At 72.0% G+C, this 55,669-nt stretch carries 53 protein-coding genes and 1 pseudogene (2 of these 54 only partly in view); 29 read left to right on the top strand and 25 right to left on the bottom strand.

Annotated elements, in window-relative coordinates; all coding sequences use genetic code 11:
* From GA0115234_RS05640 to GA0115234_RS05625, 4 genes are all read left to right on the top strand, one after another.
* Nucleotides 1-842: the 3' portion of a cobyric acid synthase gene (locus GA0115234_RS05640; protein WP_093539732.1), read on the top strand. Its footprint begins 709 nt before the window's first position; the window shows 842 of its 1,551 coding nt (coding positions 710-1,551); its start codon lies off the left edge, out of view; it ends in the stop codon at nt 840-842.
* Between the two features lie 61 nt (nt 843-903).
* Nucleotides 904-2,928, top strand: a complete 2,025-nt coding sequence (locus GA0115234_RS05635; protein WP_093539731.1) for a putative cobaltochelatase — start codon at nt 904-906, stop codon at nt 2,926-2,928.
* Nucleotides 2,928-3,527, top strand: a complete 600-nt coding sequence (gene cobO / locus GA0115234_RS05630) for a cob(I)yrinic acid a,c-diamide adenosyltransferase (RefSeq protein WP_093539730.1) — start codon at nt 2,928-2,930, stop codon at nt 3,525-3,527. Before GA0115234_RS05635 ends, cobO begins: the two co-directional genes overlap by 1 nt.
* A 10-nt stretch (nt 3,528-3,537) precedes the next feature.
* Complete coding sequence (locus tag GA0115234_RS05625; RefSeq protein WP_093539729.1) at nt 3,538-4,917, top strand: cobyrinate a,c-diamide synthase; 1,380 nt, start codon at nt 3,538-3,540, stop codon at nt 4,915-4,917.
* A gap of 53 nt (nt 4,918-4,970) precedes the next feature.
* Here GA0115234_RS05625 and GA0115234_RS05620 read toward each other — a convergent pair whose 3' ends face one another.
* Nucleotides 4,971-5,693: a ZIP family metal transporter gene (locus GA0115234_RS05620; RefSeq protein WP_093539728.1), complete on the bottom strand. Its 723-nt coding sequence runs from the start codon at nt 5,691-5,693 to the stop codon at nt 4,971-4,973.
* A gap of 132 nt (nt 5,694-5,825) precedes the next feature.
* On the opposite strand from GA0115234_RS05620, the gene cobC reads away from it, so the two are divergent.
* Nucleotides 5,826-7,502 carry an Rv2231c family pyridoxal phosphate-dependent protein CobC gene (gene cobC / locus GA0115234_RS05615; RefSeq protein WP_093539727.1) on the top strand — a complete coding sequence of 559 codons (1,677 nt, stop codon included), beginning with the start codon at nt 5,826-5,828 and terminating at the stop codon, nt 7,500-7,502.
* 47 nt (nt 7,503-7,549) lie between these two features.
* Here cobC and GA0115234_RS05610 read toward each other — a convergent pair whose 3' ends face one another.
* The gene (locus GA0115234_RS05610) at nt 7,550-8,605 is read right to left on the bottom strand and encodes an SCO1860 family LAETG-anchored protein (RefSeq protein WP_093539726.1); all 1,056 of its coding nucleotides are present in this window, start codon (nt 8,603-8,605) and stop codon (nt 7,550-7,552) included.
* Nucleotides 8,606-8,937: 332 nt separating this feature from the next.
* Entirely contained in the window at nt 8,938-10,038 is a 1,101-nt protein-coding gene (locus GA0115234_RS05605) for an amidohydrolase family protein (protein ID WP_093539799.1), read from the bottom strand.
* Between the two features lie 124 nt (nt 10,039-10,162).
* On the opposite strand from GA0115234_RS05605, the gene GA0115234_RS05600 reads away from it, so the two are divergent.
* From GA0115234_RS05600 to GA0115234_RS05550, 11 genes and pseudogenes are all read left to right on the top strand, one after another.
* Nucleotides 10,163-11,269, top strand: coding sequence for a pyridoxal-phosphate-dependent aminotransferase family protein (locus tag GA0115234_RS05600; RefSeq protein ID WP_093539725.1), 1,107 nt, complete (start codon nt 10,163-10,165; stop codon nt 11,267-11,269).
* Between the two features lie 328 nt (nt 11,270-11,597).
* Nucleotides 11,598-12,128 (top strand): diaminobutyrate acetyltransferase, encoded by a 531-nt coding sequence (gene ectA, locus GA0115234_RS05595; protein ID WP_202553382.1) that lies wholly within the window; start codon nt 11,598-11,600, stop codon nt 12,126-12,128.
* 62 nt (nt 12,129-12,190) lie between these two features.
* Nucleotides 12,191-13,459, top strand: coding sequence for a diaminobutyrate--2-oxoglutarate transaminase (gene ectB, locus GA0115234_RS05590; protein ID WP_093539723.1), 1,269 nt, complete (start codon nt 12,191-12,193; stop codon nt 13,457-13,459).
* Between the two features lie 67 nt (nt 13,460-13,526).
* A complete protein-coding gene (locus GA0115234_RS05585; RefSeq protein WP_093539722.1) occupies nt 13,527-13,925 on the top strand; it encodes an ectoine synthase in 399 nt (132 codons plus the stop codon).
* 3 nt (nt 13,926-13,928) lie between these two features.
* Nucleotides 13,929-14,822: an ectoine hydroxylase gene (gene thpD / locus GA0115234_RS05580; protein ID WP_093539721.1), complete on the top strand. Its 894-nt coding sequence runs from the start codon at nt 13,929-13,931 to the stop codon at nt 14,820-14,822.
* Nucleotides 14,823-14,932: 110 nt separating this feature from the next.
* Nucleotides 14,933-15,958, top strand: a complete 1,026-nt coding sequence (locus GA0115234_RS05575; RefSeq protein ID WP_093539720.1) for a VOC family protein — start codon at nt 14,933-14,935, stop codon at nt 15,956-15,958.
* Nucleotides 15,959-16,028: 70 nt separating this feature from the next.
* On the top strand, nt 16,029-16,682 hold the full coding sequence (locus GA0115234_RS05570; protein WP_093539719.1) for a class I SAM-dependent methyltransferase: 654 nt from the start codon (nt 16,029-16,031) through the stop codon (nt 16,680-16,682).
* A 558-nt stretch (nt 16,683-17,240) separates the two neighbouring features.
* Nucleotides 17,241-17,399, top strand: a pseudogene (locus tag GA0115234_RS05560) (GntR family transcriptional regulator); the annotation flags it as partial.
* A gap of 258 nt (nt 17,400-17,657) precedes the next feature.
* A complete protein-coding gene (locus GA0115234_RS42225; protein WP_176729074.1) occupies nt 17,658-19,127 on the top strand; it encodes a hypothetical protein in 1,470 nt (489 codons plus the stop codon).
* 157 nt (nt 19,128-19,284) lie between these two features.
* Nucleotides 19,285-19,992 carry a DsbA family oxidoreductase gene (locus tag GA0115234_RS05555; protein ID WP_093539717.1) on the top strand — a complete coding sequence of 236 codons (708 nt, stop codon included), beginning with the start codon at nt 19,285-19,287 and terminating at the stop codon, nt 19,990-19,992.
* A gap of 120 nt (nt 19,993-20,112) precedes the next feature.
* The gene (locus GA0115234_RS05550) at nt 20,113-21,174 is read left to right on the top strand and encodes an aminotransferase class V-fold PLP-dependent enzyme (RefSeq protein WP_093539716.1); all 1,062 of its coding nucleotides are present in this window, start codon (nt 20,113-20,115) and stop codon (nt 21,172-21,174) included.
* A 17-nt stretch (nt 21,175-21,191) separates the two neighbouring features.
* Here GA0115234_RS05550 and GA0115234_RS05545 read toward each other — a convergent pair whose 3' ends face one another.
* Nucleotides 21,192-21,695 (bottom strand): MarR family winged helix-turn-helix transcriptional regulator, encoded by a 504-nt coding sequence (locus GA0115234_RS05545; protein ID WP_093539715.1) that lies wholly within the window; start codon nt 21,693-21,695, stop codon nt 21,192-21,194.
* Nucleotides 21,696-21,842: 147 nt separating this feature from the next.
* On the opposite strand from GA0115234_RS05545, the gene GA0115234_RS05540 reads away from it, so the two are divergent.
* On the top strand, nt 21,843-22,919 hold the full coding sequence (locus tag GA0115234_RS05540) for an alkene reductase (protein ID WP_093539714.1): 1,077 nt from the start codon (nt 21,843-21,845) through the stop codon (nt 22,917-22,919).
* A gap of 210 nt (nt 22,920-23,129) precedes the next feature.
* Here GA0115234_RS05540 and GA0115234_RS05535 read toward each other — a convergent pair whose 3' ends face one another.
* The 3 genes from GA0115234_RS05535 to GA0115234_RS05525 all read right to left on the bottom strand — a co-directional run bounded on the left by GA0115234_RS05535 (nt 23,130) and on the right by GA0115234_RS05525 (nt 26,067).
* Nucleotides 23,130-23,645, bottom strand: a complete 516-nt coding sequence (locus GA0115234_RS05535; protein WP_093539713.1) for a hypothetical protein — start codon at nt 23,643-23,645, stop codon at nt 23,130-23,132.
* 293 nt (nt 23,646-23,938) lie between these two features.
* Nucleotides 23,939-24,550 (bottom strand): DUF1349 domain-containing protein, encoded by a 612-nt coding sequence (locus GA0115234_RS05530; protein WP_093539712.1) that lies wholly within the window; start codon nt 24,548-24,550, stop codon nt 23,939-23,941.
* Complete coding sequence (locus tag GA0115234_RS05525; protein WP_093539711.1) at nt 24,547-26,067, bottom strand: aldehyde dehydrogenase (NADP(+)); 1,521 nt, start codon at nt 26,065-26,067, stop codon at nt 24,547-24,549. The genes GA0115234_RS05530 and GA0115234_RS05525 overlap by 4 nt, the downstream gene beginning before the upstream one ends.
* A 170-nt stretch (nt 26,068-26,237) precedes the next feature.
* On the opposite strand from GA0115234_RS05525, the gene GA0115234_RS05520 reads away from it, so the two are divergent.
* The 4 genes from GA0115234_RS05520 (at nt 26,238) to GA0115234_RS05505 (ending at nt 30,544) form a co-directional block, all read left to right on the top strand.
* Nucleotides 26,238-27,008 (top strand): IclR family transcriptional regulator, encoded by a 771-nt coding sequence (locus GA0115234_RS05520; protein WP_093539710.1) that lies wholly within the window; start codon nt 26,238-26,240, stop codon nt 27,006-27,008.
* Nucleotides 27,009-27,011: 3 nt separating this feature from the next.
* Nucleotides 27,012-27,497, top strand: coding sequence for a GNAT family N-acetyltransferase (locus tag GA0115234_RS05515; protein ID WP_093539709.1), 486 nt, complete (start codon nt 27,012-27,014; stop codon nt 27,495-27,497).
* A gap of 136 nt (nt 27,498-27,633) precedes the next feature.
* The gene (locus GA0115234_RS05510; protein WP_093539708.1) at nt 27,634-29,085 is read left to right on the top strand and encodes a peptidoglycan D,D-transpeptidase FtsI family protein; all 1,452 of its coding nucleotides are present in this window, start codon (nt 27,634-27,636) and stop codon (nt 29,083-29,085) included.
* A 178-nt stretch (nt 29,086-29,263) separates the two neighbouring features.
* Complete coding sequence (locus GA0115234_RS05505; RefSeq protein ID WP_202553381.1) at nt 29,264-30,544, top strand: MFS transporter; 1,281 nt, start codon at nt 29,264-29,266, stop codon at nt 30,542-30,544.
* Here the strand turns inward: GA0115234_RS05505 and GA0115234_RS05500 are convergent.
* Both GA0115234_RS05500 and GA0115234_RS05495 read right to left on the bottom strand, forming a co-directional pair.
* Entirely contained in the window at nt 30,527-31,705 is a 1,179-nt protein-coding gene (locus GA0115234_RS05500; protein ID WP_093539706.1) for a hypothetical protein, read from the bottom strand. The genes GA0115234_RS05505 and GA0115234_RS05500 overlap by 18 nt on opposite strands.
* Nucleotides 31,702-32,661 (bottom strand): 5-dehydro-4-deoxyglucarate dehydratase, encoded by a 960-nt coding sequence (locus GA0115234_RS05495; protein ID WP_093539705.1) that lies wholly within the window; start codon nt 32,659-32,661, stop codon nt 31,702-31,704. The genes GA0115234_RS05500 and GA0115234_RS05495 overlap by 4 nt, the downstream gene beginning before the upstream one ends.
* A gap of 346 nt (nt 32,662-33,007) precedes the next feature.
* Between GA0115234_RS05495 and GA0115234_RS05490 the strand changes: the two genes are divergently transcribed.
* Nucleotides 33,008-33,817 (top strand): NAD-dependent epimerase/dehydratase family protein, encoded by an 810-nt coding sequence (locus GA0115234_RS05490; RefSeq protein ID WP_093539704.1) that lies wholly within the window; start codon nt 33,008-33,010, stop codon nt 33,815-33,817.
* Nucleotides 33,818-33,995: 178 nt separating this feature from the next.
* Nucleotides 33,996-35,225, top strand: a complete 1,230-nt coding sequence (locus GA0115234_RS05485) for a TerD family protein (RefSeq protein WP_176729079.1) — start codon at nt 33,996-33,998, stop codon at nt 35,223-35,225.
* A gap of 108 nt (nt 35,226-35,333) precedes the next feature.
* On the opposite strand, the gene GA0115234_RS05480 is transcribed toward GA0115234_RS05485, so the two are convergent.
* The 3 genes from GA0115234_RS05480 to GA0115234_RS05470 form a co-directional block, all read right to left on the bottom strand.
* The gene (locus GA0115234_RS05480; RefSeq protein WP_037711258.1) at nt 35,334-35,564 is read right to left on the bottom strand and encodes a hypothetical protein; all 231 of its coding nucleotides are present in this window, start codon (nt 35,562-35,564) and stop codon (nt 35,334-35,336) included.
* 246 nt (nt 35,565-35,810) lie between these two features.
* Nucleotides 35,811-37,295 carry an alkaline phosphatase PhoX gene (locus GA0115234_RS05475; protein ID WP_093539702.1) on the bottom strand — a complete coding sequence of 495 codons (1,485 nt, stop codon included), beginning with the start codon at nt 37,293-37,295 and terminating at the stop codon, nt 35,811-35,813.
* Between the two features lie 192 nt (nt 37,296-37,487).
* Nucleotides 37,488-38,951, bottom strand: coding sequence for a hypothetical protein (locus GA0115234_RS05470; protein WP_093539701.1), 1,464 nt, complete (start codon nt 38,949-38,951; stop codon nt 37,488-37,490).
* Nucleotides 38,952-39,202: 251 nt separating this feature from the next.
* Here GA0115234_RS05470 and GA0115234_RS05465 point away from each other — a divergent pair, with 251 nt between their 5' ends.
* Entirely contained in the window at nt 39,203-41,059 is a 1,857-nt protein-coding gene (locus GA0115234_RS05465) for an endonuclease/exonuclease/phosphatase family protein (protein WP_093539700.1), read from the top strand.
* Between the two features lie 5 nt (nt 41,060-41,064).
* On the opposite strand, the gene GA0115234_RS05460 is transcribed toward GA0115234_RS05465, so the two are convergent.
* Nucleotides 41,065-41,778 (bottom strand): antibiotic biosynthesis monooxygenase, encoded by a 714-nt coding sequence (locus tag GA0115234_RS05460; protein ID WP_093539699.1) that lies wholly within the window; start codon nt 41,776-41,778, stop codon nt 41,065-41,067.
* Nucleotides 41,779-41,902: 124 nt separating this feature from the next.
* On the opposite strand from GA0115234_RS05460, the gene GA0115234_RS05455 reads away from it, so the two are divergent.
* Together GA0115234_RS05455 and GA0115234_RS05450 are read left to right on the top strand one after the other, a co-directional pair.
* Nucleotides 41,903-43,036 carry a lipid II:glycine glycyltransferase FemX gene (locus tag GA0115234_RS05455; protein WP_093539698.1) on the top strand — a complete coding sequence of 378 codons (1,134 nt, stop codon included), beginning with the start codon at nt 41,903-41,905 and terminating at the stop codon, nt 43,034-43,036.
* A gap of 59 nt (nt 43,037-43,095) precedes the next feature.
* Nucleotides 43,096-43,539 carry a GNAT family N-acetyltransferase gene (locus GA0115234_RS05450; RefSeq protein ID WP_093539697.1) on the top strand — a complete coding sequence of 148 codons (444 nt, stop codon included), beginning with the start codon at nt 43,096-43,098 and terminating at the stop codon, nt 43,537-43,539.
* 16 nt (nt 43,540-43,555) lie between these two features.
* On the opposite strand, the gene GA0115234_RS05445 is transcribed toward GA0115234_RS05450, so the two are convergent.
* On the bottom strand, nt 43,556-44,257 hold the full coding sequence (locus GA0115234_RS05445; protein ID WP_370803865.1) for a DUF4232 domain-containing protein: 702 nt from the start codon (nt 44,255-44,257) through the stop codon (nt 43,556-43,558).
* 147 nt (nt 44,258-44,404) lie between these two features.
* On the opposite strand from GA0115234_RS05445, the gene dapA reads away from it, so the two are divergent.
* A complete protein-coding gene (gene dapA, locus GA0115234_RS05440; RefSeq protein WP_093539695.1) occupies nt 44,405-45,289 on the top strand; it encodes a 4-hydroxy-tetrahydrodipicolinate synthase in 885 nt (294 codons plus the stop codon).
* Here the strand turns inward: dapA and dapD are convergent.
* The gene (dapD, locus tag GA0115234_RS05435) at nt 45,286-46,275 is read right to left on the bottom strand and encodes a 2,3,4,5-tetrahydropyridine-2,6-dicarboxylate N-succinyltransferase (RefSeq protein ID WP_093539694.1); all 990 of its coding nucleotides are present in this window, start codon (nt 46,273-46,275) and stop codon (nt 45,286-45,288) included. The genes dapA and dapD overlap by 4 nt on opposite strands.
* Before the next feature lie 152 nt (nt 46,276-46,427).
* The gene (locus GA0115234_RS05430) at nt 46,428-47,657 is read right to left on the bottom strand and encodes an MFS transporter (protein WP_093539798.1); all 1,230 of its coding nucleotides are present in this window, start codon (nt 47,655-47,657) and stop codon (nt 46,428-46,430) included.
* Nucleotides 47,658-47,762: 105 nt separating this feature from the next.
* On the opposite strand from GA0115234_RS05430, the gene GA0115234_RS05425 reads away from it, so the two are divergent.
* Complete coding sequence (locus GA0115234_RS05425; protein ID WP_093539693.1) at nt 47,763-48,650, top strand: winged helix-turn-helix transcriptional regulator; 888 nt, start codon at nt 47,763-47,765, stop codon at nt 48,648-48,650.
* Between the two features lie 71 nt (nt 48,651-48,721).
* Here the strand turns inward: GA0115234_RS05425 and GA0115234_RS05420 are convergent, their stop codons facing one another.
* Nucleotides 48,722-49,258: a TetR/AcrR family transcriptional regulator gene (locus GA0115234_RS05420; protein WP_093539692.1), complete on the bottom strand. Its 537-nt coding sequence runs from the start codon at nt 49,256-49,258 to the stop codon at nt 48,722-48,724.
* Complete coding sequence (locus tag GA0115234_RS05415) at nt 49,258-49,578, bottom strand: DMT family transporter (RefSeq protein WP_093539797.1); 321 nt, start codon at nt 49,576-49,578, stop codon at nt 49,258-49,260. Before GA0115234_RS05415 ends, GA0115234_RS05420 begins: the two co-directional genes overlap by 1 nt.
* A gap of 218 nt (nt 49,579-49,796) precedes the next feature.
* Between GA0115234_RS05415 and GA0115234_RS05410 the strand changes: the two genes are divergently transcribed.
* Nucleotides 49,797-50,792 carry a DUF7847 domain-containing protein gene (locus tag GA0115234_RS05410; protein ID WP_202553379.1) on the top strand — a complete coding sequence of 332 codons (996 nt, stop codon included), beginning with the start codon at nt 49,797-49,799 and terminating at the stop codon, nt 50,790-50,792.
* Nucleotides 50,793-50,893: 101 nt separating this feature from the next.
* Here the strand turns inward: GA0115234_RS05410 and GA0115234_RS05405 are convergent, their stop codons facing one another.
* The 7 genes from GA0115234_RS05405 to sufD all read right to left on the bottom strand — a co-directional run.
* The gene (locus GA0115234_RS05405; protein ID WP_093539691.1) at nt 50,894-52,288 is read right to left on the bottom strand and encodes a DUF3616 domain-containing protein; all 1,395 of its coding nucleotides are present in this window, start codon (nt 52,286-52,288) and stop codon (nt 50,894-50,896) included.
* Nucleotides 52,289-52,484: 196 nt separating this feature from the next.
* Entirely contained in the window at nt 52,485-52,823 is a 339-nt protein-coding gene (locus GA0115234_RS05400; RefSeq protein WP_093539690.1) for a metal-sulfur cluster assembly factor, read from the bottom strand.
* Nucleotides 52,820-53,275 carry a Fe-S cluster assembly sulfur transfer protein SufU gene (sufU, locus tag GA0115234_RS05395; protein WP_093539689.1) on the bottom strand — a complete coding sequence of 152 codons (456 nt, stop codon included), beginning with the start codon at nt 53,273-53,275 and terminating at the stop codon, nt 52,820-52,822. Before sufU ends, GA0115234_RS05400 begins: the two co-directional genes overlap by 4 nt.
* Before the next feature lie 26 nt (nt 53,276-53,301).
* Nucleotides 53,302-54,558, bottom strand: a complete 1,257-nt coding sequence (locus GA0115234_RS05390) for a cysteine desulfurase (RefSeq protein ID WP_093539688.1) — start codon at nt 54,556-54,558, stop codon at nt 53,302-53,304.
* Nucleotides 54,555-55,319, bottom strand: a complete 765-nt coding sequence (gene sufC / locus GA0115234_RS05385) for a Fe-S cluster assembly ATPase SufC (RefSeq protein WP_093539687.1) — start codon at nt 55,317-55,319, stop codon at nt 54,555-54,557. The genes GA0115234_RS05390 and sufC overlap by 4 nt, the downstream gene beginning before the upstream one ends.
* A gap of 7 nt (nt 55,320-55,326) precedes the next feature.
* A complete protein-coding gene (locus GA0115234_RS05380; protein WP_093539686.1) occupies nt 55,327-55,644 on the bottom strand; it encodes a bifunctional 3-phenylpropionate/cinnamic acid dioxygenase ferredoxin subunit in 318 nt (105 codons plus the stop codon).
* Nucleotides 55,644-55,669, bottom strand: partial view of a Fe-S cluster assembly protein SufD gene (sufD, locus tag GA0115234_RS05375; protein WP_093539685.1) — the final stretch only. The gene runs 1,156 nt beyond the window's last position; 26 of the gene's 1,182 nt are visible here — the last part of the coding sequence; its start codon lies beyond the right edge, outside the window; it ends in the stop codon at nt 55,644-55,646. The genes GA0115234_RS05380 and sufD overlap by 1 nt, the downstream gene beginning before the upstream one ends.

The following is a 55,669-nucleotide window of genomic DNA, read 5'->3' as shown; positions in this document are numbered from 1 at the left end:
ACGGTCTGCGGGTCTCGTTGCGCGGAACCGTGCGCGAATCGGCCGTCGCGCCGCCGCACGGCGAGGACGTGCTGCGCGTCGCGGTGTGCGCGGTGCCGCTGATGTCGAACTTCACCGATGTGGACGCGCTGGCCGCCGAGCCCGGCGTCGTGGTCAGGTTCGTGGACCGCGCCGAGGAACTGTCCGACGCCGACCTCGTCGTCGTGCCCGGCACCCGGGGCACGGTCAAGGCGCTGGCCTGGCTGCGCGAGCGGGGTCTCGCCGACGCCCTGGCACGGCGCGCGGCCGAGGGCCGGCCGGTCCTCGGCATCTGCGGCGGCTACCAGGTCCTCGGCGAGCACATCGAGGACGAGGTCGAGTCGCGGGCCGGGCGGGTCGAGGGCCTCGGCCTGCTCCCCGTACGCATCCGCTTCGACCGCGAGAAGACCCTGGCCCGGCCCGTCGGGGAGGCGCTCGGCGCGCCGGTCGAGGGGTACGAGATCCACCACGGCGTGGCGGACGTGTTCGGCGGAGAGGCGTTCGTCTCCGATGACCGGGGACACGGCCTCGACGGCTGCCGGGTCGGTGCCGTGTGGGGCACCCACTGGCACGGTGCGCTGGAGAGCGACGCGTTCCGCCGCCGCTTCCTGGCCGAGGTCGCGCGGGCCGCCGGCCGGCGCTTCGTCCCCGCCCCCGACACCGCGTTCGCGGCGCTGCGCGAGGAGCAGCTCGACCGCCTCGGCGATCTCGTCGAAGAACACGCGGACACCGACGCGTTGCTGCGGCTCATAGAGTCGGGCGCGCCGCCGGGGCTCCCCTTCATCGCGCCGGGAGCCCCCGCGGTCCCGGGAAGCCGCCGATGACCCCGGGCCCCGGCCGGGGCCGCCTCGTTCATGCCCATTCATCCGCAGGAAGGATCGCCCAGTGAGCACGCATTTCCCGTTCACCGCCGTCGTCGGGCAGCAGGACCTGCAACTCGCCCTGCTGCTCAACTCCGTCGCACCGAACATCGGTGGCGTGCTCGTACGGGGGGAGAAGGGCACCGCGAAGAGCACCGCCGTGCGTGCGCTCTCGGCGCTGCTGCCGGAGGTGGCCGTCGTCGCCGGGTGCCGTTTCTCCTGCGCCCCCGCGTCGCCGGACCCGGAGTGTCCGGACGGCCCGCACGAGGCCGGGACCGGCGTGTCGCGGGACGCCCGGATGGTGGAGCTGCCCGTCGGCGCGTCCGAGGACCGGCTCGTCGGAGCGCTCGACATCGAGCGGGCGCTCGCGGACGGCGTGAAGGCCTTCGAGCCGGGCCTGCTGGCCGACGCGCATCGCGGGATCCTCTACGTCGACGAGGTCAATCTGCTCCACGACCACCTCGTGGACCTGCTGCTGGACGCGGCCGCGATGGGCGCCTCGTACGTCGAGCGCGAGGGCGTCTCCGTGCGGCACGCGGCGCGCTTCCTGCTCGTCGGGACGATGAACCCCGAAGAGGGCGAGCTGCGGCCGCAGTTGCTCGACCGGTTCGGGCTGACCGTCGAGGTCGCCGCGTCCCGGGAGACCGATCAGCGGGTCGAGGTCGTGCGGCGGCGTCTCGCCTTCGACGACGACCCCGCGGCCTTCGCCGCCGGGTGGGCCGACGAGGAGGACGCGCTGCGGGCGAGGATCGTCGCCGCGCGTGCGCTGCTGCCCGACGTGCGGCTCGGGGACGCGGCGTTGCGGCAGATCGCGGCGACCTGTGCGGCCTTCGAGGTCGACGGGATGCGCGCGGACATCGTGATGGCGCGGACCGCCGCCGCGCTGGCCGCCTGGGCGGGGCGTACGGAGGTGCTCGCCGAGGACGTACGGCAGGCGGCTCTGCTCGCGCTCCCCCACCGGCGCCGGCGCAACCCGTTCGACGCGCCGGGCCTCGACGAGGACAAGCTCGACGACACGCTGGAGCAGAACGGCGGCGAGGACGAGGACCCGGACCCGGACGGCCCCGGTGGCGGCGGCCGCCCCCCGCGGGGCGACGGCCCCGACACACCGCCCCGGCCCGAGGGCGAGTCCGGCGACACGCCCGCGCCGTCCGTGCCCGAACAGGGGCAGGGGCAGGAACAAGGGCAGGGGCAGCCTTCCGGGGGCGGTGAGCAGCAGCCGGTACGCGCCACCGAGCCCTTTCGCACGAAGATGCTGAGCGTTCCCGGGCTGGGCGAGGGCGCGGCGGGGCGGCGGTCCCGGGCGCGTACCGAGCACGGGCGTACGACCGGCGCGCGGCGTCCGCAGGGCGCCCTGACCAAACTGCATCTGGCTGCGACGGTTCAGGCCGCCGCGCCGCACCAGCGGGCGCGGGGGCGGTCGGGGCGCGGGCTGGTGGTCCGGCGGGACGATCTGCGGCAGGCGACGCGGGAGGGACGCGAGGGGAATCTCGTGCTCTTCGTGGTGGACGCCTCCGGGTCGATGGCCGCCCGGCAGCGGATGGCCGCCGTGAAGGGTGCGGTCCTCTCTCTGCTGCTGGACGCGTACCAGCGGCGCGACAAGGTCGGGCTGATCACCTTCCGGGGCAAGGACGCCGAGGTGGCGCTGCCGCCGACATCGTCGGTGGACGCCGCGGCGGCACGGCTTGAGCTGCTGCCGACCGGGGGGCGCACCCCCGTCGCGGCCGGGCTGCTGAAGGCCCATGAGGTGCTGCGGGTGGAGCGGCTGCGTGATCCGTCGCGGCGGCCGCTGCTGGTCGTGGTGACCGACGGGCGGGCGACCGGGGGACCCGATCCGGTGGCGCTGGCGACCCGGGCGGCGCGGCTGCACGAGGCGGAGGGCATCGCGTCCGTCGTCGTGGACTGCGAGTCGGGGCCGGTGCGGCTCGGTCTCGCGGGCGGCCTCGCGCGCGATCTCGGGGGCAGTGCCGTCACGCTCGACGAGCTGCGGGCCGACTCGATCGCCGGGCTCGTCAAGGACGTTCAGGTAACCAACAGGAGGGCCGCGTAATGCCTCAGGGACAGCCGACCACCGTGCCCGACGACGGGCTCACCACCCGGCAGCGCCGCAACCGCCCGCTGCTGATGGTGCACACCGGCATCGGCAAGGGGAAGTCGACGGCGGCCTTCGGGCTCGCGCTGCGCGCCTGGAATCAGGGGTGGCCCATCGGCGTCTTCCAGTTCGTCAAGTCGGCGAAGTGGAAGGTCGGCGAGGAGAACGCGCTGAAGGTCCTCGGCGCGAGCGGCGAGGGCGGGTCCGTCGTCTGGAACAAGATGGGCGAGGGCTGGTCGTGGGTGCAGCGCGACGGCCAGATGGACAACGAGGAGGCGGCGCGCGAGGGCTGGGAGCAGGTCAAGCGCGACCTGGCCGCCGAGACGTACCGGCTGTACGTCCTCGACGAGTTCGCGTACCCGATGCACTGGGGATGGGTCGACACCGACGAGGTGATCGAGGTGCTGCGCGACCGTCCCGGTACGCAGCACGTGGTCATCACCGGGCGCAACGCGCCGCAGAAGCTGCTGGACGCCGCCGACCTGGTGACCGAGATGTCCAAGGTCAAGCACCCGATGGACGCCGGTCAGAAGGGCCAGCGGGGCATCGAATGGTGAGGGAGTCCCGGTGAACGTCCCACGTCTGGTGATCGCCGCCCCCTCCTCGGGGAGCGGCAAGACCACCGTCGCCACGGGGCTGATGGCGGCCTTCGCGGAGCGCGGCCTCGCGGTGTCCCCGCACAAGGTCGGACCCGACTACATCGACCCCGGCTACCACACGCTGGCCACCGGCCGGCCGGGGCGCAACCTCGACGCGTACATGTGCGGCCCCGATCTGGTCGCCCCGCTGTTCGCGCACGGGGCGCGGGGGTGCGACCTGGCGGTGGTCGAGGGCGTGATGGGGCTGTACGACGGGGCGTCCGGGCAGGGCGAGCTGGCGTCGACCGCCCAGGTCGCGAAGGTGCTGCGGGCGCCCGTGGTGCTGGTCGTCGACGCGTCGTCGCAGTCGCGTTCCGTGGCCGCGCTGGTGCACGGCTTCGCCTCCTGGGATCCGCAGGTGCGGATCGGCGGGGTGATTCTGAACAAGGTCGGCTCCGACCGGCACGAGGCGCTGCTGCGGGACGCGCTGGAGGAGTCCGGTCTGCCGGTGCTGGGGGTGCTGCGGCGGGCCGAGCAGGTGGCGGTGCCGTCGCGGCATCTGGGGCTGGTGCCGGTGGCCGAGCGGCGCGGCGACGCGGTGGGCGCGGTCGGGGCGATGCGGGAGCAGGTGGTGGCGGGGTGCGACCTGGACGCGCTGATGGCGCTGGCCCGCGCCGCGCCCGCGCTGCCGGGTGAGGTGTGGGACGCGGTGGCGGCGATCGGTGCCTGCGGCGGTCCGGTTCCGCCGCCCTCCTCCGTCGGTGGCCGGGGCCCGGTCGTGGCCGTGGCCTCCGGCCCCGCGTTCACCTTCTCCTACGCCGAGCACACCGAGCTGCTCACCGCCGCCGGGGCCGAGGTCGTGCCGTTCGATCCGCTGCGGGACGAGGCGTTGCCGCCGGGCACCCGGGGGCTGGTCATCGGCGGGGGTTTCCCGGAGGTGTACGCCGCCGAGCTCTCCGCCAACGCGGCGCTGCGCAAGGCCGTCGCCGCGCTGGCGGAGTCCGGGGCCCCGGTGTCCGCCGAGTGTGCGGGGCTGCTGTATCTGGCGCGTTCGCTCGACGGGCTGCCGATGTGCGGGGTCCTCGATGCCGAGGCGCGGATGTCGAAGCGGCTGACGCTCGGCTACCGGGAGGCCGTGGCGGTCTCCGACAGCGTGCTGGCGGCGCCCGGCACCCGGGTGCGCGGGCACGAGTTCCACCGGACCGTGCTGGAGCCTGGTGCCGGGGCCGACCCGGCGTGGGGCATGCACCAGCCGGAGCGGCGGGTCGAGGGATTCGTGCGGGGCGGTGTGCATGCCAGCTATCTGCATACGCACTGGGCCTCGGTGCCCGGCATGGCCCGCCGGTTCGTCGAGCGGTGCGCGGGATGAGCCTCGGGCGAGGTGTCGGCATCGGGCCGGTCGGCCGGGCGCCGGTGCGGTGCTCAGTTCGCGATGCCCACCACGAGCCAGATGAAGCCCACCCCGGCCATGGTGCACAGCAGCGTGGAGCGGGCCGGGTGTTCGTGGTGTGCCTCGGGGAGGATCTCGGCGGCGGCGAGGTAGAGCAGCGCGCCGCCGAAGAAGCCGAGATAGCAGCCGAGGAGTTCCGCCGGAAGGGTGAACAGCAGGGTGGTCGCGGCGCCCACGACCGGCGCCAGGGCGTCCGCGAACAGCATGAACAGGGCCTTGCGGCGGGCGTTCCCGTACAGGCTGGTGATCGTGTAGGTGTTGAAGCCGTCGGCGAAGTCGTGCGTGATGACGGCGAGGGCGACGGTGGCGCCCATGCCGGTGCCCACCTGGAAGGCCGCGCCGAGCGCGACGCCGTCCATCAGGCTGTGGCCGACCATCGCCGCCGCTGCCGTGAGCCCCACCTGTGGCACCCGCTCCCCGCCCGCGCCGTGTGCCGCCTGCCGTACGGCGAGCAGCCGCTCCACGAGGTGGGCGAAGAGGAAGCCGCCGACGAAGAGCAGCAGCGCGGCCGGGACGCCGAAGACGGGTTCGCCGGCGGCGTCGATCGCCTCCGGCAGCAGGTCCAGGCCGACCACTCCGAGCATCAGTCCGCCGGCGAAGCCGAGCACCAGGTGGCGGCGGTCGGTGACGCGCTGGGCGACCCAGCCGCCGGCCAGGGTCATCAGGAACGCGCCGAGCGCGACGAACACCGCCATGCGCTCTTGCTAGCCGATCGCCCCCGGTACGCGCATCTCAGCGCAGCCCTGTAGCGCAGCCCTGTAGCCCGCCCCCGTGGCGCGCTCCTCCTCTCCCCATTCTTCTCCCGCGTTCCGAAAGGACCCCGCTCCATGTCCGAAGCCGTCGACTCCGCCGCGGTGTTGCCTCCCGCGTCGCTCGCCGTCGGGGTCGGCGCCTCCAGGGGCGCACCGGTCGACGAGATCCTCGGGCTGATCCGGGACACCCTGCGTGGGGCCGGGCTCTCACCGTCGGGCGTCGCGGAGCTGGTGACCGTGGACACCAAGGCGGACGAGCCGGGCATCGTCGCCGCCGCGGCGGCGCTCGGCGTACCGCTGCGTACGTACCCGGCCGGGGAGCTGGCCCGTATCGACGTGCCCGGTCCGTCCGGCGCACCGCTCGCCGCGGTCGGAACGCCGTCGGTCGCGGAGGCCGCCGCGCTCGCGGCGGGGGGTGAGCTCCTCGTACCGAAGCGGAAGTCGGCCCCTCGGGGAAGGGCGCCGATGGTGACCTGTGCGGTGGTGCGCCGCGATCCGCGCGGGCGGGCGGGCGTCGGGCCGTCCGGCCCCGACCGTTGCGTGGAACCGGGTGCCGGGCGCATAGTCGTTCTGCCGGACTTCGGGGACGGGGCGGAGCCGCCGCGGCGGCCGGCCTCCCGCCCCGACGACGACGCCCACCCCCACACCACGGCGGCCATGCACACTCCCACGGAAAGCCCCGACGCGACCGGCGCGGGCACGCACGATCTGCGGCACCACGGTGACGCGGAGGTACGGGGACGGGACCGGGATCTGACCGATCTCGCCGTCAACGTACGGGCCGGTACTCCCCCGGCCTGGCTGAGGGAGCGGATCACGGCGTCGCTGGGCGCGCTGGCCGCCTACCCGGACGGCCGTGCGGCGCGGGCGGCGGTCGCGGCCCGGCACGGTCTTCCGGTGGAACGGGTGCTGCTGACGGCGGGTGCGGCGGAGGCGTTCGTGCTGATCGCACGGGCGCTGCCGGTCTCCCGGCCGGTCGTGGTCCATCCGCAGTTCACCGAGCCGGAGGCGGCGCTGCGCGCGGCCGGGCACACGGTGGGGCGGGTGCTGCTGCGGGCCGGGGACGGGTTCCGGCTGGACCCCTCGGCGGTGCCCGAGGACGCGGACCTGGTGGTGGTCGGCAACCCGACCAACCCCACGTCGGTGCTGCATCCGGCGGCGGTGCTGGAGCGGCTGGCCCGTCCCGGCCGGACGCTGGTGGTCGACGAGGCGTTCATGGACGCGGTGCCGGGCGAGCGCGAGACGCTGTGCGGGCGTACGGACGTCCCGGGGCTCGTCGTGCTGCGGAGCCTCACCAAGACCTGGGGGCTCGCCGGGCTGCGCATCGGTTACGTGCTGGCCGCCCCGGAGACCGTCCGGGCGCTGGAGGAGACCCAGCCGCTGTGGCCGGTGTCGTCCCCGGCGCTGACGGCTGCCGAGGCGTGCATGGAGCCGCGGGCCCTGGCCGAGGCGGCTGCCGCCGCGGAGCGGATCGCGGTGGACCGGGCCCATCTGGTGGCGGGGCTCATGGAGTTCACCGAGGTGCGGGTGGTGGAGCCGGCCGAGGCGCCGTTCGTCCTGGTGTGCCTGGACCGGGCCGCCGAGGTGCGGGAGCGGCTGCGGATGCTGGGGTTCGCGGCGCGGCGCGGGGACACGTTTCCCGGGCTGGGTCCCGATTGGCTGCGGCTGGCCGTGCGCGACCGCGCCACGACCAACCGCTTCCTTCAGGCGTTCGACCAGGCCCTGCAGACGCTGGGCGTGGCGGTGCGCTGACGGGGCAGCCGGTGAGAAACCGGCTGCCCCGCCCGGTCTGCGGAAGGTCAGCCCTGGGCGCGGCGCCTGGCCAGGATCACCGCCCCGGCGCCCACCGCCAGCAGCGCGGCCGCGCCGCCCGCGATGTACGGAGTGGCGGAACTGCCGCCGGTCTCCGCGAGGTTCGATCCCGCGGCCGGTTCGTGGCCGGTGCCGGTCTGCGGCTTCACACCGCCGTCGCTGCTGCCGCCGTCGCCGGAGGCACCGTCGCTGGAACCACCGCTGCTGGGACCGCCGTTGCCGGAGCCGCCGTCACTGGAACCACCGCTGTCCGCCCCGCCACTGTTCGACCCCCCGTCGCTCGAACCTCCATTGCTGGTACCGCCGTTGTCCCCGCTGCCCGGTCCGGTCGCCTTCGGCGTCTCGCAGGTCGCCTCGACGAGGGTGACCTCGCCCTGCACATCGGCGACGTTCAGCTTGAGCGGGTTGACGGAGACCTTCAGCCGCAGCGCGGTCGCCGCGGCGGTGCGCGAGGTGGTGTGCGTCTTCGAGAGGTCGAGGGTCACCTCACCGACCCCCGGAACACTGATCTGCGTGGTGCCGCCCGCGCTGAGGTCGATCCGCTTGCCGAGGATCGACACATGCCCCAGCACGTTCGACTCGGCGACCGGCTTCCGGCCCACCTCGCAGACCGCCTTGGAGGTGACCTTCTCCACCTCGATCAGCGAGAGCAGCGGCAGTCCGGGGACGTGGACCCGGGCCTTGGCCAGGTTGCTGTAGCCCTCGGCCCGGTGCTTGTCGACGGTCGCGTTCGAGGTGGCCACATCGGCGGCGAGCACGCTGACCGGCCGGCCGCCGTCCACCCCGTCGAGCCGCACACTGAGCGCGGTCTCCTTGGCGTCGGCGGGTGCCTTCACCTCATTGAGCGTGGCCCTGAGCGGCACGTCGACCGTCTTGTTCAGGAGCGAGACGTCGAGTGCGGTACGGAGCACAACCGCACTGGCCTTCCCGCCGCCGGTGGTCGTGGTGGTCGCGTCGGCGGCCTGCGCCGGGGCGGCGACCAGCAGGGCGACAGGTGCGGCGGCGACCGCCAGGGCGGCCAGGCGGAAGGTGTTGCTGTTCAAAGTGGTGGAACCCCCACAAGAGACATGGAGCCACCGGCGCTGTCCAATGGGGGACATCGAGAGCTCCGGTGGCCTCGACCCCGAAAGCTTTACGCACGGAGGGTGAACTGGCGGACACCTGACGTGAGTTCACCCCAAAGGGGGGTTTCCGTGCCTGTATTCGAATATCTCGGTACGTGCGTTCCTCGGGGTCACCCGATCCGCCGAGCGCGGAGGGCGCCGGGGCCGTCTGCGCCGGGGTGCGCGGAAAAGTGTCTCAACGACGGGACAGGGCTTCGGTAACTGCCCGTCAACACGACGCACCCCCGGCCACAGGCCACCCGACAGGGCTCTCAGCCGATCACCCGCCCGTTCAGCACCACCCGCCGCGGTGCCGCGAGCACCCGTACGTCCGCCCGCGGGTCCTCGTCGTACACCACCAGGTCCGCCGGGGCGCCCTCCTCCAGCACCGGTCGCCCCAGCCACCGCCGGGCGCCCCAGGCCGTCGCCGACAGCGCGTCCAGGGCGGGGATGCCCGCCTTCACCAGCTCGGCGACCTCGTCCGCCACCAGTCCGTGGGCGAGCACGCCGCCCGCGTCGGTGCCGACGAAGACCGGGACCCCGGCGTCGTACGCGGCGCGCACGGTGTCGTAGCGCCGTTCGTGCAGCCGCCGCATATGGGCCGACCAGCGGGGGAACTTGGCCTCGCCGCCGTCCGCGAGCGAGGGGAAGGTGGCGATGTTCACCAGGGTGGGGACGATCGCGACCCCGCGCTCGGCGAAGAGCGGAATGGTGTCCTCGGTGAGCCCGGTGGCGTGCTCGATGCAGTCGATGCCGGCCTCGACCAGATCGCGCAGCGAGTCCTCGGCGAAGCAGTGCGCGGTGACCCGGGCGCCGAGCCGGTGCGCCTCGGCGATGGCCGCCGTGACCTCCTCGCGCGGCCAGCAGGCGGTCAGATCGCCCACCTCGCGGTCGATCCAGTCGCCGACCAGCTTCACCCAGCCGTCGCCGCGGCGCGCCTCCTGCGCGACGTACGCGACCAGCTCGTCCGGCTCGATCTCATGGGCGTAGTTCCGGGTGTACCTGCGGGGCCTGGCGATGTGGCGCCCGGCCCTGATGATCTTCGGCAGGTCCTCGCGGTCGTCGATCCACCGGGTGTCGGCCGGTGAGCCCGCGTCCCGCAGCAGCAGGGCACCCGCCTCCCGGTCGGCGAGGGCCTGCTGCTCGCTGGTCGCCGCGTCGACGGCGCCGTGGTGGTCGAGCCCGACGTGGCAGTGGGCGTCCACCAGGCCTGGCAGCGCCCAGCCGGTGACGGTCACCGCCGCGTCGGCGCCGGGCGGTCTCCCGTACGAGATCCGCCCGTCGACCGCCCAGAGCTCGTCCCGGACGTCCTCGGGACCGACGAGCACCCGCCCCTTCACGTGCAGCACCTGCGATGCCTTGTGATCACTCATGGGCAGCACTGTACGAGGCGGCGCGCGGGGCCCTGGGTACGCTTCGACGGAAGCACCGTCCGTACGCGCCACCGCGCACCGAACCGGCCGGCCTCACCCGACCCGACCCGAAGAGAGCACCACCGTGACGCATCCGTTCCTCGACCTCGCCCCGCTCACCGCCGCGCACTTCGCGGCCATCGAGCAGCGGGTGGCCGGCCTCCTCGCCACCGAGCAGGATGTCGTCATCATGCAGGGCGAGGCGCTGCTCCCCCTCGAAGGCTGCATCCGGGGCGCCGCCCGGCCCGGCTCGACCGCGCTGAACGTCGTCACCGGGCCGTACGGGCAGACCTTCGGGAACTGGCTGCGGGACTGCGGTGCCCAGGTGATCGATCTGGCGGTGCCCTTCCACACGGCGGTCACCGCCGACCAGGTCGCGCGGGCGCTGGCCGAGCATCCGGAGATCGACTTCGTCTCCCTGGTCCACGCGGAGGCGGCGACCGGCAACACCAATCCGGTCGCCGCGATCGGTGAGGTGGTCCGTTCGCACGGGGCGCTGTTCATGCTGGACGCCGTCGCCTCGGTGGGTGCCGAACCGCTGCTGCCGGACGTGTGGGGCGTCGACCTCTGTGTGATCGGCGCGCAGAAGGCGATGGGCGGCCCGGCCGGGGTGTCCGCGGTGTCGGTGAGCGGGCGCGCCTGGGAGCGGATCGCCGCCAACCCCCAGGCCCCGCGCCACTCCTACCTCTCGCTGCTGGACTGGAAGGAGCGCTGGATCGACGGCGGCCGCAAGGCCCTGCTGCACGCCCCCGCCCAGCTGGAGATGCTGGCGCTGGAGGCCTGTGTGGAGCGGATCGAGGCCGAGGGCCTGGACGCGCTGATGGCCCGTCACTCCGCTGCCGCCGCGGCGACGCGCGCGGGCGCGGTGGCGGTCGGCGGCGGTCTTTCGCCGTATGTGCACGAGGCCGGGGCGGCGGCGCCGGTCGCGACGACGCTGCGCGCCCCCGAGGGGGTCGACGCCGCCGGGCTGGTCGCGCGGGCGCTCGCGGCCGACCCCTCGCTGCCGCTGATCGCGGGCGGGGGCGCGCTGTCCAAGGAGATGATCCGGGTCAATCACTACGGTGTGGATGCGACGCGGGGCGCGGTGCTCTCCTCGCTCGCGGCTCTGGGGGCGGCGCTGGCCGATGCGGGCCGGCAGGTCGACTTGGAAGCTGCCCGCAAGGCCGTCTCGGAAACCTGGCCGAGCGAATAAATACGCGCCGTAACACCCTTATTCCATAAATGCGGGGAGCTGCCTTGTTCAGAGCAGCTCCCCGCATTCTTCTGCCCGCTTTCCCGGACCCTAAACACCCTGCTTTCCCGGAGCCTCTGCCACACAATTCCGTTGCGTCACCCGCGAGTTACACCTATGTGACCGACTCCACATCGGAGCCGTTATGCCGGATAAATGACACCCAAAACGGGGTGAATCGCATCCTGGTCGCGCCGACGCACGCGCCCGCCTGATAGCACAGCGGACCGCCCCGCCCAACCCCTCACCTCGATGCAATTTCAGAATTTGCTGGGTAAATTCAATTCGCATGACCGCCGCACCAGCAGAATTTGCCCGTGCCCGCACCGAATTCATCGGCATCGACGCCCCACGAGTGGAGGACGGAGCCGCGATCTGGCGCATAGCCCGCGACTCCGAGGTCCTGGACCTCAACTCCTCGTACAGCTACCTGCTGTGGTGCCGTGACTTCTCGGCGACCTCCGTGGTCGCCCGCGACGAGGCCGGCGAGCCCATCGCCTTCGTGACGGGATACCTCCGGCCGGACCGCCCCGGGACGCTCGTCGTCTGGCAGGTGGCCGTCGACCACGGCCACCGCGGGACCGGCCTGGCGGGCAGGCTGCTGGACGCGCTGACCTCGCGGGTCGCCGCCGAACAGGGCCTGGCCTCGGTCGAGACGACCATCACCCCGGACAACACCGCGTCGGACCGGCTGTTCACCTCCTACGCGCAGCGCCACGACGTGCCCCTGGAGCGCACGGTCCTCTTCGACGGCGGGCTGTTCCCCGAGGACACGCACCTGCCCGAAGTCCTGTACCGCATCGGCCCGTTCCACGCCTGAGCGCGGCCCAGCCCGCCCGCATCGCCGCCCGTCGCACACCCCCCTCAAGCAGGAGAATCCCTGTGACCATCACCCCGCCCGCCCTGAGCGTCTTCGAGACCCTGGAGTCTGAGGTACGGAGCTACTGCCGGAACTGGCCCGCGGTGTTCGACCGCGCGCAGGGCGCCCGGCTGACCGACGAGGACGGCCACACCTACCTGGACTTCTTCGCCGGCGCGGGATCGCTCAACTACGGCCACAACAACCCCGTCATGAAGCGCGCGCTGATCGACTACATCGAACGGGACGGCATCACCCACGGCCTCGACATGGCCACCACCGCGAAACGCGCCTTCCTGGAGTCCTTCCAGAACAACGTGCTGCGCCCGCGCGACCTCCCGTACAAGGTGATGTTCCCCGGGCCGACCGGGACCAACGCGGTCGAGGCCGCGCTGAAGCTGGCCCGCAAGGTGAAGGGGCGCGAGTCGATCGTCTCGTTCACCAACGCCTTCCACGGCATGTCGCTGGGTTCGCTCGCCGTCACCGGCAACGCCTTCAAGCGGGCCGGGGCCGGAATCCCCCTGGTGCACGGCACCCCGATGCCGTTCGACAACTACCTCGACGGCCGGGTGCCCGACTTCCTCTGGTTCGAGCGGCTCCTGGAGGACCAGGGTTCCGGCCTCAACAAGCCCGCCGCGGTGATCGTCGAGACGGTGCAGGGCGAGGGCGGCATCAATGTGGCGCGCCCCGAGTGGCTGCGCGCACTGTCCGACCTGTGCCGACGTCGCGACATGCTGCTGATCGTCGACGACATCCAGATGGGCTGCGGGCGCACCGGGGCGTTCTTCTCCTTCGAGGAGGCCGGCATCACCCCCGACATCGTCACCCTGTCGAAGTCCATCAGCGGCTACGGCCTGCCGATGTCGCTCTGCCTGTTCACCCCGGAGCTGGACATCTGGGGACCGGGCGAGCACAACGGCACCTTCCGCGGCAACAACCCGGCGTTCGTCACGGCCACCGCCGCGCTGGACGCCTACTGGGCGGACGGCCAGATGGAGAAGCAGACCCTGGCCCGGGGCGAGCAGATCGAGCAGACGCTCCTCGCGATCTGCGACGAACACGCCGGGCTCGGTGCGCGGTTCCGGGGCCGCGGCCTGGTGTGGGGCGTGGAGTTCACCGATCCCGCGCGCGCCGCCGCGATCTGCGCCCGCGCCTTCGAGCTGGGTCTCCTGATCGAGACCTCCGGTCCGCAGAGCGAGGTCGTGAAGCTGCTGCCGCCGCTGACCATCACCCCCGACGAGCTGGACGAGGGGCTGCGCACACTGGCCCGCGCGGTCCGCGAGACCGCCTGATCCCGGACCCGCCCCGGCGCGGGTCCGACGAGAAGCACCACCGCAGAGAGAAAGGCACCGACCCACCGTGATCGTCCGATCGTTCAGTGACATCGAGAACACCGACCGGCATGTGAAGGCCGCTTCCGGCACCTGGGAGAGCAAGCGCATCGTGCTCGCCCAGGAGAAGGTGGGCTTCTCCCTCCACGAGACCACGATGTACGCGGGTACCGAGACGTCGATGTGGTACGCCAACCACATCGAGGCCGTCCTGTGCGTCGAGGGCGAGGCCGAGCTCACCAACGACGAGACCGGCGAGAAGCACTGGATCACCCCCGGCACGATGTATCTGCTGAACGGACATGAACACCACACCATGCGGCCGAAGACCGACTTCCGCTGCGTCTGCGTCTTCAACCCACCGGTCACCGGGCGGGAGGAACACGACGAGAACGGTGTCTACCCGCTGCTCACCGAGGAGGGCTGAGCCATGACCACCGATGCGCGCACCGACCTTTACCCGACCCGCGGCGCCGCCGAGATCACCACCCCCCGCCAGGACCCGGTGATCTGGTCCGCACCCGGCGCCCCGGGCCCGGTGGCGGTGAAGGATCTCCAGTCCTTCGAGCGCGACGGCTTCCTCACCGTGGACCAGCTGATCACGCCCGACGAGGTGGCCGTCCTCCACACCGAGCTGGACCGGCTGATCGCCGATCCGGCGGTGCGGGCCGACGAGCGCTCGGTCATCGAGCCGAAGTCGCAGAAGGTGCGGTCGGTCTTCGAGGTCCACCGGATCAGCGAGGTCTTCGCCCGGCTGGTGAGCGACGAGCGGGTGGTGGGCCGGGCCCGCCAGATCCTCGGCTCGGACGTGTACGTCCACCAGTCCCGGATCAACGTCAAGCCGGGCTTCGGCGCCTCGGGGTTCTACTGGCACTCGGACTTCGAGACCTGGCACGCCGAGGACGGTCTGCCGAACATGCGGGCGGTGTCCGTATCGATCGCACTGACCGAGAACCACGACACCAACGGCGGGCTGATGATCATGCCCGGTTCGCACAAGTCGTTCCTCGGCTGCGCGGGCGGGACGCCGAAGGACAACTACAAGCAGTCGCTGAAGATGCAGGACGCCGGCACCCCGTCCGACGAGGCACTGACGAAGATGGCCGACCGGCACGGCATCAAGCTCTTCACCGGCAGGGCCGGTTCGGCGACCTGGTTCGACTGCAACTGTATGCACGGCTCGGGCGACAACATCACTCCGTACCCCCGCAGCAACGTCTTCATCGTCTTCAACAGCGTGGAGAACGCCGCCGGGGAGCCGTTCGCGGCACCGGCGCGGCGGCCGGAGTTCATCGGGGCCAGGGACTTCACAGCGGTGAAGTGAGGCCCTGCCGGGCCGGATCGGGGCAGGGGGCGGAGCGGCGGCCGTCGCACCGCCCGCCCCCGCCGAAAGCCGGTGGACCACGACGGCCCCGCCCGGAGACAGTGGGGCCCATGACCTCACTCGTACGTCACATCACGATCGACTGCGCCGACGCCTACGGGCTGGCCGGCTTCTGGGCCGAGGTGCTCGGCACACGGCTCTCGGACGACGACGCCCCCGGGGATCCCGAGGTTCTCGTCGAATCCCCCGGCGCCGCGCTGCTCCTCATCCAGGTGCCGGAGCCCAAGAGCACCAAGAACCGCCTCCACCTGGACATCCAGCCACAGGACCGGACCAGGGACGAGGAGGTCGAGCGGCTGCTCGGCCTCGGCGCCACCCTCGTCGCCGACCACCGCAGGCCCGATGGGCGGGGGTGGGCAACGCTCGCCGACCCCGAGGGCAACGAACTGTGCGTCGAGTGCGGTGCGGCGGAACGGGCGGCCCTGACCGGGACCCGGCTGCCGGTCACGGCGGACGACGTGACCACCGCGGTGCGCCTCGCGGTCGACGCGCTCCGGGAGTCCCCGGTGGCCGACTGGGACATTCCGGCCGGGTCGCTGGAGTGGACCTGCTGGGAGACCGCGGAGCATCTGAGCGACGACCTCTTCTCCTACGCGACCCAACTGGGCCCGCGACGACCGTCGCTGGACGCGAACCTCCCGTACCGCTGGGGCCCCGACCGCGAGGGCGGTCCGTGGAACGCGGTCTTCGCGGACCGGTCGGCCGGGCCCGCCGGGCTGCTCCAGACGCTGGAGGCGAGCGGCGCGCTGCTCGCCTCGATGGTGCGGACGGCCTCGCCCGAGCTCCGCTCGTACCACTCCTACGGGGTGTCCGACCCGGAGGGCTTCGCCGCGATGGGCATCGTGGAGACCCTGGTGCACATGCACGACCTCGCCGCGAGCCTGGAGATCGGCTGGAACCCGCCCGCCGGCCTCTGCGACCGGGTGCTGGCCCGGCTCTTCCCGGGCGCGCCGAAGGACGACGACCGGTGGGCCGTGCTGCGCTGGGCCACCGGCCGCGGCGAGCTGTCCGGCCACCCGCGCGTCACCTCGTGGAAGTGGCACGGCGCGCCGCTGGACGGGACCGGCCCGGCGTAGCACGGGACGGGCCCGGCCGGGCGGCCGTTCGGGGTGACGTCGAGAATCCGCGGACCGGTAGTCTCCCGCCATGAGTGATCGATCGGCCGCCCACGGAGACGGCATCGGCCAGGCCGGGGGAACAGCAGGGTATGCCAGGGAGGCGGACGCGCTGGCGGCCCAGTACGAGGCGGTCGCCTTCGGTGACGTCCACCGTGACGTGCTGGGCCTGGTACCCCCCGGGCCTGCGCGGATCCTCGACATCGGCGCAGGTACGGGCCGCGATGCCGCCGCGTTGGCAGCCCTGGGACACAGCGTCGTGGCTGTCGAGCCGACGACGGAACTGCGGGTACACGGACAGCGGATCCATGCAGGCAGCGCGATCGACTGGGTTGACGACGTTCTCCCTGACCTGACGCTACGTCAGTACCCAGGCCGGTTCGACGCGATCTTCGCCACCGCGGTGTGGATGCACCTGGACGCCGGGGAGCGTGAACAGGCGATGGCCAGGATCGCGGCTTTGCTGGTACCCGGCGGCCGGTTCTTCGTCACCCTCCGCCACGGGCCCGTGCCCGAAGGCCGCCGCATGTTCGAGGTGTCCGCTGCCGAGACAGTCGAGCTGGCCGCCGCACACCGCCTGCAGACGGTCCTGAGCAGCGAGCGTTCCGACCTCCATGGCCGGGGCAGTGTCTGGTGGAGCTCCCTCGTGTTCCAGGCGGAGGACTCCCTCAACGCACTCGCCTGAGCGGAAGATGTGGATGACGGCTCTCCACCCGGTCAGCCGAGGGTCATGCCGGTGCTGACAGGACAGCCGTCGATCAGGCGCGGGCGGTACCGGATCATCTCGGGCTTGCGCGTGACGGCCCGGGTGATCCGGCCCGGGTGAGCGGCGGCGAGGTTGCCGATGTCTCGTCGACCGGCGACCAGATGTCCTCTTGCGGATTGAGGTCGGGGGCGTAGGCCCGTGTTGGAACACGGTGAGCCGGTCGGCGTCGGCCTCGAAGAACTCCCGCAAGGGTGCGGCCATGTGCATGCGGAGGTCGTCCCGGACGAGCACGATCCGTCCGCCGAACCGCGCGCGCGTGCGGAGGACCAGGTCGCGGTGGTTCTTCCAGCCGAAGCCTTCTGGTTCGTCCGTGCAGCTCCGATGTTCGCGAATCGCGTTGACACGATGCCGCGAACCTCGACAGGCGCCTGAGCGCCGAGCGTATTTCTACTCCAGCAGCTTTCCTCCGGTGCAGTAGCTTGCCAACGCCCCCTGGGAACAGCCGGCTGCCGCAGCGCAGACAACGGAGGATCATGCATGCCCCGAGAAGCTCCGTACCTCGCAGTAGCCGATGTCCTGCGCGCACGAATTCTCGCGGGAGAGTGGCACATCGGCGAGCGCCTGCCGTCCCGGGCACGGCTCTCCGAGGAGTACGGGGTCGGGCGCAACGTCATGCAGAGGGCCATGGACCGGTTGACTGAGGCGGCTGCGTCGACCTGGGCCGGGGGGCTGAAATGCCCGGGGCCCGGGAGGGCAGCGACGACCTGGCAGGCGGGACCGCGGGCGAATGCGGTTGATGGTGCTTTGGTGGGCATGATTTTCTGCTCCGGCCTGCGGCAGAGGTTCTGTCGTGTCGTGCGACAGGGGGAGGGGAGAGCGGTGCCCAAGATGTCAAGGTTCGACCAGCGGGCGGTTGCTCTGGTGGAGCTGCGGGGGACGCGGACCGAGTGCGACATGTTCGAGGAGGCGCTGGCGGACCGTGGGTGGCCGGTGCTGGAGAAGCGCGGCGGTACGGCGAGCGTCGTCACCGACCGCAGCTTCTGGTACACGATCGAAGCGCGATTTCCGGGGAGCCGGATCAACGCGGTCCGGGGTGCGCGCGAGCGGATAGAGCTCATTTCCGATGAGCTGCAGCTGGATCTCAACGTCGAAGTGGCCGATCGTGTGGTCCGGGACCCGGCCGATCGCCCGCAGTGGTACGCGTACGACCGGCCGGTGACGCATCCGCATACGGTTCCGTTGCCCCGGAGGGAGCGTTGGGCGGAGCGTTGGAACACGTGGCGTGCGGAAACCCTCGGACTCCGTGACACCGGCCGGTTGATTACCGCGACGTCATCGTCGGCCGCACAGAACCATGCTTCCCGGCCATTGCCCGGAATCCGGTCTCAGCCGCGACGGGTTGCCGCGCGAAGGTCTGGCGGTGCGACTCGACCGATACCGGCGGGCATCGGGACACGACGCCGCTCACGGCAACAACTCAGCTGGTTGTTTGTGCTGATGGCGGTCTGGTGCTGGTCAGGCGCACGGGTGGCCGACGTGTGGCAGGGCGGGTTCGCCTCCTGGTGCGGATTCGGGCTGTTCGCGCTCTGCCTGGTTCCCGCCGGAGTCGCTGTGATCCGTAGAGGCTTCCCGCAGGCATCGCAGACCGAGGCATTCGTCGGAGCCGGAACTCTCGGGGCAGTCGGGGTCGGTCTCGGAATGAACATGGTGCGTATGCAGCCGGAGGCTGGGAACGCGTCGCACGGGCTCACCTACCTCATGGCCGGTTTCATCGTCTTCAACGGGATTCGTCTTCTCGTCCGCCAGTGGAGCTGGCGGGCCGTGGCTCCGTGGCTGATTCCGACGATCCTGCCGATCGTCCTCGGTTTCGTCCCGTCGATCGGAGTCGGTCTGCATGCCTCCTACCTGGATGCGTTTGATCTCAATGCCGAGGATGTCGATGTGCCGCATGTCTGGCAGTTCATTGCCTCGGTCAAGTTCACGGCCGTGATGAACCTGTGGCTCATTGCGCTGGCCGGACTCGGATACATGCTGCATCTGCACTGGCTGGTGCGGGAACGATGGGTGGGGTACGCGTTCCTGCTCGTCCTCTCGGCCATGCTCTTCCTGGCGGGTGCGTGGGGCCGCGGGCTGGAACCGGCAGGCGCGGCAGGCCGCGATGCCGTCGCCGCAGCGAAATCCGGGCGCACTCCCGCCCCGTACTTCGGTATCGCCCCCGAGTGGGTGTGCGCTCACCCCATCGGCGAGGTGGAGGCGATCCCGGTCGACGGCGGCGAGTTCGTTCCCACCCGGCCTTACCTCAAGGTCGGCGACGCGGGCGGCACCGCGGTCCTGTGGGACGCGAGCAAGGAGCAGGCGCTCAAGATGCCGATGAACAAGCTCCGTATCGTCCCGGAGGACAGGCGCCCGGCGTCGTGCGGGTAGCGCCGGGCGGCCCGCGCTTCGCCCGGCGCTGTCGGTGACCGGGGGGAATGAGGGCCTCCGCTCCCGTGTTGTGCACGGGAGCGGAGGGTGGCTCCGCGCCACCTGAGCCGTACGCCGTCCGGGCCGTACGTACGAGGACACGGAGAGAAGAAGAGACATGCGCGTCGAGATCTGGAGCGACATCGCCTGCCCCTGGTGCTACATAGGGAAGGCCCGTTTCGAGAAGGGCCTGGCCGGGTTCGCCCACCGCGACGAGGTCGAGGTCGTGCACCGGTCCTTCGAGCTCGACCCCGGGCACGCCAAGGGGGAGACCGCGCAGGTGGTCGACATGCTGGCGCAGAAGTACGGGCGCACCCGTGAAGAGGCGCGGGCCATGGAGGCGAACGTCGCGGCCAACGCGCAGGCCGAAGGGCTCGGCTACCTCACCGAGGGCCGGGACCACGGCAACACCTTCGACATCCACCGGCTGCTCCACCTGGCCAAGGCCCGCGGCCGCCAGGACGAGCTGCTGGGCCTCGCCTACCGGGCGAACTTCGCCGAGGAGCGGTCCGTCTACGACGGCGACGTCCTGGTCGAGCTGGCCGTCGAGGCCGGGCTCGACGCCGACGAGGCGCGCGCCGTGCTCGCCGACCCGGAGGCGTACGCCGACGAGGTGCGGGCCGACGAGCGTGAGGCGTCCGAGCTGGGGGCCAACGCGGTGCCGTTCTTCGTGCTCGACCGGCGCTACGGCATCTCCGGCGGCCAGCCCGCCGAGGTCTTCGCCCAGGCGCTGGAGCAGGCGTGGAAGGACCGCCCGCTCACCGCGATCGGCGGGGACGCCGCGGCATGCGACGCCGACGGTGCCTGCGAGGTCCCGCAGGCCTGACCCGCGGCGCCCGGGGCTGTTTCCGGCGGCACGGACAAGCGGCACGGATAAGCAGTGCTTGGGTGTTCCCTTCAACATTTCGCAATTGACCAGGGATTGAGGGGGCCCCAGGCTGGGCGCATGGAGACTACTTCGCTCAGCAGTGCGGTGGACGGCGAGTTCACACCGAGGACGACCTATCTCAACACCTCCACCTGCGGGCTGCTGCCCCGGCGGACCGTGGCGGCCGTGCGGGCGCTCGCCGAGGCGATCGCCTCGGGCGTCACGGACGGTTCCGGCGACTCCGAGGTGGTGGAGGCGGCCCGGGGCGGCTTCGCCCGCCTCGCCGGGGTCGACGCCACCCGGGTCGCCGTCGGCAGCTCGGTCTCCGTACATGTCGGGCTGATCGCCTCCTCGCTGCCTCCGGGGGCCGAAGTCGTGGCGCCCGAGGGCGAGTTCAGCTCCGTCGTCAGTCCCTTCGCGGTCCGCGGCGACCTCAGGATGCGTTATGTGCCGCTGGACCGGCTGGCCGATGCGGTGGGGCCGGACACCGCGCTCGTGGCCTTCTCCTCGGTGCAGTCGTCCAACGGCCGGGTCGCCGACCGGAAGGCGGTGTGCGCGGCGGCCGCCGCCCATGGCGCCCGGACCCTGCTCGACGCGACCCAGTCGGCCGGCTGGCTGCCGCTGGACGCCGGGGAGTACGACTACACCGTCACCGGCGGCTTCAAGTTCCTGCTCTGCCCGCGCGGCGCGTCGTTCCTCACCGTCACCGAGGAGGCGCAGCGGACCCTGCCGCCGGTCTTCGCCGGCATGTCCGCCAGCGACGATCCCTGGGGCAGCACGTACGGCCCGGTCGAGCAGCTCTCCCGGACCGCCCGGCGCTACGACGAACCGCCCGCCTTCCTCTCGTACCACGGCGCCGAACGGTCCCTCGCGCTGCTGGGCGAGGTCGGTGTGGACGTCATCCACTCCCATGTCACCGGGCTCGCGGCCCGCATGCGGGCGGGGCTGGCCGGGCTGGGGCACGAGGCGGTGCCGGAGGAGTCGGCGATCGTGGCCGTGCCCGGACTGGGTGACCGGGAGCCGGAGCTCGCGCGGGCCGGAGTGGTGGTCTCGAACCGGGCGGGAAGCCTGCGCGCGGCCTTCCACCTGTACAACACGGAGGCCGATGTGGACCGGGCCCTGGACGTGCTCTCCGGCTGAGCCAGGCCGCCGGGGAATCAGCGGGGGCCGGGGCAGTCCCCGGCCTCTCGGCAGAGGTTCGCCTCGACCTTGGCGAGCAGCCGGGCCAGCTCCTCGCGTTCGGCGGGGTCGAGACCGGCGAGGGTGTGGTCCTCCAGGTCCGTCCAGGCCCGCCGGACGTCGGAGTGCAGCGCACAGCTGTCGTCGGTGGCCTCGACCAGGACGGCCCGGCGGTCGTCCGGGTCGGGGCGGCGGCGTACGTGCCCGGCCTGTTCGAGGCGCTGGAGCATCTTGGTGACGGTGGAGGGGTCGAGGTCGACGGCCTTGATCAGCTCGGCCTGGCGCACCGGACCGGCATCCCACAGGCACATCATCACGAACTCCTGACCCGGGTAGAGCCCGAGCCCCCTGAGCAGCCTGCCCGCGGCGATCCGGTGCAGCCGGGCGACCCGGGCGAGGGCGTGACTGACCGGGCCGCCGAGGGCCGCGCTCGGCAGGTAGGTACAGGCGGGGTCGGCGGATCCGGTGGGCTCGGCCTGCATGGGGACTCCTCGGGGCGGCGCTCCGGCCGGCTCCGATGCCGGGTCCGGCGGCTTTCTGCGAACTTTACATTGGTCGGCCAAGTAATGGGCTACAGTGGCGCGAGCAGAGATAATTGGCCGACCATATAAATTCTCCGGGGAGCCCCCATGACCACCGCGTTCGACCCGATCGACCTTGTCGGCACCCAGCTCGCCAACCGCATCGCCATGGCCCCGATGACCCGCAGCCGGGCCGGTGAGGGCGGCACCGCCACGGATCTCGTCGCCGAGTACTACGCCCAGCGCGCCTCGGCGGGCCTCATCATCACGGAGGGCGTCCAGCCGTCCGTCGTGGGCCAGGGCTACCCCGCCACCCCGGGGCTGCACAGCGCGGAGCAGGTCGCGTCCTGGCGCCGGGTCACCGACGCGGTGCACGCGGCGGGCGGCCGGATCTTCGCCCAGCTCATGCACGCGGGCCGGATCGGCCACCCGGACCTGCTGCCGGACGGACTGACCCCGGTCAGCGCTTCCCCGGTCCGGCCCGCCGGCCGGCTCTTCACCGGCACGGGCCTGGAGGACTTCACCACCCCGCGCGAACTGACCGGCGACGAGGTCCGGCAGACCATAGCCGACTTCGCGACGGCCGCCCGCAACGCGGTCGACGCCGGTTTCGACGGGGTCGAGCTGCACGGCGCCAACGGCTACCTCATCCACCAGTTCCTCGCCCCCAACACCAATCTGCGCGAGGACGAGTGGGGCGGCTCGGACGAGGCCCGCATCCGGTTCGCCGTCGAGGTGGTCAAGGCCGTCGCCGCCGAGATCGGCGCGGCGCGCACCGGGCTGCGGATCTCGCCCAAGAACCCGTACAACGACATCGACGAGCCCGCCCCGGAGGCCGTCTACACCGCGCTGGTGCGGGAGATCGAGCCGCTCGGCCTCGCCTATCTGCACGTGATGGAGGCGGTGGAGATCCGCGAACTGACCCTCGCGCTGCGCAAGCAGTTCTCCGGCACGTTCATCCTCAACGCCCTGACGGACGGGCCGACCGGACCGGACGACCACACGATCGTCGACGACGGGATCGCCGACCTCGTCTCGTACGGTGCGCTGTTCATCGCCAACCCGGACCTGCCGGCCCGGCTGAAGGCCGGCGGCCCGTTCAACACCCCGGACGCGTCGACCTTCTTCGGCGGGGACGCGAAGGGGTACGTCGACTACCCGGCGCTGGAGAACACCCAGGCCTAGAAGGACAGGGCAGCTCGCGACGGACAGAGTCAAGCCGCCCAGGCTACCGGGTTGGATTCCGGCCCGTTGAGCCAGGGCGAGCGATGCAGCTCAACGTGTCGGCTGCCCCGTCTGTGACTCCCCTGTGGGACATGGGCGGGGCTCCCTGCTGTCCCGGCACAGTCGCCGTTCAGAGCCCCGCGGTAACCTGTGGTCCCGCGTTCCCCGTTGTCACTCCCCGTCGTCGAGCTCGACGATCGGCCGGTCGGCGACCACGGCCACCAGCATCATCGGCGCGTCGCCGTCGCACTGGTTCAGGGAGACGGCGACCCACCTGCCCTCCACCGGCCCCCACACCGCCAGGTCGCCGAGGCAGTCGGTGTCGCACAGCGCCCGGTACAGCGGCGGCAGGGGCTCGTCCGCCTGGTCGCGGAAGATCGGCACCCGCATGCACACCATCCGGTGGGCGCCCCATCGGTGGTCCAGCTCACCCACGAGATCGGCGAGATGAGCCGAGGCGGCCTCCTCGGCCTCCTCCCACTCGCGTGCGTACGCGCCCACGAGGTCGTCGCTCTCCCAGAGCGGCACGATCCGGAAACCCTCGCCCGCGGTCGCGCTCCACTCCCCGGTGTCCGGCTCGCCCTCGTCCACCGTCGGCCCCTCGGCCGGTACGGGTCCGGCGAGCAGCGCCTCGATGTCGCAGACCGCACGGCCGGTCCCGAACGTCTCCCCGCTCCGGGCGGTCACCGCGCCACCGCCCGCTGGCCGAACCCTGACATCTTGGGCATCGCTCGCCCCTCCCCCGGTCGCACGACACGGCAGAGCCCCTGCCGCGGGCCAGAGCAGAAAATCATGCCCGCCGAAGCGTTATCAACCGCATGCACCCGTGGGCCCGGCCGCCGGGTCCGCGCCGCCCTCCCGGGCCCCGGGCGAGGATCAGTGCGGCCAGGAAGGAGCCGGGGATCGAGTCGTCGGGCGCACCGGCGCACTCCACGCCACGGGTCACACAGTTCGATGGCACGACGGAGGTGCGAGAGGTTTCAGCTGCCGTCCCGCAGGTCCCCCACCCCCGTCGCGCGGAACGCGATCCGGTCGAACGACGCCTCGCAGCCCTCGCCCGTCGGTGACTGGACCAGGAAGCCGATCGACGCGTCGGCCGCGTGCTCCGGGTCGCCGAGGGCGAAGACGCGGACGAAGGTCCACCGCTCGCCGTCGGCCGAGGCGTGGAAGGCGAACGCGTTGCCGGTGCGGCTGAGGCGCAGCCAGCAGCTGTCGCCGTCCACGACGAAGGAGTTGACGTCGTCGGAGTGGCCGCGGGTGACGACCGTGCAGACGGTGGGGCGGTCCGGGGAGAGTTCCAGGCAGATCTTGGCCCACTCCCGTTCTCCGACGTGGAGGTAGAGCACCCCGGCGTCGAAGGCCGCCGCGAAGCCGACCTTCACCCGGGCGAGCAGCTGGAAGTCGCCCCGGGGCGCGGGGCCGAGCAGACGGGGGGCGTCGCTCGTGGAGTCGAGGGACGCGCCGCCGGGCGGTACGAACCGGTCCTGACGGGCGCCCGCCCGGCCGGTCAGCACACCGCCCTCGTACGCCCAGTCGGCGTCGGGGCCGAACGGGCTGAGCTCGAAGGGGAGTTCGGGGAGTCGAGGGGTCATGCCGGGCGTCCGTCCACCCGGCGGGGAAGGCCGAGGGGGTTGTCCTCGCGGAGTTCCGGCGGGAGCAGGGCCTCGGGGGTCGTCTGGTAGGTGACCGGGCGCAGCCAGCGTTCGATCGCGGTGGCGCCGACCGAGGTGGAGGTGGAGGTGGTGGCCGGGTAGGGGCCGCCGTGGTGCTGGGCGGGGGCGACGGCGACGCCGGTCGGCCAGCCGTTGACGAGGACCCGGCCGGCCAGCGGGGTGAGGGCCGCGAGGAGCCCGGGGGCGTCCGCGTCGGCGCCGTCCGTGGTGGTCTGGAGGGTGGCGGTGAGATTGCCGGGGAGGCGGGAGAGCACGGCGGTGATCTCGTCGTGGGAGGTGTAGCGGGCGACGACGGCGACGGGGCCGAAGCACTCCTCCAGGAGTGCGTCGTGCGGGCCGTCGGCGGCGAGGAGGTGGGCCGGGACGGTGAGGAAGCCGGCCGCGACGGTGTGGTCGCCGCCCGCGCCGGGGGTGACCGGGGCCTCCACGTCGGGGAGTTCGGCCCGGGTCCGGACGCCCGCGACGAAGGCGTCGCGCATCCGGTGGTCGAGCAGGACCGCGGCCTCGGTGTCGCTGACCGCGTCGGTGAGGGACTTCAGCAGCCGGTCGCCGGTCTCGCCCGCCGGGGCCAGGACGAAGCCGGGCTTGGTGCAGAACTGGCCCGCGCCCATGGTCATCGAGCCCGCCAGCCCGGCGCCGATCTCCTCGGCGCGCTCGGCGGCGGCCGCCTCGGTGACGACGACGGGGTTGAGGGAGCCCAGCTCGCCGTGGAAGGGGATGGGGCGGGGCCGGGCCGCCGCCGCGTCGAACAGGGCGCGTCCGCCGCGTACCGAGCCGGTGAACCCGGCGGCGGCGACGAGCGGGTGCCGGATCAGCTCGATGCCGGCGTCGAAGCCGTGCACCAGGACCAGCACGTCCTCGGGCAGGCCGACCTCCGCCGCCGCCCTGCGCAGCACGGAGGCGCACAGCTCGGAGGTGGCGGGGTGGTCGGGGTGCGCCTTGACGACGACGGGGCAGCCGGCCGCCAGCGCGCTCGCGGTGTCGCCGCCGGGGACGGAGAAGGCGAGCGGGAAGTTGCTGGCCGCGTAGACGGCGACGACGCCGAGCGGGAGCTTGTAGCGGCGCAGGTCGGGCCAGGGCGGGGTGCGGGTGGCGTCCGCGTGGTCGATGTGGATGTCGAGGAAGGCGCCCTCGTCGACGACCTCCGCGAAGGACCGCAACTGGGCTGCGGTGCGGGCGAGTTCGCCGGTCAGCCGGACCGGTCCGAGCGCGGTCTCCGCGTCGGCGGCCTCGATGACGTGCTCCCCGGCGCCGGTGAGCAGATCGGCCGCGGTGCGCAGGAAGGCGGCGCGCACGGTGCGGTCGGCGAGCGATTCCCGTACCGCGTGGGCGGCCCGGACCGCACGGTCGACCTCCTCCGCTGTAGCCTCCACCGCAACCTGCTCACGCGGGTTCCCGGTGCGGGGGTCGACGCTCCAGACTGGTGCTGCTGCCACCGTGATTCCTTCCGCTCACTGCCACGCATCAGAAGTTGTTCGGTATTCTGAACAGAGTTCCTGATCGTGAATATGAAGCGACTCTATTTCCGGGCGTTCGGTGTTGGCAAGGAGTCGCCGGATCAAGAATTCTCAGGGTTTCGCACGTGGGTTGGAAGGGGCGTAGGGCGATGTCGGTTGCCGAATCCGGTGGGGCACAGGTCAAGTCCGCCGTACGGACGGTGGAGCTGCTCGAATACTTCGCGGGGCGGCCCGGCATGCACTCGCTCGCCTCGGTGCAGGAGGCCGTCGGCTACCCCAAGTCCAGCCTCTACATGCTGCTGCGCACCTTGGTGGAGCTGGGCTGGGTGGAGACCGACGCGACGGGCACGCGGTACGGGATCGGCGTACGGGCCCTGCTGGTCGGCACCTCGTACATCGACGGCGACGAGGTCGTCGCGGCCTCCCGGCCGACCCTGGACCGGCTCTCCGACGACACGACGGAGACCATCCACCTGGCCCGTCTCGACGGGACGAACGTGGTGTACCTCGCCACCCGGCAGTCGCAGCACTATCTGCGGCCCTTCACCCGCGTCGGCCGCCGGCTGCCCGCCCACTCCACCTCGCTCGGCAAGGCGCTGCTGGCCACCCACAGCGACGAGCAGGTCCGCAAGCTGCTCCCCGAGACGCTGCCCGCGCTGACCGAGCACACCATCACCGACCGCGAGAAGCTCATCGAGGAGCTGCACCTCATCCGCGAGCAGGGGTACGCGGTGGACCGCGAGGAGAACACCCTCGGGCTGCGCTGCTTCGGCGTCGCCGTCCCGTACCGCACCCCCGCCCGCGACGCCATCAGCTGCTCGGTGCCGGTCGCCCGGCTCACGCCCGCGCACGAGCAGATGGTGAAGGACGCGCTGTTCGACGCCCGGGACCGGCTGACGCTCGCCACCCGGAGGCTCTGAACCATGGGGACGACCAGGGGGATCACCCTGCGCGAGGTCCAGGACGGCGATCTGCCCCTGTTCTTCGCCTTCATGTCCGACCCGGAAGCGGTCAGGACGGCCGCCTTCACCAGCGAGGACCCCACCGACCGGCGGGCGTTCGACGCCCACTGGCGGTACATCCTGGCCAATGACTCCGTCATGATGCGCACGGTGGTCGCGGACGGTGCGGTGGTCGGCAACGCCGGGGTGTACGGGCCCCCGGGCGACCGCCAGGTCACCTACTGGATCGACCGGGCGCGGTGGGGCCGCGGGCTCGCCACGGCCGCGCTGTCGGCGCTGCTCGACGCCGTACCGGAACGCCCGCTGCACGCACGGGCCGCGGCCGACAACACCGGCTCGCGCCGGGTGCTGGAGAAGTGCGGATTCGTCGTCACCGGGACGGACCACGGGTACGCGCACGCCCGCGGCGAGGAGACCGACGAGCTGCTGTTCACCCTGCCGGGCTGACCGGCCACCCGGCCGCCGCCCCGCCACCGCACCACGGCGGCCGTCGCCCCCGAGCGCTCCGGTCCGGCATGAGAAACCGGTGAGAACCGGCGCATTCGGGAACGGCACGCGGCGCCCCGTTCGTCCCTCGGGCGGGATGAACAGAACGATCAGGCGCGCCTCGGTCTTCTGCCTGCTGCTGGTCCTCGCCCTGCTGGGGCGGGCGACCTGGGTGCAGGCGTACCAGGCACGGGCGCTCGCAGACGACGACCACAACCGGCGGAACACCATCGCGCAGTACGCGCAGCCGCTCGGCGACATCATCGTGGCCGGATCCCCGGTCACCGGATCGAAGAGGACGGTGGGCAGCGATCTCGCGTACAGACGCACCTACACACAGGGCGAGCTCTACGCGGCCGTCACCGGCTACAGCTCGCAGGCGTACGGCGCCACACAGCTCGAAGGGATCTACAGCCATGTGCTGGACGGCACCGACGACCGGCTGAGGAACCCGTTGGGCGCGGTGACCCGCGAGCAGGGCGCCCCGGGGAACGTCCTGACGACGATCGACCCGGACGTGCAGAAGGCCGCGTACGAGGCGCTCGGCGACGACAAGGGCGCGGCGGTCGCGATCGACCCGAAGACCGGCCGGATCCTGGGCATGGTCTCCACCCCCTCGTACGACCCGTCCTCGATCAGCGGGACGACGGACGGCGAGGCCTGGCAGAAGCTCCTCGACCACGAGGACAAGCCGATGGTCAACCGCGCGCTGCGGCAGCCGCTGGCGCCCGGTTCGACGTTCAAGCTGGTGGTGGCGTCCGCGGCGCTGGAGAACGGGCTGTACGGCTCGGTCGACGAGCACACGGACAGCCCCAATCCGTACACGCTGCCCGGCACCAGCACCGTGCTGCGCAACGAGAGCGCCTCGGCGCCCTGCGAGAACGCCACGCTGCGCACCGCGCTCCAGTACTCCTGCAACAACGTCTTCGCGAAGGCCGCCGTCGACCTCGGCCAGGACAAGGTCAGGGCGATGGCGGAGAAGTTCGGCTTCAACGCCGACAAGCTCGATGTGCCGGTACGGGCGTCCAAGAGCGTCTACCCGTCCGGCATGGACCGGCCGCAGACGGCGCTCACCGGCATCGGCCAGTTCGAGGTCACCGCGACGCCGTTGCAGATGGCCATGGTCTCGGCCGCCCTCGCCAACGGCGGCGAACTCGCCGCGCCGCACATGGTGTCCGAGGTGACCGACGCCAAGGGCGGCGCGCTCCAGGAGTTCGCGGACGGGGACACCCGGCGGGTGGTCTCGCCGTCCACCGCCGAGGAGCTGCGCAGCGCCATGGTGACCGTCGTCGAACAGGGCACCGGCACCAACGCCCGGATCGCCGGGGCCGAGGTGGGCGGAAAGACGGGTACCGCGCAGAACGGCGTGGGCAACAGCAGGACCCCGTACGCCTGGTTCACCTCGTACGCGAAGGACCGGGCCAGTGGCAAGGAGGTCGCGGTCGCCGTGGTCGTCGAGGACTCGGGCGCGGCGCGCTCGGAGGTCAGCGGCAACGGCCTGGCGGCGCCGGTCGCCCAGAAGATGATGAAGGCGGCACTGGCCCGCTGACCGGCGGCGGGAGCCGTACGCCGGGTCCGGCGCGGTCGCGTGGCACGAGCACGCACCCGCGCCGGACGGGTGTGCGGACCTCCGGCAGGTGCCCTACGGCCCGCGCGGGGCCGGCTCCTCGCGCCGCTGCGTAATAGGGCATCTGCCCGATGCCTCCGGCCCTCCTCGGCCAGCAGCCTTGACCCATGACGAAGGCGCGGGCCGGGAGGTCGTGGTGAGTGCGGTGGCGGGGTCGGCGACGGTGCGGGTGCTGCGGGACCGTACGGCGGGGCTGTTTCTGGTGGTGGTCGTGGTCTCGGGCTTCGGGACCTCGGCGATGTGGCTCGCGGCCGGGGTCTGGGTCAAGTCCCTGACCGGGTCGGACAGTCTGGCGGCGCTCGCCGTGTTCGCCATGTGGCTGCCGGTGCTCCTCGGGCCCGCGCTCGGGGCGGTCGCCGACCGGATCCCGGCGAAACCGCTGCTCCTCGGGTCGAATCTCGTCATGGCGGGGCTGCTCGCCACGCTGCCGTTGGCCGATTCGGCGGGCCGGATCTGGATCCTCTTCGTGGTGCTCGTCCTGTACGGCGTGAGTTTCGTACTGATGGGCGCGGCCGAGTCGGCGCTGATCGCCGGGGCCGTCGACGCCCGGCTGCTGGGCGATTTCAACGGGCTGCGGATGATGGCGAGCGAAGGCATGAAGCTGCTGGCGCCGCTGGCCGGTGCCGGGCTGTACGCGCGGTTCGGCGGCGGGGCCGTGGCGCTGCTGGACGCGGCGTCGTTCGTGCTGGCGGCCGGGGTCTGCGCGCTGCTGCCGGCCCGGGAGCCCGCCGGGGTCGCGCCGACCACAGGTTGGCGCGGCGAACTCACCGCCGGCATCCGGCAGGTGTGGGGTTCGCCGGTGCTGCGGCCGCTGGTGCTGGCGGGCGCGGCGGCGATGCTGTGCGCGGGGTTCAACGGGGCCGCGGTCTACGCCGTCATCGACGGTGTGCTGGGGCACTCCCCGACGTACGCGGGTGTGCTGTACGCGGTGCAGGGCGCCGGGTCCGTCGCGGTCGGGCTGCTGGCCGGTCCGCTGCTGCGGCGGCTTCCGGAGCGGGTGTTCACGGCGGCCGGGATCGCGCTGTTCGCGGTGGCGGTGGGGGCGCGGGCACTGCCGTACGACGCGGTGGCGCTGGTGGCGAGCGCGGCGGTCGGGGCCGGGCTGCCGTGTGTGCTGATCGCCGCGACGACGGCGGTGCAGCGGGAGAGCCCGGAAGCGGTGCTGGGCCGCACCTCCGCGACCGCCAACACGCTGATGATGGTGCCGAACGCGGTGGCGCTGGCGCTCGGCGCGGGCCTGGTCGCGCTGGTGGACGTCCGGGTGCTGCTGCCCCTGGTCGGTGCGGCGGGGCTGCTGACCGCGGTCCTGCTGGTGAGGGGCCGGCGGGGGCGGCTGACGGACACCCCCACCGGCCCGGCTCCTTCACCGTCGGAGGCGTGAGAGCGCTCCGGCGACGGCCTCCAGGTCCGGGCCGGAGGCCAGCCCGGCGTGGTACAGCCGCAGTTGGTTCGCGCCGAGCGACGCGGCGTGCGCGGCGTCCCGCTCCAGTGTGGCGGGGCTGCCGCCCATCCCCGTGACCACGGAGAAGTTGGCCGCGAGCACCCCGTCGTGGCCGTCGAACGGGCCGAGCACGGCCTCGCGCGCCGGGTCGTCGCCGGTGCAGGGCAGCACCACACCGTCCGCCACGGACAGGATGTGCGCCGGGTCGACCCCGACGTTGGCGCCGGTGCGGTGGGGCGCGGGGTCGGCGTGCAGCAGCACCTGGAACCCCGGCCCGGCGGCCGCCCGCACGGCGGCGACCGCGGACTCCTGGAGCGTACGGGCGACCGTGCCGCGCCACTGGAGGGTGGCGGCGGTGAGATCGGCGCCGAGCAGCCTCTCGATGCCCGCCCGGCCGCTCTCCGCGGAGCCGGAGCCGGCCCAGACTGGCTCCAGCGCACCGCGCACGGCCGCGGCCAGCGCGTCCGGGTCCAGCCCTTGTCCGGCATAGCCGGTCCGGCAGTCGGGGCAGAAGCAGAGCGACATCAGATACTGGGCGGCGTCCCCGAGCCCGACGCCCGCGATCTTGTCGTGGGCGTGCAGATGCGCGAAGCCGTACCAGCCGCAGGACTCCAGCTCGGTGCCGCGCGCGCCGGGGCGCACCGCCGCCTCCGCCGCCAGGGCGAGCAGGTACGCGCGGACCGCGGGCCGGGCGATGCACGGCGCCCAGGGGTAGCGGTCGCCGTACGCGTTGACCACGGAGGTCTCCGGATGTTCGGCGCCCAGCCGGGAGTTGTGGGCCAGGACCACCCAGGTGTGGACCTCCAGCCCGGCGCCGGTGAGGGCCTCGGCGGCCTCGGCGAACGGATCGTCCGAGGCCACCCAGGACTGCCCGTGGGGGCGCAGCTCCTGCCCCGCCCACCGGTCGGGGTCCGGCGGGTAGAGCACCGCGGCGTGCTCGGCGGTGACGATGCGGCGGCCGGGGTGACGCGGGGTCAGCGCCCGGGTGGAGTGGTAGGCGGCGGCCAGCGTCACCTGCTGGACGCCCAGGTCGGCGACGCGGGCGGCCGCGTCCGGGTCGCCGATGACGTCCCAGGGGTAGAGGAAGGCCGAGGTCTTCACCCGCGCCGCTCCTGCCCGTGCTTCTCCAGTACGGCCCGGCCGCGCGCGATGATCGCGGTGAGCTCCTCGATGTGGGCGGCGGGCGGCTCGGTGAGCGGGGTGCGGACCTCGCCGACGTCCAGGCCGCCCAGCCGGACCCCGGCCTTGACGAGCGAGACGGCGTAGCCGCGGCCCTTGGCGCGCAGCTCCACGAGCGGCCGGTAGAAGTGGTCGAGCAGATCGCCCGCCAGTTCCTCGTCGCCGCCGTCCATCGCCCGGTAGAAGGCGAGCGCGATGTCGGGCGCGAAGGCGAAGACGGCGGAGGAGTAGAGCGTGACGCCGATGCCCCGGTAGGCGGGGCCGGTGAGTTCGGCGGTGGGCAGCCCGTTGAAGTAGAGGAAGTCCCGGCCCGGCAGTTCGGTGCGGACGGCGCTGACGATGCGCTGCATCAGGTCGAGGTCGCCGTAGCCGTCCTTGAGGCCGATGACGCCCGGTGTCCCGGCCAGTGCGACGACGGTGGCGGGCGTGAAGACGGCGTTGTCGCGCTGGTAGACGATCGTCTCCAGGGAGGTGGCCGCGGCGAGCGCGGCGTAGTGGCTCAGCAGCCCTTCCTGGTCGGCGACGACGAGGTACGGGGGCATGGCGAGGAGCCCGTCCGCGCCCACCTCCTCGGCGAGCTTCGCGTACTGGATCGCGAGCGCCGTGCCGTATCCGGCCCCCGCGACGACGGGCACCTCCCCGGCGGTCTCCTCGACAGCCGCGGCGACGACGCCGCGGAACTCCTGCGGCGTCAGCGCGTGGAACTCACCGGTGCCGCAGCAGGCGAAGACCGCCGCCGCACCGGCGTCGATACCGGTGCGCACATGCGCGCGGAAGGCATCGAGGTCGACGGCACCGTCCGGTCCGTACGCGGTGACGGGGAAGAAGAGCGGCCCGGCGACACGGCCGAGTCGGGCGGCAAGAGGGGCTGAGGTCACTGGCGCTCCCTGAGCGGGTTCAGGCGTGCACAATTCTGATCGGCGTCCATATTCATGAACGCCCTCACGCTAAGCCAGCCGCCCGGCGCAGGTCAAGGAGGGGAACACGCCCGACGACCGGCCCCGAAAACGGAGTTCGTCACCCCGGAGGGCCAAGTCACCGACTCCAGGTGTGCGAGCACCGGTCGCACACTTGACTCGGTACGCCGCGACTTCTTAGCTTGTCCATGCATATGAATGTCATCCATAGATTTGACGTCCCACGGGCAGGTGCCGCAGGTATCGCGGAGGCCGTGCCGCGTGCCCGGTCCGCCCGTGGGCAGCTACGCACCGAGGAGATCCGCGTATGCCCGCTCCCCGCACCGTCCTGCTGACCGGCGCCGCCGGCGGCCTCGGCACCCTGATGCGCGGGCTGCTGCCCGCGTACGGCTACGAGCTCCGCCTCTTCGACGCCGTCCCCGTCGAGGGCGAGCCGGACGCGATCACCGCCGATCTCGGCGACCGGGCGGCGCTGCGCGAGGCCGTGCGCGGTGTCGACGCGATCATGCACCTCGCGGGCATCTCCCTGGAAGCCTCTTTCGACAAGATCCTCAGGGCGAACATCGAGGGCACGTACAACCTCTACGAGGCCGCGCGCGAGGAGGGAGTGCGGCGCGTCGTGTTCGCCTCCTCCAACCACGTCGTCGGCTACACCCCCCGGCCGCTGCCCGGCGACCCGCTGATCCCCATCGACGCCCCGCGCCGCCCCGACACCTTCTACGGCCTGTCCAAGTCCTTCGGCGAGGACCTCGCCCAGCTGTACTGGGACCGGCACGGCATGGAGACCGTCTCGGTCCGCATCGGCTCCTGCTTCCCCGAGCCGACCTCGGTACGGATGCTCTCGGTCTGGATGAGCCCCGAGGACGGCGCCCGGCTCTTCCACGCCGCGCTCACCGCCGAGGACGTGGGGCACACCGTCGTCCACGGCTCGTCCGACAACACCCGGCTGTGGTGGGACCTGACGACGGCCCGCGCACTGGGCTACGAGCCGAAGGACGACTCGGAGCCGTACGCGGCCCGGCTCGTCGCCGAGCAGGGCGAACTGGACCCGGACAACCCCGACCACGCCCACCTCGGCGGCCACTTCTGCACCCATCCGCCGATCTGGCCGCGCTGACGACGGCACGGGCCGGAGGTCCGCAGAGGGCTGGAGAAGTCCGCAGGGGTCCGGAGGAGTCCGCAGGGGTCCGGAGGAGTCCGCAGGGGTCCGGAGGAGTCCGCAGGGGTCCGGAAAGGGCTGGAGAGGTCCGCGAAGGTAAGGGAACGGCAAAGCGGGGTCGTTCGTTACCCCGAGCATGACCGCTATGACCCCCGGCTCGAACATCCCTCTCTCCGCGGCCCGCGTGGCCGTGGACGTCTCCGCCCCGGTGCGGCTCGACGTTTCGGGCCTGCTGCTCACCGTCGACGGCAAGGTGCGCTCCGACGACGACTTCATCTTCTACAACCAGCCCGACGGCCCCGGCGTGACCTACCGCTCCGGCGGCGGCACCGCACCGGACGCGATCGTCGTGGACACCACCGCGGTCCCGTCCGGCATCGAGAAGATCGTCGTCACGGCGAGCCCGGACGCGGCGGGCCAGACCTTCCAGGGCATCGAGCCCACCGCGACGGTCCGCAACGCCGACGACGGCAGCGTGCTCGCCACGTTCACCCCGCCCCGGCTGGGTGCCGAGACGGCGCTCGTGGTCATCGAGGTCTACCTCCGCAACGGCGCATGGAAGGCCCGCGCGGTCGGCCAGGGCTACGCGAACGGACTGGCCGGCATCGCCACGGACTTCGGCGTCTCGGTCGAGGAGGAGCCCGCCGCCGCACCGGCCCCGGCAGCCGCGGCACCCCCGATGCCCGCCGCCGCACCGGTGGACCCCCGGACCGCCGCTCCCCCGGCCCCCGCCGCTCCCCCGGCCCCCGCCGCGCCTCCGGCTCCGCCCGCCGCACCGCCCGCCACCGGCAAGATCAACCTCGACAAGGGCCGGGTCAGCCTCCAGAAGAACCAGACGGTCTCCCTGGTCAAGGCCGGTCGGCCGCTGCTCTCCCAGGTCAAGATGGGCCTCGGCTGGGAGCCCGCGTTCCGGGGCAAGGACATCGACCTCGATGCCTCCGTGATCGCCTACGGCCCCAACCGGAACCACCTGGACAGCTGCTACTTCGGCAAGCTCTCCATCCTGAACGGCGCGATCAAGCACTCCGGCGACAACCTCACGGGCGAGGGCGCGGGTGACGACGAGGTGATCGTCGTGGACCTGGGCCGGATCCCGGCGGAGGCGACCGGTCTGGTCTTCACGGTCAATTCGTTCACCGGACAGAAGTTCACCGAGGTCGCCAAGGCCTACTGCCGGCTGATCGACGCGGCCACCGGCGAGGAGCTGGTCCGCTTCGACCTGACCGGCGCCGAGCCGCAGACCGGCGTGATGATGGCCAAGCTGATCAAGCAGTTCTCCGGCGAGTGGGAGATGACGGCCATGGGCGACTTCGTGAAGTCGCGCACCGTCCGCGGCATGGTGAAGCCCGCCGCCCAGGCGCTGTAGCGCGGTACAGGGCTCCCGACACGGCTTCAGGGGCACCTGCGGGTGCAGGTGCCCCTGAAACCGGAGAGCCTGACGGGACGCGGACGCTGCGCGTACTCGTCGCCTCTCTCAGAGCTTGGTCAGCTTGGAGTACGGGCTCAGAATCCTCCCCTGCCGCCCCGAGAAGTCGATGAGGACCGCGTCGTTGTCGCCCTCGACGGCGAGAACGCGGCCGAGACCGAACTGGTCGTGCGACACCCTGTCGCCCACATCGAACAATTCGACCGGTGGGGCCGCCTGGGCCGGGCGGTTGAAGGGACTGGACGGCAGGTGGCGCCGGGAACCGGCTGACTGTTTCATTACCTTGAGTATGCGCCCTGGGAACGCCCGACGCCATGCCCGTTCACCGCTGGGGGCGCACTGATGCCGGATTCGTGACCCTGCGGACCGGGGCCGGTCCGCGTCCGGGACCGCCTCCGGCAGCGGCGTCACGCGCGGACGCCGCGCCCGAAGGCGCCCCGGAGGCGGGGCGTGTCCGGCCCCCGTCACCGCCCCGGCGCGGACTTCCCCGCACCGGCACTCCACGCACCGGGGCACCCGTACGAGCTACCGCTGCTTCTGCGGCTGGCGCTTCCACGGGCCGGTGATGGCGAGCATGATCCCCGGCGTCTGGATGTTGGCGTACAGCGTCCGGCCGTCGGGCGAGAACGTGACACCGGTGAATTCGCTGTACTCCGGCTCCGCCGCGCTGCCGATGTTCAGCTCGTTGCGCGCGATGGGGTAGGTGCGGCCGCTCTCGGTCGCCCCGAAGAGGTGCTGGATGCCGTCGCCGTCCTCGGCGATGACCAGGCCGCCGTAGGGCGAGACGGTGATGTTGTCCGGGCCGTCGAAGGCGCCGTCCTTCGACGGGTCGGCGTTCACCCCGAGGAGCACCTTCAGTGTCAGGGTGCGGCGCTTCGGGTCGTAGAACCAGACCTGGCCGTCGTGCTGGACGGGGCTCTCGGAGCGGGCGAACGAGGAGACGATGTAGGCGCCGCCGTCGCCCCACCACATGCCTTCCAGCTTGCGGGCGCGGGTGACCTCGCCGTCGGCGAACTGCTTGCGCACCGAGACGGACTTGGCGTCCCGGTCGGGTACGTCGACCCAGTCCACGCCGTACACCGTGCCGATCTTCGTGGCGCGGGACAGGTCGTCGACGAACGCGCCGTTGCGGTCGAAGCACTTGGTGGCCTGGAGGACACCGGCGTCGTCGGCGAGCGTGCGCAGCTTGCCGCGGCCGTGCCGGAAGCCGTGCGGCGGGACCCAGCGGTAGAGCAGTCCGTTGGGGCCGGAGGCGTCCTCGGTCAGATAGGCGTGGCCGAGCCGGGGGTCGATGACGACGGCCTCGTGGGCGTACCGGCCGAACGCCTTGATCGGGCGCGGGTCGCGGTTGGCGCGCTTGTCGTACGGGTCGACCTCGAAGACATAGCCGTGGTCCTTGAGCAGGCCCTTCTTGCCCGCCTTGTCCTCGGTCTCCTCGCAGGTGAGCCAGGTGCCCCACGGGGAGGCGCCACCGGCACAGTTGGTGGACGTACCGGCGATGCCGACCCATTCGGCGGTGCGGCCGTCGCGGCGGGTCTCCACGACGGTGCAGCCGCCCGCCGCGACCGGGTCGTAGACGAGGCCCTCGGTGAGCGGCACCGGGTGTTCCCAGTCGGCGCGGACGCCGCTGAGCTCGTGGTTGTTGACGAGCAGGGTGACGCCGCGCGGGCCCTCGAAGGTGGCCGTGCCGTCGTGGTTGGAGGGGGTGTACTCGCCGGACTCCAGCCTGGTGACACCGCTGTGGGTGATGACCCGGTACGAGAAGCCCGCGGGGAGCGCGAGCAGGCCCTCGGGGTCGGCGATCAGCGGACCGTAGCCGGGCTCGCGGCCGTGCCCGTGGTCATGGCCGTGCCCGTGACCGTCGTGGCCGTGGTCGTCGTGGCCGTGCTTCGGGTCCCCGGCGGCCAGGGCGCCCGGTGCGGTGGCCAGCGCCGCGACGGTACCGGTCAGCGCGATACCGGCACCCGTGAGGGCGGACTGTCTGGTGAATTCCCTGCGCGTGAAGGGCATCACGTACTCCTGGGGCGACTGGGCGGGTTGTTGGCGCGCCCACCGTCGCGCCCTTGTGCCAACACCGGCTGAACGGCGGGCGACGCTCAGGGGCATCCTTCCTGTGCACTTGGCCGGATCGGGTGCCCTGAAGTCGCCGTCCGCCGCGCCTCTCGTCCGTTGGCGCAGCCCTCGCCGACGCCTGACCTGGCGTCAGGCCTCCTTGCGCGAACGGGCCTTGAACGCCGCCTTGCGGGCCTCCTTGGCCTTCTTCTTGTCGCCGTGCAGCCGTCCCATCGCTTCGAGGACGTCCGCGGTCGCCGGGTGCTCCACCCGCCAGGCCTCGTCGAAGAAGCCGCTGTGCTGGCCCGCCAGGCCCTCGACCAGGCCCTGGAGCTCGTCCAGATCGCCGTCGGCCTCCAGCTGGGCCGCGATCGTGTCGATGGCGAGCCAGAAGATCATCGACTCCGGCGGTGCGGGCACCCCGGCAGCGCCCAGCTCCGCGAGCCAGACCCGGGCGAGGCCGCCCAGCTCGGGGTCGTCCAGCACCGCGCGGACCGCGGGCTCCGCCTCCGCGCCGACCAGGGCGAGGGCCTGCTGGCAGTGGAGCCTGCGCAGCGGCGCCTCCGGGTCCGTGCCGCGTGCCGCCGCCAGGAGTTCGGCCGCCGCGCCCTCCGCACCGCCGCGCCGGGCGAGCCACAGCTCGACCTCGCTCCCGGCCGCCGCCTCGGGGTAGTACGCGATGCCGCCGAGCAGTACGTCGGCGCCCTTGTCCGCGAAGTCGCCGATCGCCGGGGCGTCCACCCCGGCCTCCAGCATCCGGGACCGCAGGCCGTACAGGCCGAGGGGGGTGAGCTTCACCATTCCGTACCGGGTGACGTCCTCGTCGTCCACCGGCGGGGTGGCCTGCTCGCCCTCCTCGACCAGCAACGCCTCGTCCACCGGGCGGTATTCGACGATCCCGATGGGTTCGAGGACCCGGAACTGGTCGTCCAGGCGCATCATCGCCTCGGACACCTGCTCCAGGATGTCGTCGGTGGGTTCGCCCATGTCGTCGGGGACGATCACCGACGCGGCGAGGGCGGGCAGCGGGACGGGGGCCGGGTCCGTGCCGCCGTGGCCGTCGCCGACGGTGAGCAGGTACAGATTGCCGAGCACCCCGTCGAGGAACTCCGCCTCCGCCTCCGGGTCCCAGTCCAGGGACTCGAAGTCGATCGAGCCGTCCTCGCCGACGAGTTCGGCGAGGTCGTCGAAGACGGGCGCGGTGGCGTCGGCGTGGACGGCCTCCAGGCCGTCGAGCCAGATCGCCAGGACGTCCTGCGGTGAACCACCGGTGATCAGTGCCAGGTTCGCCCCGGCGGAGGCGGTGCCCTCCGCGTCCGGACCGGCGTCCTCGTCGGGTTCCTCCACGTCGACGAGGGCCGCGTCGACCGCGAGCCGCCACGCCTCGCTCGCCTCCGCCGCACCGTCCTCGTCGGCCGGCAGGCCGAGGTGCTCGGCCGCCGCGGGCAGTTGTGCGTCGACGAGCTCGCCACCGGCGCCGACCCTCGTCCCGGGGTCCGCCCAGCGGGCGAGCCGGACGGCGCGGGCGAGCAGCGGCGCGGCGAGCGCGTCCCGTGCCAGCTCGGCCTCGGTGCGCAGCCGTACGGGCGGCAGGGTGGGGCGCTCTGCGGACATCTGCGGGTTCTCCTCGGGGCGTACCGGGCGTATGGACCGGGCGTACGGACCGGGCGCGCTGGACGTACGGATCAGGCGCACCGGGCGTACCGATCGGGCGGCACCAGCGTAGACGCATTTCGCCCCATGCCGCCCGGTTCATGCAACGGACAGCAGCAGTCCACCCGGGAGACCTTGACAACGGCCTTGCGCACACAAGAGATTGACGCGCGTAGACCTCTCCTCTGACCCTCGATACCCCCGGAGCCCCGATGCCTGCCGCATCCTCCAGAACCACCGCCGTCTCCGCCGTAGTCACCGCCGCGCTCGCCGCCGGTCTGCTCACCGGCGCCGCCACCACCTCCGCGTCCGCCACCGCCTCCGCCCCGGCCGTGGACGGCCAGGTCCGGATCCACGACATCCAGGGCTCCACCCGGACATCTCCGCTCGTCGGCCGGCAGGTCGGCGAGGTGACGGGCATCGTCACCGGAGTGCGGACGTACGGCTCGAAGGGCTTCTGGTTCCAGGACCCGCACCCGGACGCCGACCCCGCCACCAGCGAGGGCATCTTCGTCTACACCGGCTCCGCGCCGACCGTCGCGGTCGGTGACGCGGTCACCGTCTCCGGCACGGTCACCGAGTACGTGCCGGGCGGTCTCGGCTCCGGCAACCAGTCGCTCACCCAGATCAGCAAGCCCACCGTCGCCGTGGTGTCCTCCGGCAACGCCCTGCCCGCGCCGGTGCGGATCACGGAGCGCTCGGTCCCGTCCCGGTACTCCCCCGCGGGTGATCCGGCGGCCGGCGGCTCCGTGAACGCGCTGCCCCTGCGGCCGTCCCGTTACGCCCTCGACTACTACGAGTCGGTCGAAGGGATGAACGTCAGCGTCGGCACCTCGCGGGTGGTCGGCGCCACCGACGCGCACGCCGAGCTGTGGGTGACGGTGAAGCCGCGCGAGAACGACGCCCGTCGCGGCGGCACCGTCTACGGCTCGTACGACGCGCAGAACACCGGCCGGATCCAGATCCAGTCGCTGGTGCCGCTCGCCGAGCAGCCCTTCCCCAAGGCCGACGTGGGCGATGTGCTGACCGGGACGACCGAGGGCCCGCTCGACTTCAACCAGTACGGCGGCTACACGCTGACCGCCCGCACCATGGGCACGGTCGCCGCCAAGGGCCTGCGGCGGGAGGTCACCCGCAAGCAGCGCGGTGGCGAGCTGGCCGTGGCGACGTACAACGTCGAGAACCTCGACCCGACCGACCCGCAGGAGAAGTTCGACGCGCTCGCCGCCGCGGTCGTCGACAACCTCGCCTCGCCCGACATCGTGGCGCTGGAGGAGATCCAGGACAACAACGGCGCGAAGAGCGACGGCACGGTCGCCGCCGATCTGACGGTGAAGAAGTTCACCGACGCGATCGTGGCGGCGGGCGGCCCGGCATACGAGTGGCGCTCGATCGACCCGGAGGACAAGAAGGACGGGGGCGAGCCCGGCGGCAACATCCGCCAGGTGTTCCTCTTCAACCCGGAGCGGGTCTCGTTCACCGACCGGGCCGGCGGCGACGCGACGACGGCGACCGGTGTCGTACGGGAGCGGGGCCGTGCCGCCCTGACCTACTCCCCCGGCCGGATCGACCCGGCGAACACGGCGTGGAAGGACAGCCGCAAGCCGCTCGTCGGCGAGTTCCGCTTCCGCGGCCGTCCGGTCTTCGTGGTCGCCAACCACTTCGCGTCCAAGGGCGGCGACGAGTCCATCGTCTCGGAGCACCAGCCGCCCACCCGCTCCTCGGAGGTCCAGCGGCACGCGCAGGGCCAGGCGGTCAACACCTTCGTCAAGAAGCTGCTGAGCGTCCAGAAGAACGCGGACGTCCTGGTCGTCGGCGACATCAACGACTTCGAGTTCTCCGGCACCGCCAAGGCCCTGACCGCCGATGGTGTGCTGTACCCGGCGATCAAGTCCCTGCCGCGCTCGGAGCGTTACACCTACGTGTACCAGGGCAACAGCCAGGTCCTCGACCAGATCCTGACCAGCCCGTCGATCCGCGACTTCCAGTACGACAGCGTGCACATCAACGCCGAGTTCGCCGACCAGAACAGCGACCACGACCCGCAGGTTCTCCGCTTCCGCCCGTAGCGGCGCTACGCGCCCGCCCCCGGCCGCATGCTGAGGGCGGGCGCGTACCGGTGCACCCCGCCGCCGGTCACCCCCGGGTACGTCCGCACCCGTTCCCACTGCGGGGTGCTCGACCCGACCCCGGCGCCGGGCGCGGCCAGGGCGTCGATGTGGGCGGCGGCGCTCTCCCATTCGGCGTAGTTCAGCACCCGTGTCCCGTCGGTGCTCACATGGAAGTGCCCGGAGACGCCGCCGGGGGCGGGCGCCGGGTCGGTCCCCAGCGCCTCGAACACGGTGTCCACCCAGTCCCGTTGCCGCGCCTTGTCCGCTCCCTCGAACTCGACGTCGACGATCACGACGCAGCCCGGCTCCCGCCCGTCGCCCTCCCCCAGCGACGTGGAACGGTAGAGCTCCAGGGTGTGCAGCCCGAGCCGCCGGATGCCCGGCACGGCGGCGTCGATGTCCGCGTTCCGCTCGTCCCTGCCGTGCCGGAAGAAGTCCTGGTACGCCTGTTCACCACTCCACTGGCTGTAGTGGAACAGCGTCTTCCCGTCCTCACCGGCATGGACGGTGTACGAAAGCAGTCCGGGATGCGGCCAGTCCCGGCCGCCCCACGCCGCACGGATGGCCTCGACCGCCGCTTCCCGGCGCTCCGGAGTTCCGACATCCCAGGTGCTCGCCTTGACGAGTCCCACGTCGTTGCGGGCAAGATCGGGGCGGGAGACGAATCGCACACTCATGAAGGGTCCTCCTGACCGGGGCACCGGGGCGGTGCTCCCCTGCCGACCACCCTGATACGTGAAGTGCGCTCGAGGTCAACAGCACGCCTCGTCGACACCGTCAGCACAACGAACGGAGCACCGCATGGCACCGCATCTGAGGACGATCAGCCGCGAGGAGCATCTGGCGTTCGTCGCGAGCCGTCCCGCCGCGAGCCATATGCAGGTCCCGTCGTGGGGCGATGTGAAGCCCGACTGGCGCGCGGAGAGCATCGGCTGGTTCGACCGGGACGGCGCGGGCCGGGAGCGGATCGTCGGGGCCGGGCTCGTCCTGTACCGGCCGATCCCCCGGGTGAAACGCTATCTGGCATATCTGCCGGAGGGCCCGGTCATCGACTGGCACACCGAGGGCCTGGGGCAGTGGCTGGATCCGATGCTGGCGCATCTGAAGGGGCAGGGCGCGTTCTCGGTGCGCATGGGCCCGCCGGTGGTCGCGCGCCGCTGGGACGCCCGGACCGTCAAGGACGCCATCGCCGACCCGGCCGCCGGACGGCTGCGCGACGTGCCGCCGGACGACGAGGAGCCGTCGGCCGCCGAGGTCGTGGAGCGGCTGCGTGCGCTGGGCTGGCGGCGGGGCGGGGAGGAGAGCGAGGACGGATTCAGCGCGGGGCAGCCCCGGTACGTCTTCCAGGTGCCGTTCGCCGGGCTGTCGCTGGAGGAGATCCGGGGCAATCTGAACCAGCAGTGGCGGCGCAACATCAAGAAGGCGGAGAAGGCGGGCGTCAAGGTCGTCGAGGGCGACTACGAGGACCTCCCGGCCTTCTACGAGCTGTACCGCGAGACGGCCGAGCGGGACCGCTTCATCCCCCGTCCGCTCGCCTACTTCCAGCGCATGTGGACCGTGCTGCGGGCCGAGGACCCCGACCGGATGCGGCTCTATCTCGCCCAGCACGACGGGGAGACCCTCTCCGCGGCGACGATGCTGACCGTGGGGAACCACGTCTGGTACTCCTACGGCGCCTCGACCGGCCGCAAGCGCGAGGTGCAGCCCAGCAACGCCATCCAGTGGCGCATGATGAGCGACGCGCACGAACGGGGCGCGGCCGTCTACGACCTGCGCGGCATCACCGACACCCTGGACGAGGCCAACCATCTGGTGGGCCTGCTGCGCTTCAAGGTCGGCACGGGCGGCCGGGCCGCGGAGTACATCGGCGAGTGGGACTACCCCATCAACAAGGTGCTCCACAAGGCCTTCACCCTCTACATGGCCCGCCGCTGAGCGCCGCCTCCCCATGTCCCGCCGCTGGGCAGGTCGGCGCCCGTGACAGACTCGCGGGCATGATCCTGCGCACCGCCACCCGGGCCGACCTGCCGGCCGTCCTCGCCCTGCTCGCCGACGAGGAGCGGGTCGTCGATCCGGCCACGGTCGTGGTCGACGACCCGTACGAGCGGGCCTTCGCCGCCATCGAGAGCGACCCGCGCAACGAGATGCTGGTGCTGGTGGACGGCGACACCGTGCTGGGCTGTGCGCAGGCGACGTACATACCGGGGCTCGGCAAGCGCGGCGAGGAGCGGGCGCTGATCGAGGCGGTACGGGTCAGGGCCGACCGGCGGGGCGGCGGGCTGGGGCGGGAGCTGATGACGCAGGCCATGGACCGGGCCCGGCAGCGGGGGTGCGGGCTGATGCAGCTGACCAGCGGCAAGCCGCGCACGGCCGCGCACCGGTTCTACGAGTCGCTGGGCTTCGCCCGCAGCCACGAGGGCTTCAAGCTCACCCTCTGACCCCGTTCCGGTGCCGCTACACGGGACCGGTCCGCCACGCGGTCATGTTGAGCTCGTCGAGCAGCCGTACGTCGCTGCCCTTGAGCGGGAAGGTCCGCGCCTCCAGACCGGGGGCCGGTGCGACCTCCAGGGCATCGCCCTCGATGAGGTCGCCGCCGGTCGGGGTGGAGACCCAGGCCAGCAGTGAACGCGCCGTCTTCCCCGGCTTCAGCACGATCTCCTGCGGGCCCCGGTCGGTGCCCATGTAGGACGAGCCCGGGTTCACCGGGACGGGCAGCGGATCACCGGCCTCGTCCAGGGCCCGGACGGACGGGTAGCCGTGGACCCGGTACGGCTTGCCGCCGCAGTTGGTGAGGGTGAGCCCGACAGCGCGGTGGCCGAGCGCCGCCTCCACCTCGCCCATGCCGACGACGACACCGGAGGACGGGCAGCCGCCCCGGGGCGTGGGAGTGGGGGCGGGCCCCTGCGCGGCCGGTGGCCGGTCCGGGAGCACGACGGAGGCGCTCGGGAACGGTGTCGGCAGCTTGTCGGCGTGCACCAGGTACGAGCCGCTGGGGGTCGGTGTCGGTACCGGCTCGCCCTCGCCCGCCGGTACGAGGAACCCCGCGCATCCGGAGAGCGAGAGGCCCAGTCCCCCGGCCAGGAGCACGGCCGCCGACGGCCTTCGTCTCCCGGTCCTCGTTCCGGTCCCCGCCCCCGCCAGTCCCCGCACGCTCACGCACCCACCCCGGTCTCGGCCTGTCGCATAGGCGTTCGATCATGCCAGAGCGCGGAGCCTTGCCCGGCGACTGTTGAGTTCTTCTTGCCCCGCACCCCGAGCAGATCTAAGTGGACCCTCATGGTCCGGTCGACCGAGACTTCGAGGATGACCACAACGGCACCTCTCTTCGGCCGCGCGCTCTGCGCCATGATCACTCCGTTCACCGCCTCCGGCGACCTGGACCCGGACGCCGCCGGGAAGCATGCGGCCGCCCTGGTCGCCGACGGCTGCGACGGCCTGGTGCTGAGCGGCACCACCGGCGAGTCCCCGACCACCACCGACGCCGAGAAGACCGCGCTGCTGCGGGCGGTCCGGGCGGCGGTCGGCGACGGCGTGCCGGTCGTCGCCGGGGTCGGCAGCGCGGACACCCGGCACACCGTGGAGCTCGCCCGGCAGGCCGAGCGGGCGGGCGCGGACGGCCTGCTGGTGGTGACGCCCTATTACAGCCGGCCGCCCCAGGCCGCCGTCGAGGCGCACTTCAGACGGGTCGCCGACGCGACCGGCCTCCCGCTGATGCTGTACGACATCCCCGGCCGCACCGGCACCCGCATCGAGCCGGAGACCCTGCTGCGGCTGGCGGAGCACCCCCGTGTCGCGGCCGTGAAGGACTGCGCGTACGACCTGCTCGGCTCCACGAAGGTGATCGGCGCGACCTCGCTGGCGTACTACTCGGGCTGCGAGGAGCTGAATCTGCCGCTGTACGCGGTGGGCGCGGCCGGCTATGTCAGCACGGTCGCCAATGTGGCGCCCCGTCAGCTGCGTGCGGTCCTGGACGCGTTCGACGCCGGGGACACCGCCGGGGCCGCCCGGCTCAATCTGCTGAACGCCCCTCTGGCCGAGGCGATGATGGCGTCCGGGCTGCCCGGCACGGTCACGGCCAAGGCGCTGCTCGGCGCCGGGCCGGTCCGCGAACCGCTGCAGCCCGCCGGACGCGGGGCGACCGACGGGCTGCGGAGGATCTACGGGGAACTGCTGGCCGCCACGGACTAATTGTGGCTGTGCAGGACGTCGTTGAGGCCGTCCCAGACCGCGTTGTTCGGGCGGGCCTCGACGGCGCCGGAGACCGAGTTGCGGCGGAAGAGGATGTTCGAGGCGCCGGAGAGCTCACGGGCCTTGACGATCTGGCCGTCCGGCAGCGTGACGCGGGTACCGGCCGTGACGTAGAGCCCGGCCTCGACGACGCACTCGTCGCCGAGCGCGATGCCGACACCGGCCTCGGCGCCGATCAGGCAGCGCTCGCCGATGACGATGCGCTCCTTGCCGCCGCCGGAGAGGGTGCCCATGGTGGAGGCGCCGCCGCCGATGTCGGAGCCGTTGCCGACGACGACACCCGCGGAGATGCGGCCCTCGACCATCGACGTGCCCAGGGTGCCCGCGTTGAAGTTGACGAAGCCCTCGTGCATGACGGTCGTGCCGGCGGCGAGGTGCGCGCCGAGCCTGACCCGGTCGGCGTCGGCGATCCGGACGCCCTTCGGCGCGACGTAGTCGGTCATCCGGGGGAACTTGTCGACCGAGGTGACCTGGAGGTGCAGGCCCTCGGCGCGGGCGTTCAGCCGCACCTTCTCCACGTCGTCGACGGCGACCGGGCCGAGCGAGGTCCAGGCGACGTTGGTGAGGAGGCCGAAGAGTCCGTCCAGGCTCTGGCCGTGCGGCTGGACGAGTCGGTGCGAGAGGAGGTGCAGGCGCAGGTACGCGTCGTGCGCGTCGAGCGGCTTGTCGTCGAGCGAGGCGATGACCGTACGGACGGCGACGATCTCGACACCGCGGCGGGCGTCCACGCCGATGGCCTTGGCGGCTCCCTCGCCGAGGAGGTTGACGGCCCCGTCGGGGGTGAGCCGTTCGGTTCCGGCGGGGCCGGGCTCGGCGGTGAGCTCGGGGGCGGGGAACCAGGTGTCGAGAACGGAACCGTCGCCGGCGATGGTGGCGAGGCCGGCGGCGACGGCGCCGGTGGTGCGAGCAGGAGTCGTGTCGGTCATGACACGCAACCTAACCGGCGAGGCACCGCGGGAGCCAACCGGTCTCGCCGGATGGTCGCGGCGCGCGCCCCGGAGCCCGCCGAATGGTCGCGGTACGGGCCCGGAGGCCCGGCGGACGGCCGCGAGCCGGCGCCTGAGCCCCGGCCACCCGGTCAGCCGGGCTGCGCCTGCCGTCCGGGGGCACGCACGGGAGCCGACTCGCGCACCGGCCCCCGCAGCCGCCGCGCCGCCAGCACCGCCACCCCCGCACCGCAGGCCAGTACCGCGCACGCGGGCCAGAGCAGTCCGGGCGCGTGGGCGTAGAGCGCACCGCCGAGCGGCGGCGCCAGCACCTGGCCGCTGATGGAGGCGCCCGCGTACAGACTCTGGAAGCGGCCCTGCGCATGGGCGGGGGCCTGGTCGGCGACGTACGCCGTCGCGGTGGTCTTGTAGAGGATCTCGCCCGCGGTCAGCGAGGCCATCATGGTGATGGCGAACAGCGTCCCGGCCCCCGGGATCAGCACCGCGTAGCCCAGCCCCACCAGCAGCAGCCCGGCGCCCACGATGCCCAGGGGCGCCCGTCGGCGCAGCACATGCGCCGCGGGGAGTTCCAGCAGCAGGATGACGCCGCCGTTGACCGAGAGCAGCCAGCCGTAGAACTGGGCGCCGTGGCCGTGTTCGGAGAGGAAGACGGGCAGGGTCGAGTACTGCTGCCGGTAGACGAGGTCGACGCAGAGGATCGCGGCGAGCAGCACCGGCACGGCGGGCCTGGCCCGCAGCTCCCGCCAGAGGCCGGGCGCGCCGGGATCGTGGGCGGGCCGGGTGTGCGCGGTGCCGTGCGCCGGGAGCACCGCCGCCGCGTACCCGGCGAAGAGCAGGGTGCCGAGGCCGTCGGCGACGAACAGCCAGTCGTACGAGAAGCGGGCCGCGATCAGCGCGCCCAGCGGCGGGCCGACGGCGAACGCGGCGTTGCCCCCGGCCCGTACGAGGGCGAAGCTCTGGCGCCGTCCGCCCTCGGGGACGGAGACCGCGACGAGCGCGGAGTTGGCCGCGCGCACGACGCCCGCCGCGTACTGCGCGAGCGGCAGCACCCCGTACATCGCCGCGACCGGAAGGAGCGGCAGGGCCGCGAGTGCGGTGCCGCTGACCAGCGCGCCGGTCAGGAGCATCCGGCGGTGGCCGTAGTGGTCGCCGAACCAGCCGCCGGTGAAGTTCCCCGCGACCAGGCCGACGCCGCCGATGCCCGCGACGAGTCCGGCCTGCGGGACGCCCAGCCCGCGCGGGCCGGTCAGATAGAGGAAGAGATAGACGAACGTGAAGCTGACGACCCCGTTGAGAAAGGAGCCGAAGGCCAGCAGCCGCACCGTGCGCGGCACGTCCCGCACCACCCCGAAGAAGCCCATCTCCAGCACCCCCCGTGAGTTTCCTTTGGGAACGGACTATGACATCATGCTTTCCTGCTGGTCAATCCGGTAAGAGGTGGATGCGGGAGACCGACGGAGGAGACCATGCCCCAGCGCACCAGCCTGGCCGACGCCGACTGCGCGATCGCCCAGGCGCTCGATGTCGTCGGCGACTGGTGGACCCTGCTGATCGTGCGGGACGCGGCACGCGGGGTGCATCGCTTCGACGCGCTCCAGGAGGAGCTGGGCGTGTCCCGCAAGGTGCTGACCGAGCGGCTGCGGCTGCTGGTCGACGCGGGGGTGCTCTCCCGGGAGCCCTACCAGGACCGGCCACCCCGCTACGAGTACCGGCTGACCCGGCGGGGCCGCGCCCTGCTGCCCGTGCTGATCGCGCTCCAGGACTGGGGCGACACCTGGGTGCTGGGGGACGGGGAGACGATGGCGACGGCCGCGGAGAGCTCGAAGGAGGCGGCACGGGTGCACGCCCTGGTGGGCACGCGCCTGCCCGAGCTGCGGCTGATCGACCACGAGGGAGCCTCGCGCGACCCGGTCGCCGGCACCCCGTACACCGTTCTGTACTTCTTCCCCGGTGCCTACACCCGCCGTGACGCCTATCCGCCGGGCTGGTCCGAGATCCCGGGCACGAGCGGCTGCACGCTCGAATCCTGCACGTACCGCGACCGGTCGGCCGAGTTCACGGCGGCGGGTGCGAGCGTGTGCGGGATCTCCACCCAGCGCCCGGACGAGCAGCGGGCCTTCGCGGAGGCGGAGCGGCTGCGGTTCCCGCTGCTGTCCGACGCGGAGCTGGAACTGACGGCGGCGCTGCGCCTGCCGACCTTCCGCACGGGGGGAACCAGCCGGCTGAAGCGGCTGACCCTGGTGGTGGACCGCGACCGGACGGTGCGCGAGGCGCTCTACCCGATCACGGACATCGAGGAGAGCGTCCGGGCGGCGCTGGCGGCGGTACGGAACGGGGGCCCGTCCGGCGCCTGAGAGGCGGCGGGGCGACCCGCGTGTCGCGGCCGTCCCGGGCGCGGGAACGCCCGGCGCTCGCGCGTAGGCCGTCAGCCCGCGATCCGTCCCAGCATCTCCCGCGCGTACGCCTCGTCGTACGCGCCGCCGGTGAGCAGCACCTGGAGGCAGATCCCGTCCATGAGCGCGATCAGCGCACGCGCCGTGGCCGGGTCGGTACGCCGGGACAGCAGCTCGGCGGTGCCGTCGGTCCACTCGGCGGCGACGGGGCGCAGCGCGGGCCTGCGGAGCGCGGCGAGATAGAGCTCGTACTCCAGCTCGGCCCGTCCGCGCCCGCCGGAGAAGTACTCCCCCAGCAGCCCGGCCAGCTCCTCGGCGAGGTCGGCCTCCGGGTCGGCCAGCGCCTCGCTCTCCCGCATGACCTCGGCGAAGTTCTCGTTCGACCGGCGCAGCGCCGCGGTCAACAGCTCGTCCAGCGAGGCGAAGTGATACGTCGTCGAGCCGAGCGGCACATCGGCCTCGGCCGCGACGGAACGATGGCTCAGCCCCGCGATGCCCCGGGCGCCGACCACCCTGATCGCGGCGTCGATGATTCGGTCGCGCCGCTCGGGGTCGTAGCGGCGCGCCATCAGTGGGCCCCGCCCAGGTTCAGCACCACCACTCCGGCGATCACCAGCGCTATGCCCGCCAGCTTGACCGGGCTGCCGGACTCGCCCATGAAGAGGATGCCGATCGCGGCGATGGCGGCGGTGCCGATCCCGGCCCAGATGGCATAGGCGGTGCCCACCGACAGCGTCTTCAGCGTCTGGGCGAGCAGCCCGAAGGCCACGAGGTATCCCGCGACGGTGATCAGCGAGGGCCAGAGCCGGGTGAAGCCCTCGCTGTACTTCATGGCCGTCGTACCGGCCACCTCCGCCGCGATCGCCGCGGCCAGCAGTCCGTATCCCATGTGTACGAGTGTACGCATCGCCGGATGCGCGGAAGCACGGCGGCTTCCGGGCGGCCAGGACGTTACGGTGTCCCGACCGACAGCACACCAGTACGACGAGAGACGACGGAGCGACAGTGGCGCAGGACGCAGGGTGGGGCGGAGCACCGTACGGAGGACCTCCGGGCTGGGGGCCGTGGGCGCCACCGCCCAAGCCCGGGGTGATACCGCTGGCGCCCTTGAAGCTCGGGGACATACTCGGCGGCGCCTTCAGCACGCTGGGGCGCTACTGGAAGCAGCTGTTCGGCATGGGCGCCGTCGTGTTCGGCGGGGCGCTGGCGATCATGGTGGTCACGGTCGTGATCGCGTATTCCGTGGTCAGCGGCCATCTGCACACGGTCTTCTCGCTCAGCGCCGACGAGGAGCCGCGTTCCTCCGACGTGATTCCGCTCGTGGTCGGTCTCGGCGTCATCTGCCTGCTCGCGGTGATCGTCTTCTCGGTCGCGACGGCCATGATGTACGCGACCGTTCCCACCGTGCTCCAGGAGGCGGTGCTGGGCAGGCCGACCACCTTCTCCGCCGTCTGGCGCCGCGCCTGGTCGCGTGTTCCGACGGTGATCGGGACGGTGATCCTGACGTATCTGATCGCGATGATCCCGATGGTGCTCATGGTGGCCGGGTTCTTCGCGCTCGTGATCGGCGCGATCACCCTGGCGCACGACACCGGCGCCACCCTGTGGGTCGTGCTCGGCTTCCTGGGCGCCTTCGCCACGGCCCCGCTCGCGATCTGGCTCTGTGTGAAGTTCTGCCTGGCGCCCTCGGCCGCGGTGTTCGAGGGACAGTCCGCGGTGGCCGCCCTGCGCCGCTCGGCCCAACTGGTGCGCGGCGACTGGTGGCGGATCTTCGGGACGGGCCTGCTGGCCCTGGTCCTGGCCTCCGTGGCGAGCTACATCGTCCAGATCCCGTTCTCGTTCCTCGGCATGTTCTCCGGCGTCATCGGCGGGACGACGCTGGACGAGGACCCCAACCCCACCGCGATCGTCTTCGCCATGAGCGGCTACATGGTGATCATGGCCCTGGGGCAGCTGGTCAGTCAGTTCATCACGGCGGTCTTCCCACCGCTGGTGACCGGCCTGCTCTACGTCGACCGGCGCATGCGCACGGAGAACCTGGGCCCGGCCCTCGCCGAGGCGGCGGGTGTACCCGCGCAGCCCGGTCCGCGGTACGGCTTCTAGGACCGCGCCGCGCGGGTACGCCCGCGTCCGCCTCCGAAGGAAACGGCCACGCCCGGCGGGCGTGGCCGTTCGCGTCCCGCAGCGCGGATCCGGCCCGTCCGTCAGCTTCCGACGGTGAACCAGACGGCCCGCGACTTCTTCCACTCGGCGTGGTCGAGATCCTTCGCCTCCGTGCCGTCCCCGTACAGATCGGCCGATCCGGCATCCGTGATCAGCTGTGCGCGGGCGCCCGGAGCCGTGAGGTCCGGAACCTCCACGACGGCCTCCCAGCCGCCCGGGTCCGCCGTCGGCAGATCGGCCCGCTTGACCGGCGCGTGTCCGGCGACACCGTCCCAGCGGTAGAGGGCGTACGGGTCGGCGTTGTCGTCGGCCGCCCAGGAACCGGCCACGATCAGATACTGGTCGGCGGCGTTCTTCCGGATGTCCCGGATGCTGAGCCCGCCGAGGTCCAGCTCGATCGGCTCGCCCATGACCGCCTTCTTCCCGCTGCCGGCCACCTTGTCGAAGTTGGTGACGGGCACGATCAGGGCCTTGCCGCCCGACTTCGGCGGCACCAGCGGCGCCCGGAACCCGAGGTACGCGGTGGTCGTCGAGCCGGGTGCGAACTCCAGGCCCTCGATGTTGAACCCGTCGATCTGCTTGGGCACTTCACCGTCCGCCGTCCCCGCGGCGAAGCCGAGCCGGTCGCCGTTGGCCTTGTCCCAGGCGACGAGGTCGTCCCGGAGCTTCTTGTACGAGCCGCCCACCGTCAGCTGCGTGGCGGCGCCCGACCCGGTCACCTCCGTGGTGAAGACGGTGTTGCGGGGGGCCTTGTACTCGCCGTCCTTGTTGTTGCCCAGCGAACCGGTCCAGTAGATGGTGTTGCCGACCCGGGCCGCGCCCTCGATGTCGACCTCCTTCGACACCCCGAGCTCCGAGCCGACGTCCCAGCTCTTCACCGGCCCGCCGGAGATGGAACGGTCGTACAGGCGCAGGGTGTTGGACTCGTCGTCGGCCACGACCACGTACCCGCCGCCGACGTCGACGGCGGCCGAGGCGTCCGAGGAGCCGGTGAGGTAGCGGGTGTCGGCGGCGTTCCGCACGGCGGCGGAGGCGGCGTAGTGCAGCTTCTTGGTGGCGGTCTTGCCGCCGAGCCCGGTGACCTTGATCGTGAGGTCGGTGTAGCCGCGCCCGTGTGCGGCGACCGCGAGCTGCCGGGTGCCTCCGGTCCCCGTGACGGTCACATCACCGGTCCCGGCGACGGACGGCTTGGAGGAGGCGGAGGCCGCGACGCCCAGCGCGGCCACGTCGGCACCGCTCTGCGCGACGGTGACGGTCACCACGGGGTCGGCGGTCGCGCCGACGGCGCCGGAGAGGTAGGAGACCGAGAGCCCGATCGTCGGTGTTCCGTAACTCGCGGCCTGCGCGGGGGTGTTGATCCCCAGGGCCGCCAGCAGGAGAACGCCGCCCGCGGCGGCGGCCACCCTGCGGTCGGGGAGCGAAAACTGATGCAGCACGGCATGCCTCTCGTCGGCGTGATGTCGCGGGTACGCTCCGGTACCCGTACCAACGGCGGGCGCACATCATGCGTACGGCAGACGAAACAACGACGAACGGCCACCGGCGCGGAGCCGGTGGCCGTTCGTCGTTCTCGGTGGACGGGACGTCCGGGACGCCCCCATCACCTCAGGCGTACCAGGCGTCTCAGACGTCTCAGACGTTGAAGCCCAGGGCGCGCAGCTGCTCGCGTCCGTCGTCCGTGATCTTGTCCGGGCCCCACGGCGGCATCCAGACCCAGTTGATCCGCAGCTCGTTGACGATGCCGTCGGTCGCGGACTTCGCCTGGTCCTCGATGACATCGGTCAGCGGGCAGGCCGCGGACGTCAGCGTCATGTCGAGGGTGGCGATGTTGGCGTCGTCGATGTGGATGCCGTAGATCAGGCCCAGGTTGACGACATCGATGCCCAGCTCGGGGTCGACCACGTCGTACAGGGCCTCACGGACCTCCTCCTCGGAGGCCGGCTTGGTGGTGAGAGTCTCGTTGTCGCTCATGCCGTCTTCCCTTCGGACAGCGCTTTCGCCGTCGCGTCCTTCCACGCCATCCAGCTCAGCAGCGCGCACTTCACCCGGGCCGGGTACTTCGAGACACCGGCGAACGCGACCGCGTCCTCCAGCACCTCCTCCATCGCGTCGTCCGGCTCCAGCTGGCCCTTCGACTGCATCAGCTCCAGGAAGGTCTCCTGGATCTTCTGCGCCTGGCCCAGCTCCTTGCCGACCAGCAGGTCGTTCAGCACCGAGGCGCTGGCCTGGCTGATGGAGCAGCCCTGACCCTCGTACGACACATCGGTGAGGGTCTCGCCGTCGTACTTCACCCGGAGAGTGATCTCGTCGCCGCACGTCGGGTTGACGTGGTGCACCTCGGCGTCGCCGTCCCGCAGGCCGCGCCCGTGGGGGTGCTTGTAGTGGTCCAGGATCACTTCCTGGTACATGGAATCAAGCTTCACCAGTCAACCCTCAGCCGCTCTGCCAATTAACCGAAAAAGTTCCGTACGTGTTCCAGTCCGTCCACCAGGGCGTCGACCTCGGCGGGCGTGGAGTACAGATAGAACGACGCTCGCGTCGTCGCAGGAATTCCGTACCGCAGGCAGACCGGCCGTGCGCAGTGGTGTCCGACCCGGACCGCGATGCCCTGCTCGTCGAGCACCTGGCCCACGTCGTGCGGGTGGATGTCACCGAGCGTGAAGGAGATCGTGGCGCCGCGGTCCTCGGCCGTCGCCGGGCCGATGATCCGGAGGTCCGGGACCTCCAGGAGCCGCTTCACCGCGTACTCGGTGATCGCGTGCTCGTGGCGGTAGATCTTCTCCATGCCGATCGCCGAGAGGTAGTCCACGGCCGCGCCGAGGCCGACGGCCTGGGCGATCGGGGGCGTACCGGCCTCGAACTTGTGCGGCGCGGGGGCGTACGTCGACGAGTGCATCGACACGGTCTCGATCATCTCGCCGCCACCGAGGAACGGCGGCAGGTCCTCCAGGAGCTCCTGCCGTCCCCAGAGCACGCCGATGCCGGTCGGGCCGACCATCTTGTGACCGGTGAAGGCCACGAAGTCGGCCTGCAGCGCCTGCACGTCCAGCACCATGTGCGGGGCGGCCTGCGAGGCGTCGATGCAGACCAGCGCGCCGACCTGCTGGGCCCGGCGGATGATCTTCTCGACCGGGTTGATCGTGCCCATGATGTTGGAGACCAGGGTGAAGGAGACGATCTTCGTCTTCTCCGTGATGATCTCGTCGATGTTGGACAGGTCGAGGCGGCCGTCGTCGGTGATGCCGAACCACTTCAGCTTCGCGCCCGTGCGCTGCGAGAGCAGCTGCCACGGCACGATGTTGGAGTGGTGCTCCATCTCCGTGGTGACGATCTCGGTGTCGTGGTCCACCCGGTAGGGCTCATCGGCCCAGCCGAGCATGTTGGCCACGAGGTTGAGCGACTCGGAGGCGTTCTTGGTGAAGATCACCTCGTTGCGGCTGGGCGCGTTGATGAACGCGGCGACCTTGTCACGGGCGCCTTCGTACAGCGCCGTGGCCTCCTCCGCGATCGTGTACACACCGCGGTGCACATTGGCGTTGTGCCGCTCGTAGTACTCGTTGAGGGCGTCGAGCACCTGGCGCGGCTTCTGCGAGGTCGCCGCGCTGTCCAGGTAAACGATCTTCTTCCCGTCGTGGACCGTACGATCCAGCAGGGGGAAGTCCTTGCGGATCGCCTCGGTGTCGAGGAGGCCCGGCAGCTGTGTCACGCGGAAGCGCCACCCTTCACATATGCCTCGTAGCCCTCGTTCTCCAGCTTGTCGGCGAGCTCGGCGCCGCCGGACTCGGCAATGCGGCCGTTGGCGAAGACGTGCACGAAGTCGGGCTTGATGTAGCGGAGGATCCGCGTGTAGTGCGTGATCAGCAGGGTGCCGACCTCGCCGGTCTCGCGGACCCGGTTGACGCCCTCGGAGACGACGCGCAGGGCGTCGACGTCCAGACCGGAGTCGGTCTCGTCGAGGATCGCGACCTTCGGCTTGAGGAGCTCCAGCTGAAGGATCTCGTGGCGCTTCTTCTCACCGCCGGAGAAGCCCTCGTTGACGTTGCGCTCGGCGAACGCCGGGTCCATCTGGAGGCCGGCCATCGTCTCCTTGACCTCCTTCACCCAGGTACGCAGCTTGGGCGCCTCGCCGCGGACGGCGGTGGCGGAGGTGCGGAGGAAGTTGGAGACCGAGACACCGGGGATCTCGACCGGGTACTGCATCGCGAGGAACAGGCCGGCGCGGGCCCGCTCGTCGACGGTCATCTCCAGGACGTCCTCGCCGTCCAGGGTCACCGAACCGCTGGTGATCGTGTACTTGGGGTGACCCGCCAGCGAGTACGCGAGGGTGGACTTGCCGGACCCGTTGGGGCCCATGATGGCGTGGGTCTCGCCCTGCTTCACGGTCAGGTCGACGCCCTTGAGGATCTCCTTCGTGGCGTTGTCGGCCTCGACGGAGACGTGCAGGTCGCGGATTTCAAGCGTTGCCATGGGTGACTCAGGACTCCTGGGTGACGGAGACGAGCACATCGTCCCCTTCGATCTTGACGGGGTATACGGGGACGGGGCGCGTCGCGGGAAGGCCGGACGGCTTGCCGGTACGCAGATCGAAGCTGGAGCCGTGCAGCCAGCACTCGATCATGCAGTCCTCGACCTCTCCCTCGGACAGGGAGACGTTCGCGTGCGAGCAGATGTCGTTGATCGCGAACACCTCGCCCTCGGTACGGACGACGGACACCGGGACGCCGTCGAGCTCCACCCGCTTCGGGGTGTCGTCCTCCAGCTCACTCAGCGCACAGGCTTTGACGAAGGCCATCAGACGGAAGCCTTCAGCTCGGCCT

Origin of the sequence: Streptomyces sp. DvalAA-43, assembly GCF_900091725.1 — a bacterium.
Classification (GTDB): Bacteria; Actinomycetota; Actinomycetes; order Streptomycetales; family Streptomycetaceae; genus Streptomyces; species Streptomyces pulveraceus.
This window is presented reverse-complemented; position numbering and strand designations above follow the sequence as displayed.

What these genes read in the sequence shown, in the direction of transcription:
- cobO (WP_093539730.1), top strand. Translation starts at nt 2,928, where the DNA reads ATGCCTCAGGGACAGCCGACCACCGTGCCCGACGACGGGCTCACCACC.
- GA0115234_RS05620 (WP_093539728.1), bottom strand. Translation starts at nt 5,693, where the DNA reads ATGGCGGTGTTCGTCGCGCTCGGCGCGTTCCTGATGACCCTGGCCGGC.
- cobC (WP_093539727.1), top strand. Translation starts at nt 5,826, where the DNA reads ATGTCCGAAGCCGTCGACTCCGCCGCGGTGTTGCCTCCCGCGTCGCTC.
- GA0115234_RS05605 (WP_093539799.1), bottom strand. Translation starts at nt 10,038, where the DNA reads ATGAGTGATCACAAGGCATCGCAGGTGCTGCACGTGAAGGGGCGGGTG.
- ectA (WP_202553382.1), top strand. Translation starts at nt 11,598, where the DNA reads ATGACCGCCGCACCAGCAGAATTTGCCCGTGCCCGCACCGAATTCATC.
- thpD (WP_093539721.1), top strand. Translation starts at nt 13,929, where the DNA reads ATGACCACCGATGCGCGCACCGACCTTTACCCGACCCGCGGCGCCGCC.
- GA0115234_RS05575 (WP_093539720.1), top strand. Translation starts at nt 14,933, where the DNA reads ATGACCTCACTCGTACGTCACATCACGATCGACTGCGCCGACGCCTAC.
- GA0115234_RS05570 (WP_093539719.1), top strand. Translation starts at nt 16,029, where the DNA reads ATGAGTGATCGATCGGCCGCCCACGGAGACGGCATCGGCCAGGCCGGG.
- GA0115234_RS42225 (WP_176729074.1), top strand. Translation starts at nt 17,658, where the DNA reads ATGTTCGAGGAGGCGCTGGCGGACCGTGGGTGGCCGGTGCTGGAGAAG.
- GA0115234_RS05555 (WP_093539717.1), top strand. Translation starts at nt 19,285, where the DNA reads ATGCGCGTCGAGATCTGGAGCGACATCGCCTGCCCCTGGTGCTACATA.
- GA0115234_RS05550 (WP_093539716.1), top strand. Translation starts at nt 20,113, where the DNA reads ATGGAGACTACTTCGCTCAGCAGTGCGGTGGACGGCGAGTTCACACCG.
- GA0115234_RS05545 (WP_093539715.1), bottom strand. Translation starts at nt 21,695, where the DNA reads ATGCAGGCCGAGCCCACCGGATCCGCCGACCCCGCCTGTACCTACCTG.
- GA0115234_RS05540 (WP_093539714.1), top strand. Translation starts at nt 21,843, where the DNA reads ATGACCACCGCGTTCGACCCGATCGACCTTGTCGGCACCCAGCTCGCC.
- GA0115234_RS05530 (WP_093539712.1), bottom strand. Translation starts at nt 24,550, where the DNA reads ATGACCCCTCGACTCCCCGAACTCCCCTTCGAGCTCAGCCCGTTCGGC.
- GA0115234_RS05520 (WP_093539710.1), top strand. Translation starts at nt 26,238, where the DNA reads ATGTCGGTTGCCGAATCCGGTGGGGCACAGGTCAAGTCCGCCGTACGG.
- GA0115234_RS05515 (WP_093539709.1), top strand. Translation starts at nt 27,012, where the DNA reads ATGGGGACGACCAGGGGGATCACCCTGCGCGAGGTCCAGGACGGCGAT.
- GA0115234_RS05510 (WP_093539708.1), top strand. Translation starts at nt 27,634, where the DNA reads ATGAACAGAACGATCAGGCGCGCCTCGGTCTTCTGCCTGCTGCTGGTC.
- GA0115234_RS05490 (WP_093539704.1), top strand. Translation starts at nt 33,008, where the DNA reads ATGCCCGCTCCCCGCACCGTCCTGCTGACCGGCGCCGCCGGCGGCCTC.
- GA0115234_RS05485 (WP_176729079.1), top strand. Translation starts at nt 33,996, where the DNA reads ATGACCGCTATGACCCCCGGCTCGAACATCCCTCTCTCCGCGGCCCGC.
- GA0115234_RS05480 (WP_037711258.1), bottom strand. Translation starts at nt 35,564, where the DNA reads ATGAAACAGTCAGCCGGTTCCCGGCGCCACCTGCCGTCCAGTCCCTTC.
- GA0115234_RS05475 (WP_093539702.1), bottom strand. Translation starts at nt 37,295, where the DNA reads ATGCCCTTCACGCGCAGGGAATTCACCAGACAGTCCGCCCTCACGGGT.
- GA0115234_RS05470 (WP_093539701.1), bottom strand. Translation starts at nt 38,951, where the DNA reads ATGTCCGCAGAGCGCCCCACCCTGCCGCCCGTACGGCTGCGCACCGAG.
- GA0115234_RS05465 (WP_093539700.1), top strand. Translation starts at nt 39,203, where the DNA reads ATGCCTGCCGCATCCTCCAGAACCACCGCCGTCTCCGCCGTAGTCACC.
- GA0115234_RS05460 (WP_093539699.1), bottom strand. Translation starts at nt 41,778, where the DNA reads ATGAGTGTGCGATTCGTCTCCCGCCCCGATCTTGCCCGCAACGACGTG.
- GA0115234_RS05455 (WP_093539698.1), top strand. Translation starts at nt 41,903, where the DNA reads ATGGCACCGCATCTGAGGACGATCAGCCGCGAGGAGCATCTGGCGTTC.
- GA0115234_RS05450 (WP_093539697.1), top strand. Translation starts at nt 43,096, where the DNA reads ATGATCCTGCGCACCGCCACCCGGGCCGACCTGCCGGCCGTCCTCGCC.
- dapA (WP_093539695.1), top strand. Translation starts at nt 44,405, where the DNA reads ATGACCACAACGGCACCTCTCTTCGGCCGCGCGCTCTGCGCCATGATC.
- dapD (WP_093539694.1), bottom strand. Translation starts at nt 46,275, where the DNA reads ATGACCGACACGACTCCTGCTCGCACCACCGGCGCCGTCGCCGCCGGC.
- GA0115234_RS05430 (WP_093539798.1), bottom strand. Translation starts at nt 47,657, where the DNA reads ATGGGCTTCTTCGGGGTGGTGCGGGACGTGCCGCGCACGGTGCGGCTG.
- GA0115234_RS05425 (WP_093539693.1), top strand. Translation starts at nt 47,763, where the DNA reads ATGCCCCAGCGCACCAGCCTGGCCGACGCCGACTGCGCGATCGCCCAG.
- GA0115234_RS05420 (WP_093539692.1), bottom strand. Translation starts at nt 49,258, where the DNA reads ATGGCGCGCCGCTACGACCCCGAGCGGCGCGACCGAATCATCGACGCC.
- GA0115234_RS05415 (WP_093539797.1), bottom strand. Translation starts at nt 49,578, where the DNA reads ATGGGATACGGACTGCTGGCCGCGGCGATCGCGGCGGAGGTGGCCGGT.
- GA0115234_RS05400 (WP_093539690.1), bottom strand. Translation starts at nt 52,823, where the DNA reads ATGAGCGACAACGAGACTCTCACCACCAAGCCGGCCTCCGAGGAGGAG.
- sufC (WP_093539687.1), bottom strand. Translation starts at nt 55,319, where the DNA reads ATGGCAACGCTTGAAATCCGCGACCTGCACGTCTCCGTCGAGGCCGAC.
- GA0115234_RS05380 (WP_093539686.1), bottom strand. Translation starts at nt 55,644, where the DNA reads ATGGCCTTCGTCAAAGCCTGTGCGCTGAGTGAGCTGGAGGACGACACC.